Source organism: Conexibacter sp. W3-3-2, from assembly GCF_009707605.1.
Taxonomy (GTDB): Bacteria; Actinomycetota; Thermoleophilia; order Solirubrobacterales; family Solirubrobacteraceae; genus Paraconexibacter; species Paraconexibacter algicola.
Window position 1 is genome coordinate 53,660 of sequence record NZ_WLYW01000004.1, and the last position, 53,911, is coordinate 107,570.

Below are 53,911 nucleotides of genomic sequence, written 5' to 3' on the forward strand. Positions count from 1 at the left end.
CCCGCAGGCCCGGCGATCGTCGTTCGGTTTCGGGGCTACGCGGCGGCGCGCTGGTCGTGCTGGGCCTGGATGCGGGTCGCCCGCAGCGGCCCGCCCTCGCGGGCGACGAAGCCGCGAGGGCCGGCTGGATCCATGCGGTCGACGGCCTGCGCGTCAGGGCTGGTGGGCGCCGGCTGCCCCTCGGGCGTCTCGGGCGTGTGCAGGGCCTCCTCGATCCGGCCGGCGAGCCGGTCGGTGAGGGAGGCGATCAGCGCCCACGCCTCGGGGCCGGTCTGCTCGGCGTAGGCGGCGAGGTAGGGGATCGAGTTGGCCGAGCTGTCGAACCCCAGGCCGCTGGCGACGATGTAGGCGACGGACTCGGCGACGAGCTCCTCGCGGGCGTAGGTGAGCGGCGGGTCGCCCTCCTGCTTGTCCTCGCGCACGAGCGCGTGCGCGAGCTCGTGGACGAGTGCGACCACCTGCTGGTTGACTGAGAGTCCGTCGCGGACCTGGATGGCCTTGGCGTCCGGGGTGTACCGGCCGTCGCCGGGGATGCGGTCGGTCACCTCGACGGTGACGCCGATCGCGGCCGCGATCGCGGTCAGCGGAATCCAGGCCTCAGCGAGGTCCTCGCCCTCGAGGTCGGCGATCGGCGGATCGAGCGGCGCCGGCACCGCGGGGGCGGGGAGCGGGTCGACCTGCTCGCGCGCGAAGACCGGACCGAGCTTGAAGCGCACACGCGGCTTCTCCTTCGGGTCGGCGCCAGCCTCGCGCCACGCCTCGATCTGCTTCTTGCTCGGCGGGACCGGCTGCCAGATATACAAGGCGGTCTCGCCCTTGCGCACCGAGTACCCCAGCGTCCGCCACCGCCGGAACCCGGCCACCCGCGTGGCGTCACTGCGTTGCAGGGCGATGAGCAACTGGTTGTTCAGGGAATAGCGCCTGAATGCGGCGCGTGTGCGCAGAAAGGCCTTCCATCCGTCGCTGCTGGCCAGCCGGTCGACGGCGTCCTGAGCGAGCTTGCGGTCGCGCTCGCGCCGGGCGGCGCGCTCCTCGTCGGTCAGCGGCTTGCGGTTGTTCTTGGCCATGGGGCTTCGTCCCCTTTCTGGGGCTTGTGGCTCGCCCGGGTGGCGGGCCGATCCCCGACCGACAGCACGGCGCAGCCGTGCCATCCTCGGAAGGGGTCGACCCGCCGCACGGGCCAGCCCGCTACCTCCTCTCCTCCCCCACGCCTGTCTCCTCGAGGTCCTCGTTGACGTCGGCGACTCGGCCGGTCCAGACGCCCGTCTCAGGCTGCGCGTCTGTGACGTTCACGCCCTCACCGGTCGCCAGCCCGGCGAGGTCGGCATCGGGGCGGTAGGCACGTCTCGCCGACTGAGCCGGATTGGCTGTCAAGCGCGTGTACGCGCCACGAATCCGTCCAGCATTTGTCGTCACTTCACGAACTGAAGTGTGAGAAATCGCCTTCCTAGAGCCGTTTTCTGGCCGGGCGGCCGGAGAGCGTTTGGGAGAATATGTGTGCCCCGGGGCTCAATTCACCACTGACGCAACCCCGCCGTGAGCGGGTTGCGAGAAGGAGCCAGACGCATGACCCAGCAGGATCAGCAGGACCCCTCCCCCGCCCGGCCCGTGGGCCCGTCGCGGCCGCGGCGTGGGAAGCAGGCGCAGGTCGAGCAGGCGTTCGCGGAGATCTCCGCCGCGGAGCTTCGGGTCGCTCGCCGGCGGGCGAAGATCAAGCGCGAGCGAGAAGGCCTGGCGGCCGACCTGCGCGCGTTGGACCTCGCGATCGCGCGGAGCGTCTCGAAGGACCCGGCGGCGGTGGACTGGTACCGCCACCCCGGCGTCCTGCACGACGCGCAGGCGATCGGCGCGGCCAACCTCCGCGGGCCCGCGGCGTTGGACGCGGTGATGCGTCGCGTCGGCGAGCAGCTGCGCGAGAAGGCCGCCGCGGCGAAGGGGCGGTGACGGTCAGCGGCCCGGGGAGCAAAGGGGGGAATCGCCCGGGCCGCATGGCCGTCTCGGGCGCACGCGCCCACTCAAGCCGCGCATGCCCTCACGCTTGGTGTTCCCTGCGGACGGCGGGGTGAACCTCGGGTGGGGCGAGCCCGGACGCTGCAAGGGGGCGCGGGGCGCCCGGGCCAGCCCTTCCCTCCCTCGGGCCGCGGCAGCGTGCCTCAGTTCTCGCGCCGCGACCTACGGGTGATGTTCCCGCCGGGGCCCCTGGCGAACCAGGAGCGAAGACGGCGGGCCCGGGAGGTGGATCCCCGGGCCCGCCGCGGTGACGGAGGAGGCGCAGCTTCGCGACGGGCGAGGTCGACAAACTGCTGACGGAGACGCACGAACGCCGGAGATGCCGCCGGGCGCTCGGGATCGTCCGCTGAAGTCACCGCTCTACCTATAGAGCGCCAACGGCCCGGTCTGTGACGACACCGGTCGCACGTGGCGTGTCAACGCTCACGCTAGGGGCGGTGTCCTGCCGGGCTCGTAGCCTTGCCGGGCATGGGCTCGGTGGTGGATCTGACAGCGGTGCGCAAGGCGCGCGCTCAACGCGACGCCGATCTCCTGCGCCGCCTGCTGCAGACCACGCACGAGATCCAGCTCGCGGTCGCCTCCCGCCGGCGCGATCGCGCACGCCTCCGTCTCGAGCACGCGCGCACGATGCGTCGGCTGGGGCGCGAGCAGGCCCGCAGCGCCTAGCGCGCCGCGGACGCCCGGCGCAGCTGGACAGCGAGGTCCTCAAGCGGACCCGGCAAGTCGCTGCTCGGGCTCACGGCCAAGAGGAGCCGCGAGCCCGTGACTCTGTGACGGGCGCGGATCAGACGAGCGTCCCGGGCGGTCCGGTGCACTCGCGGTAGCGGGCGTTGGCGACGACCGCCCAGCAGGCCGCTTCGTGCCAGCAGCGGGTCTCCTGCGCCGGGTCGAAGGTGGCGAGGTCCTCGTCGTCGAAGACGTCCAGGATCACGCCGTCGGGCGAGTAGATGACGAACTGCAGGGGCCGCCGGCGGACGGCCCCCTCAGTCGTCTGAACGCGCGAGCGCCTAGCCATCGCTACCGGACTCCGGATCGCCCTCGGGCTCCTCCTGCGGCGTCGCGTCATTGGCCGCGGCCGCGGCGGCGGCGTCCTTGTGGGCCTTGGCGATCGCGCGCAGCTGACGGTCGGCGTCGTAGCGCTCGACGGTGTAGGTGTCGAAGCTTTCGGCGACCGCGGCCTGCGCGGCGGCCAGCTGCTCGGGCGTGACGTCGGCGGGGTCCTCGATCGCCGTCACCGCGCGGACGACCTCGCGGGCCTCCTCGCGACGGGCCCGCCGGGCGGCCTGCTCCTCACGCTCACGCACCGCGTCGGCGACGCGCTCCTGCAGCCGCTCATCGCCCGGGAGTGCGGCGAGGGCGTAGCGCTCGAGGATCTCCGGGACCTCGTCGGCCCACGGCAGCCCGGCCGGCCGCACGCTCTTGAACGACCGGCTGCTCTGCGCGACCGCGCGCTCGTCGGCGAACCACGCCATCACGACCAGGGCGATGCACCGCCCGGCGTGCTCGCCGGGGGTCTTCGCGCCGGCGAGGTACTCGCGGGCCTTCACGGCGGCGGCGCCGCTGTTGGGCAGGTAGGTCCGCTTGAGCTTGCCGCCCTTCGTGGCCTCCTCGGTCACCCAGCCGGGGAAGCCGTAGCGGGCGCCGCGCAGGGCGAGGTCGCCGAGGTCGGCGCCGAGGTCGATCGTGGACAGGACGCGCATGGCGTCGACGTCCAGCTTCACGCGGGACAGCTTGTCCACGATCGCCCGGCCGAGCCGATCGTTGAACGCGCAAGCCTCCTCGCGCTCGGCCTGCTGCAGCGCACGCTCGGCAGCGGCCTGCGCCTTGCGCTCGGCCTCCGCCGCCGCGGGGTCGACCTCGTCCTGCGCGAAGTCGGGCGTGTCGCCGTCGGCCGCCGCGCGCGGCGGCCTGCTCCGCGAGCTCGGTGCTGCGCTTGTGCTGCTCCTTGCGCTGCTTGAGCGCCGCGGCGATCACGTCGCCGACCAGCTGCGCCATGACGTCGGCGCCGAGGATCAGCCCGCGGTGCTCGCTGCCGAGCGTCGCGTTGAGCGCCTGCGCCGCGGCGAAGCTGCCGAGGCTGAGGTTGACCCCTGTGGGCCGGGAGCCGGTCAGCTTCTCCAGCTGGTCCAGCTGCTTGACGGTCTTGGCGTCGAGGTCGAGCCCCTCGAGGAGCACGAGGCCGGGCGTGGCGTAGATGCCGGCAGGCAGCTCGTCGGCCTCGGCGAGGACCTCGGCGGGCCGGGCGAGCGCCTCGTCCCACGGCCACGGCTCCGGGCCATCCTTGGACTCCATGACCTCGCGGACGAGCGCGGCCGCGGCGGCGGTCGAGGCCTTCGCGAGGGTGCGCAGCCCGGCGACGGCGCCGAGCGGAATGCTCCCGTCAGCGAACTGCTCGTGCAGGTCCACGGGGAGGTCCAGCAGCTGCAGGTGCTGGCGGACGTAGGCCTGGGAGCGGCCGAACCGCAGCGCGATCGCCTTGACCGACCGGCCGCCTTGGCGCAGGCGGCGGTAGGCCTTCGCGCGCTCGAGCGGGTTGAGGTCCACGCGCAGCTCGTTCTCGATCAGCGCGTCCTCCAACCGGTCCTCCTCGTCCTGCGCCTGCGTGACGATCACCGCCGGGATCTCCGTCAGGCCCGCCTCCTGCGCGGCGGTGAGGCGGCGGTCGCCGGCGAGCAGCTCGTAGCCGCCGTGCGGGTGCACGGTGACGCGGATCGGCTGCAGCACGCCGCGCTCCTGAATGGTGAGCACGAGGCGGGTGAAGTCGTCGTCGCGCACGACGTCCGTCCGGGGGTTGAAGCCGTCGGCGCGGTGCACGTCGGCGATCGCCACGAGGGCCTGCTCGACGGGGACGGTCTGGCTGTTCTGCTGGGGGCTCATGCCCACTCCCTCTCGGGTCGGTGGACCGCCCGGGTGGCGGTCCGATCCCCAACCACCCGCACGCCCCCTGGGGCGTGCAACAGTGGGCCGGGGTCGGACCGCCGACCGGACGGGGCTCCCCTCTCGCCTCTCCTCCCGCCCTGTCGGCTCGTCGTTCCCCCTGCTACCTTTGCGCCAGATTCCGGCGTCTCACCGGGTAGGCGTGGCGTCAGGGCTGACGGTCACGCGGGGACCTTGGCCCGCGACGAGCGGTCCGTCTACGCAGCGCGCACGGAGGCACTCACGTGGAAGTGCGATGGCACGGCCGCCTGGTCGGCGAGCTGCACGACGGAACCATGAGCCTCACGGGCGAGCTGCAAGCTCGCCCCCACGACGACCCGCTCGTGCTGTGGGCCAGCGTCGTTGCTCGGCATGCCGCGGGCGCGCGCCCGGCTGGTTCGGCCGATCTGCACGACGTCTTTCGCGCGGCGCGCGAAGAGCTGCTCCCGGCCCGGCCGTTGGTCGACGCGCTGCGCCGTGAGCCGGACGTGGCCGTTCTCGCGCGCGTGCTGACGTTGCCGGTCGAGGTCCTCGAGGACCGGCTCGGCGACATGGACGTCGCGCTGCTGCGCGCGCAGCGCCTGCCCGGGCTGGACTCGTAGGGCGCGCTTGTCAGGTGAGCGTGTCGATCGCGGCGAGGTTCTCGTCGTGCACGAGGACCCGTAGCTCGGCGCCGGCGGTGCGGGCTTGGTCGACGAGGACGCCGTAGTGGTCCAGCAGGCAGCGTTGGCGGGCGGCGCAGACGGGGATCTCGTCGTGGCGATGGACCGCGGTGATGGTGCGGGCGCTGGTCTCGTCGGGGAGATAGAGGTGGGTGGCGTGCGTGGACTGGCGGGGGTGGCCGAGGTAGGTGGAGTGCAGCTCGATCGGGGCGTCGGCCAGGACGGTTTCGAGAGCGACGGTGTGCGGGCTGGTGTGCGCGATCGTGGTGGTCGCGGTGTGCTCGTGGCCGTCCAGGACGACGGCGATCTCAAGGCGGGTCATCGGGTGGTCCAGTCGTCGGGGGCGGCCTGCGCAGTGAGGTTGTCCGGGTTCTCGCGGGCGCGCTGGTCAAGCCAGCCGGCGTAGCGGCGCAGGCTGTCCAGCCACGCCAGCTCGACGGTCGGCTCGGCGCTCGCGCCGGCGTCGATCCGCCCGCGCCACTCGGCGAGCGCGAGCAGCCCGTCGCGCGCGAACCGGTCCTCGGTCCAGTCGGCGGGGAGCCGGTGCAGTTCGCGGGCGTAGTCGGTGCGGAGTTGCTGGGCTCGCGTCCAGGCCTCGGCGCGCCAGGGGCGGCCGCGGTCCATCTCAAGCCAGCCGGGCAGCTCCCCCTCCTCCCCTTCACCGGCCGCGGTGGGCCGCGGCCGGGCCGCGGGCGACGCGTCGCCGTCGGTCCCCGATGGGAGGGCGCCGTGGAGGAGGAGGTCGCAGAGCAGCTCGTTGGCGACCGTGCCGTACGGGCTGTTGCGCTGGGCGGCGAGCAGCTCGAGCTGGTGGAAGACGTGGAGCGGGAGGGCCACGGTGATGCGTTTGCGCTCGGGGGCGCTCATAGGTCGACTCCGGGGATCGGGACGGTCGGATCAAAGGTCTCGTCGGGCAGCACGAACGGCGACTGGCCGGCCAGCGGCTCGAGCCGCGGCGCGACCGGCGCCGAGTAGGCCGACGCGAACGTCACGGTCGGCGCCGGCGCCGCCGGGACCGTCATGGAGGGGATCTGGGCGTTGCTGGTGGTCATCGCGTCGGCGAGCCGCTCGATCCGCTCGGGGTCCTCGCCCGCAGTGCCGAGGTCCTCGCGGCTGACGTGCCAGTCGCTGCCGTGCCGCGCACGGCTCGCTTCGACGTAGGCGGCTTCGCGGCTGGTCTGCCAGCCGCCGGTGACGATCACGGCGCGGTCGACGGTGGCGCCCTGCTGGCGGTACACGTGCCCGGCGTACGCGAGTCGCAACGCGCCGACGTCGTCGCCGGCGACCTCGACGTGTCGCTCCGAGCCGTCCACGGTGACGAGCGCGCGGCCGCCCGGGTCGATCGCGGCGACGGTGCCGCGGGTGCCGTTCTCGATCCGGTCCTCGTCCGGGACGCGCTGCGACTCAGTCCACGCGACCCGGTCACCGGCCCGCAGGCCGTAGGTCGGTGTCGCCTCGTCGACGGCCGGGATCCGCAGGACCTCGTCGCCGAGCTCGCCGCGCTGGGCCCGAAGGTGTTGGACGCGGGCGTTCATGGCGTGGATCTCGGTGTTCGGCCCGTCGGTCATCAACGCCACTCCCGGAAGCCCGTGCTCGACCTGGAGCACGTCGTAGCGCTGCACGGCGGCCTCGATCGCCTCCTCGCGGGTGTCGGTCATGTGCAGCTGCTCGCGCGCGAGGTAGTGCGCCATCGCCGGCGCGGGATCTCCGTCACGGAGCTGCCGCCACGCGCGCCTCTCCGCGGAGTCCTGGGTGCGGCGTACCTCGGTCAGCTCACGGGTCGGGGCATCCCGGGTGAGCTGGTCGAACATGCCGCCCGGGCCGATCGACGGGAGCTGCTTGCCGTCGCCGACGAGCACGAGCTTGCCGCCACCCTGCTTGACGACGTCGACGAGCGCGGCCAGTCGTTCGGTATCGACCATGCCTGCTTCGTCGACGAACACCGTCGTGTGCTCGTCGACGACCTGCATGCCGAAGTCGGCCATCGTCGTCACGGCGTCGATCGTCTTCGTCTGCCCCTGCAACGAGGGCGAGTCCTCCCCCAGCCGCTGCGCCGTGGCGCCCGCCACCGCAAGGCCCATCACCTTGCGCCCGGCGGCTTCCTCGGTGCGGACCGCGGCGTCGATCACCACGCCCTTGCCCGTCCCTGCCTGCCCGACGAGCGCCGCGACGCGCTCCGGCCCGGTCAACGCGCGGACGGCGTCCTGCTGCTCCTCGCTGAGCTGGATCCCGCGCTGCTCGGCCACGCGCCGCAACGCGGTCTCCCGCGCCCGCTCGGGGATCCGCACCCCGGCCTCGCCGGCCAGCTCGCGAGTCGTCGCGACGAGCCGCTCCTCCCGGTCACGGACCAACGCGGTGGTCATGCGTCCGTCCTCGAGCTCCACCAGCTGCCCGGCCTCGCGCAGCTCGTCCAGCGCGCGCAGCGCGCGATCGGGGTCCATCACGCCGGCGGCCTGCTCCAGGGCGACGGCGCGCACGACGTCGGCGCCGACGATCGCCCGATCGGCCGTCGCGTGCTCGAGCACCCGCTTGGCCCATTCGCTGTCGGTGCCGACGAGGCGGCCGCCGCGGCGCGGCTGCATCGCGACGGCCTGCCGCGCGCTCATCCCGGCGTCCTTAGCGGTCTGCTCCCAGTGCGCTTCAAGCTCGGGCCGGGTCTGCGCCTTCTTGGCCTCACGCGAGGACACCTTCAAGGTGCGCAGCTCGTCCTCACGGGGCTCGCGGCCGTTGGCGGCGCGGAACGCGTCCATCGCCTGCCGCACCTCCCGGGACCGGGCGCTGAACGCGTCGATCGCCTCCGCCGGCACGCCGGAGATCTCGAAGTACCGCTCGCCCTTCCCCGTGCCGGTGTCGAGCTTGTACCCCGCGTCGACGAGCTCCTTCGCAAGCGCCGCCCGGTAGAACGCACCACCCTCGCGCGCGGCACGGAAAACGGGCCGCGACCGGACGGCCGCGACCTGGCCATCCTTCCTGACGACGCTGGTGATCCACACGTGCGAGTGCAACTGCGGATCGGGCAACCGGCCCTCGACGCCGCGGGCGGTGGTGTGCATGAACTCCGCCGCGAGGAGATCCCCGGCGGTGTCCGGGACCGAGCCGGCGCCGCCGCCCTCCCACCTGGTCGTCAGCTCGACGGAGCGGCGGACGTGCTCGACCGCGGCGGAAACCGCGCGGCCGTGACAGGCCTCGAGAAGCTCGCGCTGCGACGCCCCGCCGAGAGCGTGAAGGACGCTCACCGACTTCGGCGCGCTGAACGTCGCATCCAACCCCGACGACCTCGTGCCGTCAGGCCCGGCGCGGCGCAGCCAGTCGTCGTCCTCTCCCCCGGGCCGGCGCCCGGTCACCAACGCTTGCAACGCCCCGCGTTGGACGTCGGCGCCGGGATCGATCCCCAGCGCCTCCAACGTCTGGCTGCTGGCCAGCCACCGGCCCGGAGCTTCCGCAGGGGCGCCGTCGCGGCCGAGGTAGTAGTCCCCCGCTTCGCGGGCGACGGCCTTGCCGTCCAGGTAGTCGACGTAGCCTTCGGCGTCGTCGGCACCGATGCTGTGCACGGTCATCACAGTGACCGAAAGCGTAGCGAGTGAGCGCAGCGATTCGCTGCGATTCCACGTAGTGCATCTAGTCTGCTGGAAACTTTCGCTCTGCGAAAGACCTCTTCGGTTCGGAGAACCTGGAGGTGGTCGCCCTCTGGGCGACCTGCTGTTTCAGGGCCGGGCGCAGCCCTGGTCCTGGCTGTTCTGCGGTGGCCGTTCTTGGCTTTTCCGTGCCTGCCTGGGCTGGCGCGGACTCGTTCTAGGGGTGAGACTCTCGGGTCTCGTGGGCGACCTGTTCGATCTGGATGGCCTGAAGCCGGCTGGAGTCGGTGAGGACGGTCTGCGTCGCTGGTGGGTGACGATCGACGGGGTGTCGTGGCGCGGGAAGGTGCTGGCCCCGCCCGGGCTCGGGGCCGCGGGCGTGCTGCGCGAGCTGAACGCGTTGGTCTCCCGCGAGGGGTCTCGCGCCGCGGCCGAGCGGCTGCGCGAGCCGACCCGGATCGGCGCCGACTCGGTGTCCGCCGAGAGGCCCTCGCCGACACCTCGCCCAGGCGCACCGGGCGCGTTCGTCGTGTGGTCGGAGCGTGGGTGCTGGTGGTCTGCGTCGTGGACGCAGCTGCGCCCGTGGGTTCTTCAGGGCCTGTCCCTGCGAAGTCGCGAGCTGCTCGCCGGCAAGCTCCCGGATCTGCAGCGCGTGGGCGCGGTGATCGCCCCGGACCGCGCCCGTGGCTGGCCGGGTGTCGCGCATGCCCACCGGGTCGACCCCGGCGTCTCCCCCACGCTGCTGGCGATCGCGCGACATCCGGCGCGACCGTCGCTCGCGGTGATGGGGCCCGCGGCCGCGGTGCGCGCGAAGCTCGACCCGATGGCCGCCCTCCCTCACGTCACGCTCGAGCACGTCGACGCGCTGCGAGAAGCGGCGGGCTCCCCAGCCGACTAGCCCGTGGCGGGTCGTCTCCCGCGGGGATCGGTGGCAGGCTTGCGGGATGCACGAGTTCGTCGCGTTCGCGGAGACCGGGTGCCTGCGCGACCTGAGCACCGCGACGGATCACGACAGCACCAGCGACGAGCTGCCAGTCGCCCCGGCAGCGGCGGTCGCCGAGTGGCTGCGCCGGGAGCCCTGCGCGGTCTGCGGCCAGCGCGGCTGTGTCGTCGTCGAGCGCGTTAGCGTGTCCCGCCTGAACGAGGCGACCGACGATGCCGAGGAGATCGACGAGTACACGCCGCCCGTGTGCCCGTACTGCGGCGGCACGGGGACCGACGAGAAGAGCGGTGTCCTGCGGATCCCCGCGTCCGGGCCGCCTGGCGCCCAGCTCGTCAACCCGCAGGCGGGCCTCCCCGCCGACGTCGAGGCCCTCCGCGCGGAGCTCGGTCGCGAGCCGTGCACGGTGTGCGACGGCGCCGGAGGGCCGATGAGCCTGTGGGGTTAGACCGTCAGGGCGACCGCGGCCGCCGCGCGGTCGTCGACGTCGGCCGCGAGGGTGCCGGCATGGTCGGCGACGTGGGCCTGGAGGGCGGCGAGGTGGTCGTAGAGCAGGTGCTCCCGCGCGTGCGTCAGCGGGAGCGTCCCGGCTTCGCGCTCGTCGGTGTGGGTGCGGATGTCCCCCGGGGCCATGAGCACGTGAACGATGTGCGTCGGGGTGCCCTGCCGGCCGACGTAGGTGCTGCTGACCTCCAGGCCAAGGGCCGGGAGGCTCGTGGTGAGCGTGGCGACCCACGGCGGTCCCTGATCGGCGACGACGGTCGAGGCGCGCACGGCGCGCCCGTCGATCGTGAAGCGGAGAGGAAGGGGGCGCTGACGCACGGGCGGTTGACCGTAGCGCGCCGCCCGGCGCACCCCAAGAGCCCCGACGCGCAGGGCGCCGGGGCCGGCTGCTACTCGCCGAGGTACTCCGGCGTCTTGCAGAGGATGTGGAAGAACTCCCCCGGGGTGCCGTTGAGGCTGGTGAGCGGCTGCTCGCCGCGGAAGCGGTCCTCGCCGTACCAGGCGCGCACCTGGTAGCCGGTGAGCTGTCCGGCCTTGTAGGCGGCCTGGCGCTGCTCGCTGGTCATGGCGCAGAGCTGGGTGTACTCCTCCTGCTGGGTCGCGCGGCGGATCGCCTGCTGCAGGAGGACCTGGTCCATGGCGGTCATCGCCGGCGCGGTCGGGATGCGCTGTTGCTGGGTGTTGCGGGGCATCGGGTTCGTCCCTTCGCTTGAGGTTCTCTGGGCTGGTGCTGCTGGGGCCCGTCCGCGCGGGGGCGGACGGGCTGCCGTTCCTGCTGGGCTCAGAAGGGGATGTCGTCGTCCCCGGGCGTGTGGTCGCGGTCCCCGTCCGGGGCCGGTGCCGGCGCGTCGTCGTTGCCGCGGGGCTTGGCGCCGTACTCGAGGTCGACGCCGTGGACCTCGACGGAGGTGCGGGTGTTGTCCTCGCGGTCCTTCCAGGTGCGGAGCTTCAGGCGGCCGGTGAAGGCGACGGCCTGGCCCTTGACGAGGTGCTCGACGGCGGCCTCGGCGGCGCGCTCCCAGAGGACGAGGTCGACGTAGATGGTCTGGTCGCGCTCGCCGCGCTGGTCGCTGGCGACGCTGAGCGTGGTGACGCTCTTGCCGCTCTGGGTGGAGCGCAGCTCCGGGTCGCGGGTGAGGCGGCCGTTGCCGGTGATGGTGATCATGAGTGGACTTCCCTTCTCCCGGTGGTCCCCGGGGCTGTGGTGGTTGCTGGTGCCGAGTTCGACCGGCCTCGGGCGGGTTGTGCGCGAACGCACGCGCCAGCTTCAGCGCGGTCGGCGCAGCCGACAGGCCGCCGTCGTGGACCTGTGCGGGGCCGGCCCGTCAGGGCCGCTTGGCCGTCGCGCAGCGACGGTGCCCCGCTGGGGCTCTGGACGGTGGCCGGGAGCGGTGAAGCTGGAGCGGCGGATTGCGCGCGGCCCGTTAGAGGCCGGTCATGCTCTGCGCCTGCTGAACACCACATCTCGGGGGCTGCGGAAAGGAGGAGCCCACCCTGATCGCCACGGGCGAACGTCCGCGGCCTGACGGCCGTGTTCGCTCCCCCTCTGTGGCGTCGTGTCGGTGCTGGCGTCCATGCCGGTGAACCCCGGTGAGCCGGGTAGACCGGTCCCCTCCCCCGCCTTTTGGCGCATCGGCGCTTGTCGCTGGCGTTGGGTGCGCGGGGCGTCCCGGACGGTCGGCCCACCGGTCAGCCGACGCTCTCGTGGTGGGTGCCGGGCGTCGCTCGTCACGCAGGCCCCGGGGCGCGTCGTGCCCGTCCGCAGGAGCGTGGCTCGACGCTGCGGCGAACCCTCTTCCTTTTCGTCCTTGAGACCGTTCGAGGACGGTCGTCGTGGCTACCGTTCCGCGCGGAACGGTGCGGTCATCTGGTGGCGTAGCGGCGCTGTTGTCGCCGACCGTTCCCCGGGGAACGGTGCGCCTGTCGGGGTCGCGTGGGCGCTTGCGTTCCGCGCGGAACGGTGCGCTGTCGCGGTGCCTGGCTGGCGATATGTGGAGCGCGCGTTCCCCGGGGAACGGTCGCGCCTTGTGGCGACAGCCGGGCAGTCGGCGCGGGTCGCGTTCCCCGGGGAACGGTCGACGTTTTGGCGGTCGCGTTCCCCGGGGAACGGTGGCGTTGGCGGAGGCCGTGGAGGAGCCCTGCGGAGCTTCGCGTTCCCCGGGGAACGCGGGGTGCGGGGAGGCGTGTACGGAGGGACCGTTCCCCGGGGAACGGTGGCTAGTCGGCGGGGAGCTTGGCGCCGGCGGCGGTGGCGAGCTGATGGGCGGCGTCGAGGTCGGGGAGGGTGATCGTGACGCCCTTCTTGGTGACCTTGACGGCGACGTTGTGGCCGGCGACGGCGAGGGCGTCGACGAGGGTGTCGGCGGCGGCTTGGCTGTCGGCGGCGTCGGCGCGTTCCTTGCGGGTCTGGCGTTTGCGGTTGGGTCGGGCGCTGAGTTCGTTGGCGGCGTTCTCGAGGGTGCGCTTGGACCAGCCGAGTTCGACGGCTTGGCGGGCGAGCCGTTTGCGCTGGTCGTGGTCGTCGATGGTGAGGAGGGCGCGGCCGTGGGCGAAGTCGAGGCGGCCGTCGTCGAGGTATTCGAGGACGGTGTCGGGGAGGTCGAGGAGGCGGATGCGGTTGCTGACGGTGGAGCGGCTGACGCCGGTCCGTCGGGCGGCTTCGTCCTTGGTGATGTCGAGGTCCTCGACGAGGGTGGCGTAGGCGCGGGCTTCTTCGATGGGGGAGAGGTCCTGGCGGGCGACGTTCTCCATGAGCGCGTCGGCGAGTTCGGCGCCGTCGTCGGCGCCGTCGACGAGGATGATCTCCAGCTCGGTGAGGCCGGCGAGCTTCGCGGCGCGCAGGCGGCGTTCGCCGGCGACGAGGATGTGGATGCCGTCGGCGTTGGCGTGCCGGGCGACGGGGGGCTGCAGGACGCCGCGGGCGGCGATCGACTCGGCGAGCAGCTGGAGTTTCTCGGGGTCGAAGTGCGTGCGCGGGTTGCGCGGGTTGGGGGCGACCTTGTCGATGGCGACGGTCTGCAGGCGCTGGCTGCGGCTGAGGGCCGCGAAGGTCTTGGCCGGGGTGCGGCCTTCCTGGCCGGCGCGGGCTTGCTTGATCGTGGGGAAGGCGGGCTTCTTGGAGGCCATTAGCTCTGCTCGTTGAGGTCGCGGTTGTGCTGGAGGAGCCGTTCGAGGATCTCGGGCTTGGAGAGGCCTTCGCGGATGAACATGTGGATGACCTCGGCCTCGCTTGTCCGGTAGCCGTCGCGTCGGAGCGCTTCGATGGTCTCGGTGAGCTCCTGCTTGAGGGCGGTGGGTACGGCGACGGAGAAGCGGGCGCGCTTGGGCGGGGGGAGAGGTCATGCGTTCTGCTCTCCGTGGAGGTGGACGAGCCGGTCGAGCAGCTCGCCGGCGATCGCGCGGTAGTCGCGGCCGACGTTGCTGTCGGGCTGCACGAGGACGGTGGGGCGTCCCTGGAGGGCGTGGGTCTGGACGCTGGACTGCGGGCGGGTGTGGTGCTCGAAGACGTAGATGTCGGCGCCGAAGTTCTCGGCGTCGGCGATGTGCTCGCGCAGGGTCTGCATGGCGGAGGACTTCCGCGGGGTCCGGGTGAAGATCACGCCGAGCGGCTGCATGCGCCAGGCGTCGTCGTCGCGGTAAGCGGCGATCTCGCCGAGGCGCTCGCCGAGGGAGAGGGCCTCGTAGGCGCCGGGCTCCATGACGAAGAGGACGGTGTCGGCGGCGCGGGCGGCGGTGTGGCTGATGGGGGTGAGCGCGCCGACGGTGTCGATGAGGGCGAGGTCGAAGTCGTCGTGGAAGACGTCGAGCAGCTCGTCTAGGGCGGCGTAGTCGCGTTGGGCGAGGGCGGGGGAGAGGTCGTCGAGTCGGCGGGTGCTGGGGAGCAGGTGCAGGGTGCCGCCGTGGGTGCTGCCGGGGAGTGGGATCTCGTGGAGGCAGGCGTGGGGCTCGGCCTCGCCGGTGAGGGCGTCGACGACGGTGAGGGCGTCGGGCCCGATGCCGTAGGTCGCCTCGAGGTGGGCCTGGGAGTCGAAGCCGACGAGCAGGACGCGTAGCCCGCGGTAGGCGAGTTCGGGGCCGAGGTTGGCGACGGAGCTCGTCTTGCCGGTCCCGCCTTTCCCGGTCCACAGAAGGGTTCGGTGCATGCCGGAAGCCTACATGGCGCACCAGTCGTCATCACAATGGTGCAGACTGGTTCACATGAGCTTTACGGGGGGTGGACGACAGGGGCTGCGCGACGAAGTGGTCCACTCTGGTGAGTCGCGCACAGGTTCTGTGGGCGGAGCTGCGCAGAATCGTGGTGGGCTGGTTGACGACCGGGCTGGTTGGCGTCACGGTGTAGGTCGCATGTTGGTCGCTCGCAGGGGGAGCACTGGCTACCGCGCAGGGAGTGCGCGGAGAGTGCCTACACGCCAGGATGGCCCGTGGAGGGACCTGTCGTCGTTCCGTTCCGGGGTTCAGGGTCATGGCGCCTATCTCCGACCAGCATTGGCACGAGATCGTTGAGGTGAATCCCGGCCTTCAGTGGGTCGAGGATCTCGTGCGTGATGCGGGCGGCGAGCGCCTGGTGCGGCTGTTCCGCGATGACGCTGTTGGCCGGTTGCGGTCGGGCGATCAGAAGTACGCGGCGGCGGGCGCGCTGGACGCGGTGCTGCGCGAGTTGCCGCTGGATGGGGAGGGGGAGGGGGAGTGAGCGTGGTGCGCCAGTCCGCTCAGGAGCGGTACGTATCGCTGCTGACCTCGCTGGTGGATCGCCACGAGTCGGTCGAGCGGATCGTCGCGGGCCGGTGGCCGACCTGGGCGCATTTGGCGGAGGACGCGACGGCGCGGGCGTACGAGGAGCTGCTGACGCTGCCGGCCAACCGGGAGGCGATCGAGCGGCTTGCCGCGTCGGAGCGCCGGGAGCCGACGGCCGAGGACGTGCTGAAGCACTGGAAGCTCAAGGCCTTCTCGCGGCTGCAGAACGAGGTCCGCGCGGTGCAGGGCGAGGACCGCTCGATGGGCCCGCGCTCCTATGTGGAGTATGATCCGGCGGTCCATGACCGGGAGGCCCCGGAGGACCGGGCGGGCGCGGATGAGGGCCTGGAGCGCGAGAGCGTCCTGCGGGAGCTGCTGCTGCGGCTCCCGGCCGAGCTGAAGCCTCTGGCGCGGCTGCGGCTGGTGGAGATGCAGGGCCTGGATGGCGATGCCCTGAGCAAGGGGCAAGCGCTTGAGCGGCTGGGCTGGTCGCCGAAGCAGTGGAAGACGCGGAGCGCGAAGCTGACGCGGCTGCTGCAGACGGAGATCGAGCGCAAGGTCGACGGGGCGTGGTGTGCGGAGCACCGGGACCGGATGGCCGAGCTCGTGGTGAAGAGCGTGCTGGCGACGGACGACGCGCTGACGAGCGCGCACCTGGACTACTGCGAGGCGTGCAACGAGCACGTGGCGTTCCTGGCGCGCGAGCTTGAGCGCAGCGCGGCCGCGGTCCTGCCGCCGGTCCCGGCGCTGGCCAGCGCCGGATTGTTGGGCTCGATTGCGGCGAAGGTCGGCGGCTGGTTCTCCAGCGGCGAGGGCGCGGCGACGACGGTTGGCGGTGGCGCGGCGGGTGGCGGTCTGCTGGCGTCGAGCGGCACGGCGGTGAAGGTGTGCGTGGGCTTGGTCGGGTGCGCGGCGGTGGCCGCGCCGATTGCGGTCACGGTCAAGGCGGACCCGGAGCCGCCGGCGGAGGCGAAGTCCGCGCCGGCTACTCCGCGCACGTCGGCCCGGCCGATCGCGACGGTGGCGCCCGTGGTGGCGACGCCGTCGGCGGCTCAGGTTCGGGCGCAGGAGCGCGCCCGGCGGAGCGCTGTGAGCAAGGCCAAGCGGGCGGCGCGGCGCGAGAAGCGCTCGAGCGCGGACGCGGCCTTCAAGGTTTCTTCGGCTGCTCGGTCGGCGCGTAGCGCTGCGCCGACGCAGTCTGACAAGGCACTCGGGTTGTCCTCGGGTGCCCCGGCAGCACCGGCTCGGTCTGCGCCTGCTTCGGCGGGTTCGGGCGGTGGCGGTGGTGGCGGGGCAAGCGATGCGCCGACCAGTGCGGACAAAGCGTTCGGCCTGTCCACCGGTGGTGGATAGGCGTTCGCCTTCACGGGAGGGCCACGCCGGTGCGCCGGTGTGGAGAAGGCGCGGGGGCTTTGCAGTCGCGCAGATCCAGAACGACTAGGAGTTGACGGTGAGCAAGTCAGAGAGCAGGTCCCGGGGCTGGATGGCCCGTGGGGCGGGGGTGATCGCGGCGACGGGTTTGGTGGCCTTCGCCGCTCCGGTGGCGACGCCGGTGGTCGGCACGGCGCTGGTGGCATCCGCGGACGCGGCGACGTACGAGCTGGAGCAGTGCACGACGCAGAACCCGGGAGTGTCCGGGTGGGAGAGCGCATACGCCGGGGCGTGGGTGTACGTCGGCAACGACTGCCCGAGTGGCGGTGGGCTGGCGACCGCGTTCGACACCAACCAGGGCCACACCGCGGGGAACACGGCGCAGTGGACGTTCACGGCGCCGTCGAACACGAACCTGCACTCGATGTCGGTCGCCTCGCGTCAGATGCGTGCAGGCCGCCCGCACCCGGGCGGGTTCGGTGACTCGAGCGCGTTCGTGATCAAGAACGGCACGACGGTGCTCGAGGACTGCGTGCAGCTGTACGGCTGCGGCACCCGCAACGGGGCGGCGTACTACAGCTTCGATGGGGCGTCGTCGACGACTTTCGGGGTGCAGTGCACAGGCGGGAACGGCTGCCCGGCCGACGTCGTGAACGCGTCGTTGCGCGGCATCACGATGCGGCTGAACGACAACCTGGCCCCGAACCTCTCGGGCGTGTCGGGGTCGCTGACCTCGACCAACACGCTCGCGCGGACGCGGCAGCTGGCGTTCAGCGCGACCGATCAGGGCGGCGGCGTGTTCCGTCGGCGGCTGATCATCGACGACGTGCCGCAGGCGGTCGGGACGGTCGACACCAACGGCGGGCAGTGCGCGACCCCGTTCCGCGAGCGCGTGCCGTGCAAGCTGAGCGCGTCGGAGACGTTCTCGTTCGACACGGCCACGCTGTCGGACGGCACGCATGACATCTCGCTTCGGGTCACGGACGCGACGGACGTCAACCAGGCTCAGTCGTCGGAGTGGACGATCAAGGTCGATAACCAGCCACCGGCGTTCGACTCGGTGTCGGTCTCCGGCTCGGCGGCGCAGGTGGGCACGGAGCTGACCTGCACCCCGAGCGCGATCAACGGGCAGACCCCGACGGTGACGTACCAGTGGTACCGCGCGAACGCTGACGGCTCCGGCCAGCAGGCGATCACTGGGGCGACGACGAACAAGTACACCCCGACTTCTCAGGACTCGAACAAGAAGCTTCGGTGCGAGGTCGTGGCGACCGATGGTGGCGGCTCGACGACCCGGATCTCTCCGACGACCTCGGGGCCGTTCGACAACGGCGCCACGGTCCAGCCGGCACCGGTGCAGCCGCAGCCGACACCGACCCCCACGCCGGAGCCGCCCGCGGCGTGCCCGCAGAACCCGACGGGGGTCGGGACCGGCCCGACGGAGGACTTCGACGGCGACCGTATCCCGAACTGCCGGGACGAGGACGACGACGAGGACGGTACGCCGGACAACACCGACCCGGAGCCGTTCAACAACAAGGTCCCCAAGCCGCCCGAGGAGAAGCCTGTCTCGAACCCGGGGACGGGTGGTTCCGGAGCGCCGGTCGGCGGTGCGGGCTCGTCGACGGCCGAGAAGGTCAACGGTGAGAACGGCAGTCCGTCGGCGGTGCTAGCGGCGAGCTGGCTGAAGGGCAAGACCCGCGGCCAAACGACGCGGTACGGGACGTCGGCGACGATCCGCGGTCAGCTGACTCGTCCGGACGGCGTGAAGGTCGACGACGCGAAGATCGAGCTGGTCTACCTCGAGGCCGGTGTGGTCCGGGACATGGGCGGGGCCAGGACGCGCAAGGACGGCTCGTTCGTCCTGAAGCTGCCGTCCAACAGCCCGTCGCGCAAGCTGCAGTTGCGCTACCGCTACGACCTGAGCAAGCAGGACGTCACCAGCAAGGTCGACCTGACGCTCACGGTCCGCGCGACGGCACGGCTGAGCGTCGTGAAGCGGCCGGGCGCGCTGCGCCTGTCCGGCAAGATCGGCGCGCCGGGCAAGCTCGGGTCGCGGAAGGTCACGATCCAGTACCGCACCGCGGGCCGGTCGTGGCGTCCGTTCCTGACGCTGCGCACGACGTCGGCCGGGAAGTTCTCCGGCCGCTACCGGCTTGCCGCGCCGCTGCGCGGCAAGGTGCAGTTCCGCGCTGTCGTCGGCAGCGCCGGAAGCCACATCGGAGGCGCGAGCCCCACCAAGAAGGTGCGCTTCTGATGCAGAGCACGGACCGCTTCCCCCGCGGCTCCATTCGCTCGAACACCGCGGCCGGTCGCCCTTCGGGGCGGCCGGCCGTCGGCCGTTGCGCGGCCGCGGCGCTCACCGCCGCCCTCCTGGGCTTGGCGGGCGCGACGAGCGCGCAAGCCGCAGAGTCACCGACACCGACCGCCCAGCAGGAGGCCTACGGCGCCGGCTGGCTCCCATACCTCGACCCCGCAGACGTGCCCGCGGTCGCCGATCGGTACGTGGCCTGTCTCGTCGACAGCGGCGTCGCCGTCGGCGTAGATCTCCCGGCTGACCGAGCGGAAGGGCCAATTGTCGAGCGGCTGTCCTTGTCCCCGGAGGTGAGCCGGTTCGGCGATGAGTCGGACACTGGGCGGCATGGCACGGCGATGGCTCTGATGATGGGCGCGCTGCCGAACGGGAGCGGGACGATCGGGGTCTCGCCGATCGCGCGGATCGTGTCAGTGAGTGCTCATCGACCGGGGAACAACGGGTTCAAGCCGGGCGACTACCAGGAAGGGATTGCGCGGTGCGCCCGCCAGTCCGACATCGCTGGTCGGTGGCCGGTCGCGGTCGTCAACTTGTCGCTTGGATCGTCGGAGCCTCCTAGCGAGGACGATCGCGCTTTCGTGGCGAACCGCGTAGGGCAAGCGCGCGAAAGCCGCATCTCGGTAGTTGCCTCCGCTGGGAACCGCCCTGGAGAATCGGTGGGGTGGCCAGGGAGCGCCCCGGGAGTCGTGCCGGTCGCGGCCGGCGGGCCAACCGGCGCGCTGTGCAGCTACGCGTCGTACAGCCCGGGCACACTCGTCGGGCCGGGCTGCGGGATCGACACCGCCGAGGGCGAGACACCCGTCCGGAGTGAGAACGGCGGTTCGTCCTCTGCCGCGGCATTCACTTCGGCGATCGTCGCCGCGTTGCGCACGTGGCGTCCGCAGGCCTCGCCGGACGAGATCGAGGGCTGGCTGCGAACCGGTGCCCGGACGGTCGACGGTCGGCCGACGATCGACGTCGCGGGCGCGTTTCGGGCTGCGGGCCTGGGCGGCATCGTCGATCGGGCCGCGAGCCGGCGAGCGCAGGCGCAACCTCAAGGTGGGGGAGGGGGACAGCCCGTTCCCCCGACCATTCCGGGACCGGTCGATCCGGGTTCGGAGGTACTGCCGTCCGGCTCGTCGACGCCGAAGAAGTCGAAGCTGCCGGACGTGCGTCTGTCGCGCTCGAGCTGGTCGCGCGGTCGCGTTGTTCTGACGATTCGCAACCGGCCGGTCGGCGCGACGGTGGAGGTGAGCGCGCAGCGGTTTCGGAACTTCAGCTCGCGGACGCTGCGGCGGGTGAGCGTGAAGAGCTCGCGTGTCAGCTTCCGCGTCGGGCAGCGACCCGACAGGATCGTGCTGCGCTTCGTGAAGCGTGGCGCTTCTAGCGGGTCGAGGGAGTATCTGTATCTGGACCGCCGAAATCGCTTCCGATGACCCGCCGTCCCCGACACCACCAACGTACGCTGGCCGCCACCTTGGCGGCCGCGGTCGTGTGCGCAGTCGCCGCGGCTCCCACCCACGCCGGCAGCTACGTCGTGCAGAGCTGCGGCACCACGGGATCGACCGACGGCTGGTCGGTCGTCAACACCGTTTCGTCCTCAATGCAGACCACCAGCAACTGCGGCGGCACTAGCGCAGGTGATGGCCTCCGCGCCGCCGACATCCTTCCTTCGCCGGACGTGATCGGCACCTCAACTACCGCCTGGCGCTTCACACCGCCGAGCGGCACGAGCATCACGAGGGTGGTTATGCGCGACTTCGTCAAGAAGTACGACAACAACTGGGTTGTCGGCATGCGCGTCCCGAGCGGGCCAAACGCCGGCGTGTACGACAACTGCGTGACCGATGGCGGCGGGTTCTGCCAGCTGGCCGGACAGTTCGACGTCGCGATCAACGCGATCGACACGCCGTACGTCGAGTGGGGTGCGTTCTGCCAGCCGGTCTCGCCGGCGACGGGCTGCGGCACAGGGTTCTCGCTGAACGAGGTGCAGACCGACCTCTACCGGGCGGAGCTGACGGTGAAGGATCCGACGGCGCCGAGTTCGGCGTCGGTGTCGGGCGTTCCTTCGGGTTGGGTGCGATCGCTGTCGGCGACCGTGGCCGGGCAGGACGCTGGGGGAGGGGTCGCGTCTGTTCAGCTGCGTGCTGGCGCGGAGCTGCTCGGTTCTTCGTCGGCGTTGTGCTCGTACGTGTTGGCGCGGCCGTGTCCGACGTCGGTGTCCACCGCAGTAAGCGCGAATGTGTCGGCGCTGGGGGATGGCGAGCACCAGGTGCGCGGCCGGGTGGTCGATGCGGGCGGCGAGTTCACGGACTCGGCGACGTCGACGCTGCGGCTTGACCGGTCGGCGCCGGCCGCGCCGTCGGGCATCAGCGGGGACACGGGCTGGTCCTCCGCGGCGGGCGCGACGCTGAGCGTGCCGATCCCGTCGCAGAGCTTCGCTCCGATCGCGCAGCTGCGCACCGAGCTCTGCGCGCCCGGGTGCGGTGGCTCGTCGACGTCGGGCGTGACGGGCTCGCCGCAGATGTTGAGCGTGCCGTCGTTGCCGGAGGGCACCTCGACCGTGCGGGTGGGTCTGACCGACGAGGCGGGGAACGAGGGCGCGACGACCGACGTGATTGTGCGGCGTGACCGGACGGCGCCGACGGCGGCGTTGAGCGCGTTTTCGGAGGTCGCTTACGAGGGCGATCAGCTGCGTCCGCAGGCCTCGGGCGAGGATGCTTTGAGCGGGATCGACACGTTGACCCGCGAGGTCCAGGTCGACGGCGGCCCGTGGGTCGCGTCGCCGGCGGACGGGGTGGTGGCCGAGTTCGGCCGGACGTACCGGTTCCGAGCGATCGCTCGGGATCTCGCGGGCAACTCTGCGACGGCGGAGACGGTGACCGCGACGGTGCGTGCTCGGCCGCAGTCGCCGGAGCCCTCGCCGACTCCCGCGGCGACGCCGGCGCCGACGGCAACCCCTGCTCCGACGCCCGCTCCAACTCCGACGCCCTCAGCGACCCCGGCCCCGACGCCACGGCCGGCGGTGAAGCCGACGGTGCGGTTCTCGTCGGTGTCCGCGCGACGGGCGCGGGACGGTCGGGTGACGATCCGGGTTCGCGGTACGCACAGTGAGCGCTCTGGCCGGGCGAGGGTGCGGCTGCAGCTGGGTAAGCGGGTGGTGACGCGCACGATCCGAGCCGCTCGCGGCAAGCTCTCGCTCGACCTCGGCGTGCGTGCGACGGGTACGCGCGTGACGGTCCGGGTGGTCGCGATCGGCGGGACCAAGTCTGTGACCAAGACGGCGAGGGTGAAGCGATGACGACGCTGCTCGTGCTCGCCGCTGTTGGCGTGGTGCTCTACCTCGTCGGCGAGAAGCTGCTGCGCGTCGGCGGCGTGGTGATCATGGCGATCGCGCTGGTCAACGGCGTGATGCTCGGGAACGGGTCGGGCCTGATGACGTTCGCGACGTTCTGCTGGGGCATGGTGGCGTGGCTGGTCGGCCATGCGCTGTTCAGGATCCGTTACGGCGTGTGGGCGTCGACGATCGCCGCGACCGTGCTGACCCCGCTGGTCCGCTCGATCATCGACCGAGCGTCCGCAGCGCGGATGTCGATTCCGCCGGCGGCGCTGGCGGATGACGCGGCGGTGGCGATCGCGGAGCCGACGATGCCCGCGGCCGAGGACGTCGGCGTGCGGGCGTTCGCGCTGACGGAAGGCGACGAGCTGGATGTGGCGGCGGAGGATGCGCTGCTGTTCGGTGAGGCGGACTGGTGGGAGGACGACTGCGGTTCGATCGATGAGGTCGACGAGGTCGCGCACCTGTTCCCGTACTCCGATCGCCCGCTGGGTCGCGTGGTGCCGCGGTCGCGGCGCCGCGGCTCGCACTAGCCGCCCGGCCTGCGTCAGTCCTTGAGGCGGGGGAGCTGGCCGGTCTGCGCGTAGTGCTGGGGGGCGCGCTCGATGTAGGCGTCGATGAGCGCCTGGAGTTCGGTGAGGCTTCGGCCGCGGTAGTTGCTGGCGATGAGGGTGGTGTCGGGGCCGGTGAGGCCCTGGTCCCAGATGCGGCGCTTGTTGCCGTGGGTGGTCTGGCCGACGATCTGGCGGTCGTGGCCGTCGAGCTCGTAGCTGGCGAGGACGGTGCGCTTGCCGTCGCCGCGGGGAGCGTCGTCGCGGCCGGGGTAGTCGCGGCTGGGCGCCTCGTCGTCGGTCGGGGCTGTCGCCAGTGCGGTGGGCCTGGTGAGGTCGCGGCCGGTGGGGAGGTCGCGCCGGCGCGGTCCGGCCTTCAGCTCGCGGATGAGCTTGGAGGCCTGGGCGCTGGTGAGGCTCGAGGGCTGCGGGATGCTGCGCCCGGCCTGCCGGGCGAGGGTGGCGAGGTAGCTGCGCTGGCGCGGTGTGGAGGGCTTGTCGGGCATGTCGGGCTCCTTCGGTTTGTGGGGCCCGGTCCTGGGTGCCGGGCGGTGAGCCTCGGACGACGGGCGCGCGGAGCCGACGTGCGGAGCGGGCTCGAACGCACGCGCCACCTTCAAGCCCTTCCCGGACTCTGGGCTGTGCCCAGTAAGAAGGGCGGCCGGCCCGTGGGCCGGTGAAGGTGGCGTGGCGGATTGAGCGCGCGAGTGCGGCGGTGAGCACGTCCGTCAACGTGAGCGATTCGCCTGGTGACCGGGCACCGGGTCCTCCGACCGGCTGGTGCTCGAGATGCGCGTCGGCCTCACGTCGTTCAGGTGGCTCCTGGTGCGGCGTTGCGCCACAGGGGTCAGATCGATTGAGCGCGTGTCGGGTGTAGGTCATGCGATGCATTTCCGACGCTGAATGGGCGACGATCACCGAGAGCCTCGACCTGCTGTTGGTCTTCGAGCAGAGCGCGCGGACGCTCGCGGGGGAGGAGGCGAGCCTGCGGTTTCGCTGGTATGTCGTCGACAACCTCGAGCGCGGGATCGCGCAGCCGTTGGAGTTGGCGGTCGGCCGGCTCTTGACCGAACTCGGTCCGTGACAGGCGGCCACGGGCCCGCGGGTCGTCGTCACGTCCCGCCGAGCTGGTCGCGGAAGCGGTCACGGTCCTGGTCGCGGCGTGCGGCGCGTGCGCGTTCGAGGTCCTCGAGGATCTTGGCGCGGCGGTCTGCGGGGATCGCTCGGGCGGTGTCGAGCTCGATCTTGGTGCGGGTGACGAAGTGGAGGAGGTCGGGCGTGATGCCGTCGCGGCGGCGCTGTTCCCATTCGGAGACGTCGAAGGGGTCGATCCGGGCGCGGTAGTCCATCTGCAGGCGGCCGTCGGTCCCGACGTCGAGCCTGCGGCCGGTGAGGAGGTGGGCGTCGCGGATCCAGAGACGCCGTTGGTCGTTCCAGGCTGGGGGTGCCCAGTCCTCGTCGATCTGCAGGGTGCCGTCGACGAACAGCGGGGCGCCGTTGTCATCCAGCTTGATCCATGTCGGCCACGGCTGATCGAGGCGGAACGCGATCCGGCCTGCTGGCGCCGTGGCGCGCTGGGTCTGGCGGCGCGTGGCCCGGGCTCGGGCCTTGGCGTCGTGCTGCGGGTCGTGGGCGGCGGCCTTGGCCCGCATGCGCTTGGTGAGCCGGTCGAGGGCCCAGATCGCGCCCTTGAGCGTGCGCCCGGCCGGGGTTCCGGCCGCGGCGCTGGCGGCGGTGAGCGCCAGGAGCGCGGCGAGCGGGTGCTCGGGGAGGTGCTCGGGCCGGTGCCCGGCGTGGTCGGCGTAGCGGCGGCGTGCGCGCTGCAGGCGATCTAGGTCCTCGGGATTCGCGGCCGCCGCCGGCGCTGGGCCTGGGGCCTGGGCGAGGGCGAGCGGGCCGGCTATCGCCGCGGCCCACGCCTCCTTGAGCCGCGCTAGCGGGACCTGGCGATTGGCGGGCCACTCGGCGAGCTGCAGCGCGCGGCGTCGGATGGCGTCGGCGAGCATGCCGTGGCTCTCCGCGAGGGCCTCTTCTCGGGCTCGTACGCGCTCCAGGAGTGCCGCGAGGTCGACCCGGGCGCCGGAGGCCTGCAGATCGCCCGGAACGGCCCCGTGCGGGCCGTCTGAGGCCCCTGCGGGCACCCGGAGCGGCCCGAACCTCCTTGCTTCGATGAGGCTGTTCCCACTGGGCTCGAGTGCGGCCACGAGAGGTGCGCCTTCATCGGAGGCCGCAGGACGGCTGCATGACGAATCTCCGGGTGCATGCGCGCGCATCACGCCTGTGGTTGTTCCGCAAGCGTCACTGATCTTCGGTGCGTTTGAGCTGCGATCCCTAAGCGTGTCCCGAGGCGCAGCCGAGGGACGGCTGTTCTGAGACGTAGTCGAAGCCCCGAAGGGGGGTGCTGGAACTGTTGAGAGGCGCTCACGAGATGCGAGCGCCTTCTTGGTGCAGCGGGCCCGGCCCCGATCGGCGGCCTGCTCGGCGCTCAGCGGCTTCCCGCGGCGGGCTGCGCCCTTGACCCCGGTGGAGGAGCCGGTGTTCAGCGCACGGCCGTAACGGCGCTTCCACGCGCGCAAGCGCTGCCTGGCCTGGTCGAGCTCGTCGAGGGAGACGTCCGGGGCCGGTCGTAGACGGATCTCGGTCCGGGCGGGCTCCTCCTCAAGGTTCAGGCCCGCGCGCCAGCGCAGGACGCCGCACTCCTCCAAGACGTCGAGCCACTCCCGCATCCGGGACTGGTGGCGATCGCGGTCCGTGAACCGCTCACCGTCCATCTTCCAGCCCGGGCGGTTCTTGGCCTGGCCGGCGACGAGCTGCCCCATGCTCGTGGCGAACGTCCCGGACTTCTCTACCGCGGCGAGCCTCCGCAGCTGCTCGAGCACCACCAAGACGCTCTTGAACGTGCGGACGTCGTAGAGCTGCCGGCGCGAGATCTCGCCGACGTCGACGAGCTCCTGCCGCTGCCGGGTCAGGAGCACCAACAGCACCAGCGGCGGCACCGGCGCCGGCAGATCGGTGCGCTCCAACGGCACGCACGTCGAGCCCCGAGCCCGCTTGAGACCTCGCTCACGGGCAGGATCGCTGATCGGTCGCGGGGGCGCAGCTGCGGGCATCGCCCGCGACCCTGCGAGGCAGCGTGCCCGCTGCCCAGACTGGCGTTTTGCTCAGTGAGAGGTGGCGCCGGGCTCCCGCGAGGGTGGCGTTTAGCTCACGTTCTGCGGACCGGAGAACGCCGCGTCGAGGGTGGTCCTTTGCTCACGGTCGGCCTTGATGAGGGGCAGGGTGGCGGTTTGCTCACGAAAGGGTGGCGGTTTGCTCACGCCAGCCCGCCGGCGAGGGGTGGCTTCTTGCTCACGGGCTCTCGTTAGAACCGAGATTTCCTCGCGAAACCTCGATCGACAGGTTCGATCTACGAGGGTGGTCCTTTGCTCACGGTCGGCCTTGATGAGGGGCAGGGTGGCGGTTTGCTCACGAAAGGGTGGCGGTTTGCTCACGCCAGCCCGCCCGAGCGACGCGAACGGTCAACCGGGGCTCGGCGTAGAACGTCCGATTCGCAGTCGGTCGACCTCGCCTTGAGCGACCGCGAGCCGAGGGTGGTCCTTTGCTCACGATCAGCCCGTCGGAGCTTGAGGGTGGCGGTTTGCTCACAAGGTCGCACGAGCGTGGGCCCGCTGGAGGGTGGCGCTTTGCTCTCCTAAAGCTGGCGCGTTCGGAGAGTGGCGGCTTGCTCACGGAGAGGTGGCGGTTTGCTCACGGATCCCGTAGGAGCGTCCGGGGACGTCCTTAAGTTGCTCGCGTGTCGCACACCGCGCAGCGAACGTTGATGGCCAGCCCGGAGGGGGTCATCGAGGGGTGGATGGACGAGGATGCTGCTTCCTCGAGCGCGCAGCTGATGGGTGACGGTCCGTCGGGGAGCCTGGTCATCGATTCTCGCGAGGTCTTGCGCTCAACCGCCCGGGTCGTCGGTGCCGAGTTCGGCGAGCTCCACGTCAAGACGTGGATGGCTCTCGTGACCATCTTCGTGAACGACGGGCTCCCGGAAGACGGCACGGGGAGCAGCACGATCGGGGAGCTGGCCCGCACGATTTGGGGCGCCGACAAGGGGATGGGCGGCGGGAACACGAAGCGAGTCGTGGGGGCGCTTCTCGATCTCTACCGTGCAGAGGTCGCTCTTCCCGGCTTCAACATCGCTACGGGTGAGGCGGCAGATGGTCTCTCCCTGAGCCGCCTGCTCAGCGATCTCTACGTCGACGAAGCCATCCGCCAGGCGTTCGACCTCCCCGGGTCGCTGTCACCGAAGGACGCAGGGCGCCGTTTCGGCGCTACTCGTGGCGAGACGGTCACCTGGGTTTTCAACCGGCGCTACGCCGACCGGTTGGCGCAGAGCGAGCTACGACGCTTCGACTGGAGCAAGGCTCAGCAGCTGCGCGGAACGGCGATGGCGATGTGGCTCCTGTTCGGGTCTCCCCGCGTGCCGTACCGCGACTACTTCGGCGGCGGCGACCCAGATCTCGAGCACGTGTGGGTTCCGCTCACGCTTGAGCAGTGCCACGCGCTCGGCGTCCATGCTGCGACCGACGCCGCTAGGCGTCGGACTCTGAACCAGGCTGGGGCCCGAGTCTGCGCAGCCGATCCGATGTTCGTCGCTATGGAGGCGCACGGAAGCCGCGGTAGTCAAAGCGCGCTTCACGTAGTCCGGCGCCGGTCGCATGAGCGTTCGCTCTTGCGCCCCTATGAGCAGACGATGCAACTGACACTGACCTCCGGCGGTCAGTAGATCGTCAACTCCCCGGCGTACCGCGGCACATGGTGCGCCGCGTTAGCGGCTAGGGGTATCGGCCACGCCCTCACCTGATGGCCACATCGGTCGGCCTGGGCGGGGCGGGCACCAGGATGGCTGATCCGGTCAGAGCTTGGCCAGAAGCGCGGGCGAGAGCAGCGCGGACGCGCCAGGTCTTCTGGGCTGGGACCTGTGGGGGTTTGGTGTCGGGGTTAGGTGTCATGGACGCCTACGACGACGAGCTGGACGTTGCGGCTGAGGACGCGCTGCTGTTCGGAGATGAGGATGCGGCTGGGGATTCGCGGGCTGCGCCGGAGCTTGAGCTGAAGCCGCCGGGTCCTCGGCGGCATTCGCCGGAGCTGGGTCCGCGGGTGTTGGCGGCGTGGCGTCGAGGCGACGGGGGAGCCGGTCGACCGCGAAGCGGACGTCGAGGCGGAGGGCACGGCGCCGATGACGGCGGAGCCGTTGTTCGCGTCAGCGGTGGAGGAGGCGCCGGTGCCCCGGCGTGCGCCGCTTGTCGTCGAGGCGGAGTCGGGGCCGCGCAGCCTGGGGGCCGGCCCCATGCCGTCCGACGAAGGTGGAGCCGGTCGGCGGGTCGCCGCGCCTCGGGTGGCGGTGGCGGCCGGGCTCGGGGTGGCCGCTGTGGCGGTGGCGGCGTTGGTCATCCCGTCGCTGGGTGGCGAGCGCTCGTCGGCGTCGGCGTCGGCGGTCCCCGTGCCGACGGCGACCCCGGCGCCGGTGACGCGGACGGTGACGGTGACGGCGGCGCCGCGTCCTCGGAAACGGCCGACGTCGCCGCGGCCTGCGGCAAAGAAGCGGGTCCGGGCGAAGCGGCCGGTGGCGGTGCGTCGCGCGGTGGTGCCTGCACCGGCGCGGCCTGCGGTCGGCGCGCCGGCGGTGCCGGTGTATCGGGCGCCGGCGTACCGGGCCCCGTCGTCGGGCTCGGGCGCGGATGCGGCGTTTGGGGTGAGGACGCCGTGAGCGTGGGCGAGCTGAACGAGGCTGTCGCTCGGTTCCGCGCCCGGACGGCGGAGCCGGCTGCGGTGCGGGTGGCGCGGCCGGCCGTGGGGGTGGACCGCCCGCGGCCGCCGTTTGCGGTTCGTCGCGTCGCCGAGGTGGCGGCCGCGGTCGCGCTGGTCGTGCTCGTGGCGCTGAGGGTCGTGGGGGGCGTGTGATGAAGCGTCGGGTGTCGGTGCGCCGGTTGCGGTGGCGGGAGTCGTACAACCGGGTGCTGCTGAGCGTGGTCCTGGTCGCGCTCGGAGGATTTGGGGTGTGGCGGGCGGTGGATCCGCCGCGGGCGGTCGTCGTCGAGCGTCCGGTCGGCCGTCTGGCTGATCCGACGTCGGCGGCTCTGGCGGAGCGGTTCACGGACGCGTTCCTGGGCTACGACGCCGCGGCGCCCCAGCCGCGGGAGGACACGCTGCGGGCGATCACGGGGGATGGCCCGGTCGGGGCCGCGTCGATGAGCGTCCCGGCGGACGGTCGCCGGCGGGTGCGGGGCACGCGGATCGTGCAGGACCTCGAGACGTCGCTTGGTCGGCGGTACGTCGTGGAGGCTGACACGGACACCGACGGCCCGATGTACCTCGCGGTCACCGTGCGCCGGACCGAGGACGGTCCGCGGATCGTCGGGTATCCGGCGATCGTCGGGGCCCCCTCGTCCGGTGAGGCGGTCGATCTGGCCGACCGGGGCGATGAGGCGCCGGATGAGGTGCGCGCGATCAGCGAGCGCGCGTTGAGGAACTTCCTGGCGGGCGATGGCGGGAACTTGCGCGCGGATCTCGCGCCGAGTGCCCGGGTCAGCTTGCCGTCGGTCGCGTTGCGACTGGACCGCGTGCTGTCGGTGCGGTGGAGCGAGCGTGGCCGGGCGGTGATGGCGACGGTGGTCGCCTCCGACCGGCACGGGGCGTCGTTGACGCTCGGCTACGAGCTCGGGGTGGAGCAGCGAGGTCGCTGGTTCGTCGCGGGCATTCACAACGACCCCGCGGCCGGCTAGGCGCGCGGGACAGGAGGTACAGACGATGTTCAGTTCAGGGATGCCGCGGGAGGTGGCGCGGCTGCTGGCGATGGTGGTCGTGCTCGTCTTCGCGGCGAGTGCGGCCGCCCCGGTGGTCGCGTCGGCTCAGCAGAGCTCCGGCGGGATGGTGACCGGGTCGGGCTGGGGCGGGGAGACCGGTCGGGCCGCCGGCGACAAGCCGGTCGGCGTGGGTGCGTCGGGCGGGTTCGGTGACATCGCCAAGAACACCAACGGGACCGTGAAGACGGTCGCGACGGTGCTGGTGGGGATCGGGCTGATCGTGGCGATCGGGGTGGCGTGGGCGCAGACCAGCGTGAAGACGCTGGGGTTCGCGGTGCTCATGGCGATCCTCGCCTCGATGGCGATCAGCGGCAAGCTCTACAACGCCGCGGAGGACACCGGCAAGGACCTCGGCGGGACCGGCACCACCGGCTCCGTGCACGTCCCGAAGCCGGCCGACCTGTCGGCCGCGCTGGCTGCGGGGCGGGTGGCGTAGGTGTCGGTCGACGCGGAGCCCGGGGTTCGGGTGCAGGTCGTCAACTTCGACAGGTTGTGGGGCGCGGATCCGCGCTGGTACCGGCTCGGCGACGACGTGTCGCTGGGCCGCCGCGGCGTGTCGCAGACGATGGTCCTGTACCTGGTCGCCGGGCTCGCGTCGGCCTGGTTCCTGCGTCAGGTGCCGCCGGCCAGCTGGCTCGTGGGCGAGATCTCGTGGTGGCTGTGGATGCCCGCCGTCGTCGGATCGTTCACCGCGGCTGCCGCGGTGAAGCCCAACGGATTGCGGATGCACGAGTTCCTCCCGGCGATCTTGGGCGCGGCGGTCTCGCCGCGCTGTCACTTGGGCTGGGAGCCGGCGGCGGAGCTTGAGGGCACGTGGACCGCTGAGGATCTGCCGCTGCTGGGCGACGGAAGCCCCGGCGGCGAGGAGATCCGCTATCGCGGCCCGGGCCGCGTGCGGATCGCTGGGGAGGTGACGCGCACCGGCGACGAGCTCGTGGTGCGCGCGGGTGGTCAGGGCGGCCAGACGGTCGTCGTGGATGCGGGCCAGACCGTGCGGATCACGGTCGATCGAGGGGAGTGAGGCAGGGTGCAGCCGCTGACGTGGGTGTCGGGCAATGTCGTCTACGCGAGAGGCATGGACGACCCGTGGGCGGTCTTCCGGCTGCCGACGCGCAACTACGCGCTGCGGAAGGTCACCGACCGGCTGGGCCTGGTCGAGCAGATCGCCTCGCTGACCCGCGACGTCGAGGCGGACCTGCAGCTGCTGCGGGTCGCGCGCTGGTGGGACGGCGAGCGCTACGAGGATCTCGACGAGGCCGCCGAGCGCGGCGCGACGGACCCCGAGCTGCGCGCCGCCCGGGCCGCGTACCGGGCCGAGCAGGCCGCGTCGCTGTCCGGGGCGTTCGCGCCGTCCGAGGCGTTCGTGGCGATCTCCCTGACGCCGGCGCGACGGGCGCGCGGCGAGGTCGCCGCGGAGCTCCTCGAGGATCCGCGCTCCGGTCTTGACCGGTGGCGCTCGAAGCTTTCCAAGGTCTCGCTGGCTTCGGGCCGAGATCTCGCCGAGGTCGAGCGCGATCACGAGCTGGCCGACGAGCTGTTCGACCGCGTGCGCGGCGCCGTGAGCGGCGCACGGCCGGCGGATCTCGCCGAGGTCGAGTGGCTGGTCCGTCGCGCGTCGACGCGCGGGCTCGGGGAGCCGGTCGTCGACGGCCTGCACCACCCGCGCGCCGTGCTCGCCCAGCGGGGCGGACGCTCGCGCCTGACACCGTGCTCGGCGGACCTGCTCGCGTGGGCCGGGCACATCACCCGCTACCGCGATGCGGTCCACGTGGTCGGCGAGCTGGGCAACTCCTGGCAGACCACGTTGGTCGCCGAGACACTCCCGGTCGACGACCTCGCCCCCTCCGTGGCGCTCGAGGTCATGTGGCGGCCGTGCGACCGCCTGCCGTTCCCCGTCGACGTCACCCTCTCCACGCAGTACATCTCGCCGGCCCGGGCCCAGGCGCAGGTGCGAGCGGAGATGGCGAAGGCCGACGAGGCCGCGGACGAGGAGCACCTCGCCGCCCGCGGCGTCAGCGACGCGACCCACGACCGCACGCAGGTCGCGCGTGACGCGGAGAGCTACCTCGGCACCGGCGAGCCGCTCTTCGCCGGCGTGCTGCAGATCACGGTCGCCGCGGAGTCGCGGGAGGAGCTGCGCCGGCGGGTGCGGGAAGCGAAGACGGCGTGGTCGGCGCACGGGATGCGGCTGCGGGTCCCGATCGCGCAGCAGCTGCAGGGCTGGTTCGCGAGCCTGCCCGGCCAGCGCCCGTGGGTGCGCGGGTTCACCCGGCGGATGAGCGCCGAGCAGATCGGCGCATTCGCACCGACCGCCACCCGCCGCCCGGCGCCGGGGACGGCTGGGTCTGGGGCCACACCCGCAACGCCTCGGCGACCGTCGTGCGATGGAACCCCGCCGACGGCTCGAAGCTCAACCGGGCCGCGGGGATCTTGATGGTCGGCGACTCCGGCGCCGGCAAGACCACCGCCGGCGGCAAGCTCGCGATGGAAGCCGCCCTGGACGAGGCGATCGTCTTCGACTCCACGGGCAAACAGGACGACCACCACTGGCAATCCGACCCCGCTCTCGGCGACCGCGTCGACGTCGTCACGCTCGGCGCCGACCGCCATCTGCGCGGCCTGCTGGACCCGTGGCGCAACGCGCCGCCGGAGCTCCGCTCGGACGCCGCCACCGACTTCCTCACCGCACTGCTCCCACGGCTCGCGCCGGCCGTCTGGGAGACCGAGCTGCAGCAGGCCGTCGCCGCCGTGCGCGAGCACGAGGCACGCCCGACCAACTCGCACGTCCTTCGCGCCCTGCGCGCCCGCGGGGGAGACGAGGCGATCGCTCTGGTCGAGCACCTCGAGACCTACGCGACCAACGGCCTCGCGCAGCTCGGGTTCGCACCCTTGGACGGGTCGGTCCGGGCGATCGGGGATCGGCAGATCACCTGCATGGTCACCGAGAACCTCCCCGTCCCGGCGCGCGGGGTGTCGCGCTCGGAGTACGAGCCGCTGGAGCGGCAGGGCGCAGCGTTGACGAAGCTCATCGCGCTGTTGGGGATGGGCGTGATGAGCAGGTTCCCCGACCGCCAGAAGTTCATGTGCTTCGACGAAGCCCGGCTGCTCCTCGACGATCCGGCCGGGCGGCGGATGATCGACAGCGCGCAGCGCCTGGGCCGCTCCAAGCAGGTCGTCCCCGTGATCGCCACGCAGTACGCCGCCGACGTCGGCCTCGAGCGCGGCTCGGTCGGCGCGCTGTTCGGAGCGGTGTGGGCGTTCCGCGCGGTCGACGAGGCTGACGCTCGTCAGCAGTGCGAGCTCCTGGGGATCGACCCGGAGCCCGACACACTGCAGACTCAGGTCGGCCTCGACGACGGCCAGGCCACCGTGCGCGATCACCGCGGGCAGATCGAGACGATCCAAGTCACGCTCCCGGCCAGCTTTCGGCGGCGTGTGGAGACCAACCCGCTCAAGCGCGCCGCGCAGCGTCAGGCGGTAGCCACCGATGCGCGCTGACCGGTGGATCGTGCTGGTGGCCGTGGCGATCGCCACGGCCCTGACCTTGGCCGGACCGGTGGGCGCGCAGGAGCGACGTCCGGCGACCGATCCCCCTTCGCCCGTGAGCACGCCGACGCCGGCGACCACCGGGATCGGTGGAACGTCGGCGAGCGGGACGGTCGGGACGGGCGCCCCGGCGGGGATCGGGGTCGGTGGCTCGAGCAGCCTGCAATCGGGGGTCGTGCGCGGCGCACGCGGGGACGATCTGCTGTCCGGGAACGGGTTGAAGTCGCCGTGGTGCAAGGTCCCGATGGGCCGCGAGGCGGCGGCCAACTGCGCGGTCGGCGGGCAGGCGTCGACGATGGCCGTCGGCAACCGCTGGTCGTGGGACATCCACGTCGACACCAAGTCCTGGACCGGCGCGCCGCGGCCCGGCGACACCTTCATCGCGATGCTGCTGGAGCTGCTGCGGTTCGGCTGGGGCCTCATGGTCCTCATCACCCGCGGCTGCTTCTGGCTGGTCGAGTTCGCCCTGGGGTTCCAGCCGCTGGATGGCTCCGGCAAGACCGGGCTGGCCCGTGAGCTCTCCCGGGGCGCGGACACGATCACCCGGCCGCTGGCGTTGCTGCTGGCCCCGATCGGGGCGGTGTGGCTGATGTGGACTGCGCTGCAGCGCCAGCGGCAGGGCGAGGCGCTACAGCAGCTGGCGCTCATGGCCGTCTTGGGCGCGGTCGGTCTCGCGGTCATGCACAACCCGGTCGCGACGATCAACGGCGTCGCGACCTCTGGCCAGCAGCTCGGCCTCGCCGTCATCGGTGCCGCATCCGGCAACGGCTCCAACGGGGAACGGGCCGCGCAGAGGGGCCTGGGGTCGATGGGGCGCAGCGTGATCGACCAGCCGCTGGCGCTCCTGCAGTTCGGCGACGTCGACTTCGGCACCAACCCTGACCGCCTCTCACCCGAGCTGCGCGCGGCCGCGGTGAAGCGGGCGGCCGGCGAGAACAACCCGGAGCGGGTCAAGGCCGTCGCCGCGGCGCGCACGAACCTGGAGCTGTTCACGGCGTGGCCGATGAACGCCGGCGCGCGGAACTCGATCAACGACGAGGACAGCCTGCTGCGCGTGATGTGCGGCGCCGAGGACACCGAGAAGTGCGAAGGCCCGATGGCCGAGTACGCCCGCTTTCGCACCGAGTCCGGGGCGTGGGACCGGATGACCGGCCTGGTGCTGGTCTTGATCCCGATGGTCCCCCCTGTGGGTGATCCTCGCGGTCACCGCGGTGCTGATGATGGCGGCGCAGATCATGGTCGTCGTCCGCACTGTGCAGTTGCTGTTCGTCGTGGCGCTCAGCACCGCCGGGAAGGCCGGGACCGAGCGCGTGGTCTCCTACGCCGGCGAGCTGCTCGGCGACCTGCTGGCCGCGTTCAAGCACGCGGCCTTCCTCGCGCTGGTGCTGGTGATCTGGCGACTGTTCTCCGCGGAGGTCGGCACCGGCGCGATCGGCCAGTGGCTGGTACTGGCGATCGTCCTGGTCGTCCTGGTCATCAAGCGCGAGTCCCTGTGGGGGTTCGCCAGCAACGGCCGCCAGCGCGACGCCGGCGCCGCGATCGCCACCCGCCTCGCCGCGGGCATGGCGGTCCGATCCGCTGCGCGCGCGGTGATGAACCGTCGCGACCCGCGCATGCAGCACGCCCGGCTGATGCAGAAGCAGGCCAAGGCCCGGACCCGCAATGCGGACGGCTCCGGGACAGTGCCGGGGCAGCGGGCGCTCGGCGCCGCGCTGGCCGGTCCGATGGGCCCGCACCTGCGCGCCCCGGGCGCACACGAGCATCGCACCGCCGAGGATGCGCGCACGCCGCCGGTCGGCGCTGCTGGCGCCCCCGCGCCGGTGGCCGCGGCGCTCGGCGTTCCGGGCACGTCGCCGAAGGCGGCCGGAAACGCGGGCGTCGAGGTTCCGGCGGGCTCGGATGCGCTGGGGCAGGCCCGGGCGGACCGGGCGCGGCGGGTCCGGTCGACGCTCGACGAGCGCGACGCGCTGCTCGAGCGCAAGACGCTCGACGGCGAGCAGGAGCAGCAGGCTCGCACGCAGCTCGCTCGCCGCCGCGGCGAGCTGGCGCGCGTCAGGGATCTCCGCGGGGCCGAGCGCGACCCGCGCAAGCGGCAGGCACTGCGCAAGCGCGAGGTCAGCTTGCAGCGCCGCGCCGCGGCCTCGCAGGCACGCCTGGCGCGATCCGATCGGGCCCGGGACTTGGCGAAGGAGCCGCTGGCGGTCCGTCGCGAGAAGGCGAACACGTGGCTCCGCGCGCAGGCCAAGCTCAAGCCCGGGGCCGCCCCGCACGGGGCGGCACGTCGGCGTGAGTACCGCAACTACCCGCAGCTCGCCGGGCTCGCGGGGAGCAGTGCCCGGCAGTACCGCGACGGGTCCTCCGCGCAGCAGCTCGCCACCCGGGCGAAGGTCGACCGGGAGCTTCGCCGCCACCAGGCCGACGGCAAGGTGATGGCCAAGGACCGCGCCCGGGCCGCCAAGTCCGCCGCTCCCGTTGGGGGCGGGGAGAAGCAGGTGCCGTATCGCAAGGACGCGGGGCGTCACGAGCAGCGCAGGCAGGGATGATCCCGTTCCGACTCATCGCCGCTGCGGTGGCGATCGCCGCGCTGATCCTGCTCGGCTCGTTCATGGCCCTGTTCGGCGTGGCGGTCCCGTCGGCGACCGCGTGCACACCGGCGGGCATGTCACCCGTCCTGGCCGCCGCCGCGGCCGCAAGGCGTCGACCCCGGAGCGGTCGAAGGGCAGCGGGCGACGTTCCGCACGCTGCAGTCCGGCGGGGCGGTTGGCGATATCCCGCCGACCTACGCGGCGCTCTACCAGCAGGCCGCGGCGAAGTACAGGCTGGGGGAGTGGGCGACCTTGGCGGCGGTGGGGTCGATCGAGACCGACCACGGCCGCAGCCCGCTCCCCGGGGTTCGGTCCGGCACCAACAGCGCGGGCGCCGCCGGGCCCATGCAGTTCATCGCCTCCACGTGGGCGGCGTACGGCGTGGACGGCAACGGCGACGGCCGCCGCAACATCTACGACCCGCAGGACGCGATCCCGGGAGCGGCGAACTACCTGAGCGCCTCCGGCGCGCCGGGGAGCTGGCAGAGGGCGCTGTTCGCCTACAACCACGCGCAGTGGTACGTCGACGAGGTCCTCGCCCGCGCCCGCGAGTACCGGGAGCTCGGCGCCGGAGCGGTCGCCGGCGCCGACCCGAGCATGCAGCTGACCAGCTGCGCCGCATCGGAAGACGTGGCGGCCGGGGGCAGCTCGGAGGTCGGGGCGCGGATCGTCGAGATCGCGCGCGGCGAGCTCGGCGAGCTTGAGCGGCCGATCGGCTCCAACTGCACGAAGTACAACGCCCCCGGCTGCTACGCGTGGTGCTCGGCGTTCACGACCTGGGTCTGGCAGAGGGCCGGCGTCCGCGTCCCGATCATCCCGTGCTCCGGGAACGTGCTCGGCTGGGCGGCCGCCAACGGCGGCCGCCGTCTCGGACCGGACGCGACGCCGGCACCTGGTGACGCGATCGTCTACGGCACCGGGCCGACGTGCCCGGCCAGCGTGCACATCGGCCTCGTCGAGCAGGTGTTCCCCGACGGGCGGATCGCTACGATCGAGGGCAACGGCAGCGACAGCGCCGTCTCCCGCAAGGCCCCGTTCTTCCCCGCTCAGGCGCAGGCCTCCGGCCGGCCCGGGCCCGTGTACGGCTACGCCCGCCCACCCGGCTCGAGCACCACGACGGAGGACCGCACATGACCCGACGAACGCTCACCGTGGCCGCGGCGATCGCCGCGGCCTTCGCAGGTTGCGCAGACGACGACGCTGAGCGCCAGCCGGTGATCGAGGCGGCACCGGTGATTCGGCAGGCGCCGAGCCCGGCCGGCCAGGACCAGTACACGCCTGAGCAGGCGCGCAAGGAGCGCCGCGCGCAGGAGGCGATGCCGGCGCTGCAGGACCTCCCGTTCACGGGCGGTGGTGTGCGGGTCGAGCTCGTCGACGTCGCGCCGGACGGTCGGCTGGTCGTGAAGGTCACGGCCGCCTCGGAGCGGCAGGCGCGGCGTGGGTACCGCCGTTGGCTTGCGCGTTCCGGGGATTCCGGGGCGCGCTTCGTGCCGCTCTATCGCTGGACCGCAGCTCAACGATCAACGAAGGGACGACGATGAGACGACAGGACGACGAGACCGCGCTTGTGACCGGGGTGCTGGTGATCGCCGCCGCGTTGGCGGTCGCGGTCGCCGCGGCGTACGTGATGTGCGCCGGGCCCGCGTGGGTCGCGACCGGCCAGCTGCCCGCGGTGTGGCCGACGCTTGAGGGCGCGGTCCGTCTCCCTGGCGAGCTCGCGGATCCGGCCCGGGCGTTCGCCCCCGAGGTCGCCGGGCTGATGCCCGGCCCGGCGGGGTGGTGGGCGGTGTTCGCGCTGATGACCGTCGGCACCGCCGCAGTCGTTCTGCGGGTGTGGTTGAGCGTGGACGGGTTGCGCGGCCGCGCTCGGATCGGCCTGCGCTCGTACGACCCGCGCGGTTGGGTACGGACGCGATCGTGGGCGCGGCCGCGGGATCTCGCGCACCTCCGTACCGGCGACGGGGATTCGTGGACGATGGTCCGGCTGGATCGTCGGCTGATCGGCACGCAGGCCGAGACGCATGTGCTGACGGTCGCCCCTACCGGCGCCGGCAAGACGTCCGGTCCGGTGGTGACGTGGTTGCTGGAGCACGACGGTCCCGCGATCGTGACGAGCAGCAAGACCGACGTGCTGAAGCTCACGCTCGGCGCCCGCCTCGCCCGCGGACCCGTCTGGGTCTACGCGCCCTTGGTGCCGCCGGACGCACTCTCGGTGAGGGGCGCGGGGTGGACGCCGCTTGCTGGGTGTGAGGAGTGGGAGTACGCGAAGCTCATGGGCCGCTGGCTGGCCGCAGCGGAGGGCGAGTCGGAGAGCCAGTCCGACGGCGCGCGGTTCTACCGCCACGCTGCGGCGACGCTGATCGGCCCGCTGCTGCACGCCGCGGCGCTCGAGGCACGGCCGATGGCCGACGTCCTGATGTGGATCCAGACGCGATCCACCGAACCGGTCGACTTGCTCCGTGGCCGCGGGGCGGTGGCGGCGGCGCGGACGGTGCAGGAGACGTGGAACCTCGACGACCGCGCGCGGTCGCTGACCACGCTCACCGCGCTGCAGCTGCTCGACGGGTTCACCTATCCGACGGTGCAGCGCCTGGACCGTCCGGACATCGATCCCGCGAAGCTGATCGCTGGCCGCGGGACGCTGTACATGATCGCCCCGGAGTCGCTGCAGGAGATCACCCGCCCGCTGTTCGCGGGGCTGCTCGCCGCGGTGTTCCGCGAGTGCGAGCTGCACGCCAACCGCAACGGTCCGCTGGACCCGACGCTGCGCGTGGTGCTCGACGAGACGCGGCGGCTGGCGGCGATCGAGGACCTCCCCGGGCTGCTGTCGGTGTGCCGCTCGTGGGGCGTGCGGGTGGCGACGGTGTGGCAGGGGCTTGGGCAGATCGAGCAGCGCTACGGCAAGGCCTCAGACGAGGTCCTGGGGAACTCGTTGGCCAAGCTCGTCATGGGCCCGTTGCAGGACGAGCAGACCCGCGACTACCTGGTCGACCTCCTCGACGAGGAGCGTCATGTGGAGACCAGCTACGACGTGTCGGGCCCGCTCGGGCGGACGGCTCGGCAGCAGTACGACCGCGAGCGCGACAAGGCCCGGGCGCAGACGCTCCAGCAGCTCGGCCGCGGCGAGGCGATCTACCTGCACGGCCGCGACCTGCCGGCCAAGGGCAAGGTGCAGCCCTACTGGGAACGCCCAGACCTCACAGCAGTCATGCAGGCCGGGGACACCTACCTGGCCGAACGCCGGGCGCGAGCCGCAGATCAGACCGCCACCCGGAGGATTGCGGCCACCGGTGCGGTCACCGAAGGGGAGAGGACCTGATGGGCGTCGTCCCTCGTTGGTGGCTACCAGTGGATGAGAAGCACCGTGAGAAAGCCGGCCGCGAACATCCCGGCAAAGACGGTCAAGGCCGATCGCGCACGCTGCGCTGCCCCGCGCTTTGCCCGTCGTAGCGCGACAAGCGCTACGACTAGGCCGCCGATAGCGAGCCAGGCTTGGACCCAGGCGACCACCTGGAGAAGGTCGTCGCGCTCGGACTGGATGCCGGCGATGAGCGCGGCGCTCGGGACCCAGAGCAGCGCCAGAAGCACTGCGGCGACACTCGCAACCGAGACGCTCGCGCTTGATTTGTCCGTGGTCACTGCTGGCGGTCGCAGGACGATTTCGACTAGGGGTTCAGCCGTCGACGCAACGCGGCGGCGATTGCTATCCCGATTCCGAGAAGAATGACGGTGAAGATGGCGTTCAGCGGAGCTGCGCTGTCGGCGTCGGGGGCGATGTCGGGCACGGCTCGCATCACCAGATAGCCGACGAAGCCACCCAAGGTGACGGCAGCCGTCGCGTCCGCAGTAGTCGTCCGGCACGTCACGTACGCGACTCCGATCACCGATAGCGAGAGGACGAGCGAGAACTGCAGCCAGGTTTCGGCCATGCCGCCAGCGACGACGAAGACGCTGGAGAATGCGGCGGTGGCCGCCGCTAGACGGTAAGCAGTTCGGTTCACTGGCCTGCACAGCCTCCTTCCTCGCGCGGGTGCAGCGAGATCCTCGCGATGTATCCGCTGTTGTCGAAGCCCTGGTACGGCCCATCGGCACCCGGGTGGTAGATGTAGCGCCGATAGGAGCACTGCCGCTTGAGCGCGGCGACCGATTGGCTGCGGACGGCGTCCCAGTCTCGGTCGGGCTGGTGGTTGAAAGGCTTGATTCCGCCGCCTTCGTCGTCGGCGGTGGCCGGGTTGTCCTTCGGGAAGAAGACGAGCTTCTCGTGATGCATGCCGGCGATCATGAACTGGTCTCGCCGACCGTGAGAGGCACGTTCTGCCAGTGTGGCTTGTCTTGGCCCAGGGCTAACGAACGTGTCACCAGGCGCCATTTTGACGATCTCCGCGGCTGCGTCGCGATGGTTGCTGAGGAATCGGCTGGCGGCTGGCCGCTTACCGCAGCGACCAACGCCGGCACGGAAAGCGCTCAGCTGCAGGAGTTTTCGAGCGAAATGGCACTTCCTGACACGTTCGTTAGTACTGGGCCGAGGGGGGAGAGAACCAGGTCGTCCAGCCCTAGAAGGGGTATGGACACCTTGATCTCTTGGAGGGGCCGCGTGCGCGCGGTCGTCATCGGTGACGCGGTCAGGCTAACCGCCGAGCACCGCGATCTCGGCGCGGAGGACCCGGACACGCTCTGGGTCCTCGCGCTGGTCGCGCAGGCCCAGGCGTGGCCGCCCGACGCATTGTGGGACCAGGAGCTGGCCGCGCGAGCCGCGCGCACCACGCTCGCGCCGCCGGCCGACGTCGTCGCTGCGTGGTCGCGCGCGGAGGACCTGCGATCGCTGGCGGCTGCGCTCGGGGTGCCCTGGGAGGTCGCCCTGGCGCGGCTGCTGGACCGTGACGTGAGCGTCGCCTTCAGCGCGGCCGGGACGCCCGGGCTCGCGCGCGGCCCTCGACGGAGAGACGCTCGACGGCGCGCGCGCTGTCGCCGGTGATCTCCTGGATCTCACGGTAGCTGTGCCCGGTGGCCAGCAGGCCCAGGACCGTGCGCTGACGCTCGGTCAGCGACGCGGCCATCGCCGCGAGCTCCTCGCGCGCCACGGCCTTCTCGTGCGCGCTGGGCTCGCCGTTGTCGATGATCACGTCACCGATCGGAGCGTCGCGATCGCTGCGGGCGTGCGCGTCCAGGACGCGCCGGCGAGCGGTGATCGACAGCCAGCCGTACAGACGCGGGTGGCAGGTGAGGTCGACGTGCTCGCGCGTCAGCGCCAGCAGCCACGTGTCGGCAAGGGCCTCCTCGATCAGCGCCTCCGAGGCCCACGGCATCTGGCCGCGGACCTGGCGGTGCAGGCGGTCGGCGATCGCCTTGTAGGCGGCGGTGAACTGCTCGTTGCGGGTGACGGGCTTCATGGCTTCTCCTGACTCCCGCGCCTCGAGTGGCGCCGGGGTGGTCGTTGATGAAGCCGCCGGTAGCGGGACCGCACGCGAACGCACCCGCCACGATCAGCGCAGCGGGCCGGACCCGTAAGGGCCGGCGATCGTGGCGGGGCGGATTGCGCGCGGCCCCGCTAGGCATCAGGCAAAGCAACGACCACCCCTGCGCCGTCGCGAGACCTACGAGCCAGGATCAGGAAACAGCGTGGGTGCTCGTGTTCGCTGCACGCCAGCGGCGCGCGGATGTCGCTCACCGTGTGCGGCGTCGACGGCTGCGCGATGTTCGTCGGGAGAACGCGCCCGTGCAGAGGGTGGTGCGGGCCAGCAGGCGGGATTGGTCCAGGGGGTCCGGGTCCAGCGCGATCATCACGGTCCCGCCCACGGCCAGGTGCATGAGTGGCCGTTGGGTGCCGGGGGTCCAGGTCGGGCTTCCGGGCTTGATCGGGCACAGCGCGAAGAGCCGATTCAGCTCGTCGGCGATCTGGTCTTCGGGCAGTTCTCGGACGCGTTCGCGGTAGCGCTGGATGGCGTGGGCGCTGACCCTCACGGTGACCGCTTGTCCGCTGTTGAGGTGGCCGTCGACGAGGATGTCCCGCGCGATGTCACTGGTCATCGTCGTTGGCCAGTCGAAGGAGGCGGTAGGCCTCGAGGTCGTTGATGAGCTTGGAGGCCTCTTGGCGGTTTGGCGGTTCGCCGCCGCGCAGGAGTGCGGCGATGACGTAGAGCTGCTTGTAGGTCGGCGCCTTCTCCGCAGAGACCGTCTGCGGATCGACGAATGCAACGGGGTGCATGTCGGCTCCTCTTCGATGCAGTGGGCTGGACGTTCTCCTTTCGTTGTAGGACCTGGCTGAAAGGTCCGCGGGAGGCGGCGCGGCGAGCTATCCCGCGCGCGTATGAGGGCTCATGCCCGCGCGCATGAGGGCGCGCGCGCACGTCGCGCGCGCGCGTACGCGCGCGCGAGGCCAAACGCAACAACCTCACGATGCTGGCGCGCAGGCGCTTGGAAGTGCGAGATCAATGGCCGCCGATGGCGTGACCTGACCGCGCGGCGTGACAGGCGTCGACGAAGCGTCGATGTGCGATCCGCTGCGAACGGGTCGCGCGATGGTCGTGGGGGAGGTCGGGCCGTGCCACCGCGAGATCCGTCAAGAGGAGTGCGGCGGCGTGGTAGATCGCCGGCTTCGCGCGCGGTCCGCGAGCGAACGCTTCATGGCGTTCTCCGTCACTCGACACGAACCAGGCGCGGGCGAGAAACTCGAGGTCGTGCTGCGGCCCAGTGACGTCGACGATCAGCGCGCCAGCCGTCTTGCCCACGTATCGCAGACGGCACAGCCGTCCGAGCGAGACGCGCGTCGGGGGAAAGGTCCGGGTTTCGAGCACGCCAGGAGGGTCGGACGACCTACCGAACATCTGACACCGCATCCGACGGCGCGCGGCCGCAAGCGAGTCCAACTGCAGCCTTCCCGGCACAACCGCCGCGTCCTATTGCCGATAGGTGCTCGGACACGTCCCGAGAATCCAGTCGGTGTCCGCCGCGATCGGCAGGCGCCACCTAGTGGCCGACTCGCGGAGCATGTCCGGGAAAGGGCATTCTCGGACGTGGCAGCACGAGCGGGGGCCGCGAGGCCCGGCGGGCAGGCGCGGCGGACCGCTCCTGCCCGCAGTTAGCTACACCGCTCGCTGAGCGGCCTCGATTAGCTGGTCGCAGCATCCGGTGATGCTGAACTCGAGCCGATCTCCGCGCTGGTTCTTCAGGGTGGCTCGCGCTCGCTGGCCATGCTGCCGGCACCGGACCGACTCGATGCGTTCCGTGGCGGCCTTGACAGCCACGTCGCAAACTTCCTGCTGCATGCCGTCGAAGAACTGGCGCTGCGAGACGCGGCGACCGTTCAGCGTGTACTCCAGTTCGAATCCCATCGGGTTCTCTCTTTCCCGGCGAGCGATAGAGTCCGTCGCCGTAGTTCAGTGACGGGGCGGAAGTTGCAGCTCCCGCCCCGCCGGTTGCTGGCTACTTCTCGCGCCGGACGCCCTTGAAGGGCGTCCCGTCGGCCTTCTGGTCCAGGATGCGACCCGTCTCGGTGTCGCGCTTGGCCCAGTTGCCGCTGGGTGTCTTGAACTGCGAGCGCTGCTTCACGGCGCCCTTCCTGCCGGGTCCCTTCGGGGGGTTGGTGGCCATTGGCTACCTCCTGCTCGTGGGTTTCGAGACGTTCAAAACGCCCCATACCGGCCAAAGTCTACAAGGTCACCAAAGTCCTACAAGTCTTTAACGTTGACAAAGGCGCTAAGGTCACCATGCATCGGGTACGACAAAGAGAGGAAGCGACATCACCACGTGTCGCTTCGTCGGACTCGTCAACAAGATGAAGGAGCCATCGTGAGCAAGACCCAGGAGTTCACCGCGGTGAACGCCGACGCGGGAGCACTCCCGCAGAAGGACGTCTTGAACGTCCGGGAGACCGCCCGCGAGCTCGGCGTCCACGAGAACACGGTTCGCAACCTCGAACAGCGTGGCCAGCTGACCGCGATCCGGTTGCCCGGATCGGGGTTCCGCCGGTTCAAGAAGGAAGACGTCGATCGCGTTCGCGACGAGATGTTCAAGCAGTTCGCGCCCGAGACAGAGATCGGCGAGGAACGCGACGACATGCCGGAGCGGATCCTCAGCACTCCCGAGGACTACCACCAGTCGTAGTTCCGGCGGGTCGGGGCTTCACACTGGCCAGGTGAGCAGCCAGCCCCGGCCCGACGACCACCTCTACTACGAGGACCGCACCACCCACCTGCGCCAGGGGGACCTCTTCACGGGAGTCCCCATGGGCCTGCAGCTGCCGGCCGACGTCTTCAACCACGGGAACCGCAAATTCGTCTCGGGGCCGTTCGAAGTCGGATTCGCGATGTTGATCACGCCCTCGTGCTCAATGGCGGCACAAGGAGAGCCCGGCCGCTACGCGCATCCCTTCCGCACCGTCGTTCCGGTATGGCCACTGGAGGACCTCGTCGCGCAAGGTGCGATCAAGGAGGCCTCCTTGGACCAGCTGCGCAAGTACGACCACCTAGCCAACTATCTGTACCTACCCGCGCTTGCGTCGGCCGAGATGCCGGAGAGCCTGGCGTTGCTCTACGCCCCTACGACCCTCGATCACGGCTACCTCGAGCAGCAACGCATCGCACAGCTCTCGGTGACCGCTGCCGTGCATCTCAAGCGCCAGCTCGCCCGTCACTACGGGGGCAGCCTGTTCAGGCACGAAGCCTTCGACGATTAGGCAGCCGCCTGGTCCTCGTCGACGTCCGAGAGGACCCGGTGAGGGATTCCGTCGATCCACCAGACCGGCTCGCCCTCGTACTCGCCGGCCCATCCTTCGGCGCCGCAAACAAGGCGACATCGCATCGGGGGGACCCTGTCGTCGGCCAGAACGGGCATCCCGTAGATCTCATCCCAGGAGAGAAGCGCGAAGTTCGCTGGGTTAAGAAGGACGAGGTACGGCGCGTCCAGTCCCTGTTGCGCGTGCTCGTCGAGGACCTTGACTACCGAGCAGAGCAGGGCGCCCTCGATGTACAACGCATCGTCTTCGGAGTCCCCCCTCGAGCACCCGAACATTGTGGCACCTGCCGCGACGGAAGCCCATGGAAAGTCGACCACGTTGCGACCTGAAGCGTCGCGATACGGAGCATCGCGAATAGCCCACATCAAGCCCGGTGATAAACACGAGGACGGCGAAACCAGAGTGACGATTCGAAGTGGTCGACCTCTTGGCAAGGCCCCTCATAAAGGCACTTATCAGGGGCAAGCCGTCCGGGGCACCGTTCACGATCGGGGGCATGACCGATCTTCGTCTCGTCCCCGATCCGCTGCCGGCGGTCCCCGGTCTCTGGCCGAACGACACGCTCGAGGTCGATGTCTCCGCGCTCGTCGACGCCGAGCTGCGGCTGCTCGCGCGCGCGACCGGCGACCACCTGCCCGCCGAGCTGCAGGCGCAGGTCCTCGAGCTGAGGGCCCAGCGCGCCCGGGCCGGCGTATGACTCTGCGCGGCGGCCGCGTTGTTTACGGCGTTGACGCGGGCGCGCGCGAATACACCATCGCGGCCTGGCGTGTCGAGCCGCGACCCGTCCCGGGATCATGAGCGACCTCGCGCGCCGCGACGTCGTCGAGGTCCTCGACGGACCGGGGGAGGGGGGGAGACCTGCTGCAGGCTGCGCTCGGGGTCGCGGCCGAGCAGGCCGCGCCGAACACCCGCCGCGCCTACGCCGCCGCCTACCGCCAGCTCGCCGACTTCGCCGCCGCCCGGGCCGGCGGGCAGCCGGTGACCGCGGCCGCCGTCGACCGCGACCTGGTGGTTGCGTTCCGCGACGACCTCGCTCGCCGTGGCCTGTCCTCGTCGACGCTGTCCTCGAGGATGGCCGCGATCCGCCGGCTTGCCGACGCCCTGGAGCTCGACCCGCGGATCCAGCGGGTCAAGACGATCAAGGCGGGGGAGGAGGCGCCGGTTCGGGCGCTCTCGCTCGCCGAGTACGACGGCCTGCTGCGGATCCCCGACCGCCGCACCACCGCCGGGTTGCGCGATGTCGCGATCCTCGCGCTCATGGGCGACGCCGGCCTGCGCCGCGCCGAAGTCACCCGCTTGAACGTCGAGGACATCACCGAGCACGCCCGCCACCGCGCCGGCGCCCGCGACGCGATCGCCCCGACCCGCTCGCAGACCCGCTACGCCGTCGTCGTCCGGCAGGCCAAGGGCGGCAAGACCCGCACCGTCCCCCTCAGCAAGCAGGCGCTCGAGGCCGTCGCCGCGTGGTTCAAGCGCCGACCAGCATCGAGCGAGGAGGACCTCGTCGGAGCGCCGCTGTTCGTGACGCTCACCCGCAACCGGCCCGCGCAGCGGATGCAGCCCGACGCGATCGCCGAGCTCACCGCCAAGCACGCCACCACTGCCCGGCTGCCCGATGACCTTCGTCACCCGCACGTCCTGCGGCACACGTTCTGCACCCAGCTCGCAGAACGCGACGTGCCGGTCGAGCTTATCCGCGACCTCGCCGGCCATGCCGACGTGCGCACGACGCTGAAGTACGTCACGCTCACCGACGCCCGACGTGCCGACGCAATCCGCGACGGTTTCGAGCGAGGACGGGTCGCGCTGGAGCGGTTGTAAGAGCATCGGGCCGGATGTCTGTCAGCACGGAGGGGGCGGTGACGCGCCGATTGCACCGTTACGGTGCCGTCTGCTCCTGCGCTCGTGAGCCGGGGGGCAGGCTCGGCCTAGTCCAACTGGGACGCGGACAGAGCGAGTGTCGTTTCGGACCACAAAGGTCGCGCACTGTCGTTCTGCGTAGACGAAACCGCCTGGGTAGGGAATCCATTCCTGATCGGCACAACGGACGGCGCGTGGCGTTTGCCGGAGGATTGAGGACGATCGTGGCACTCGGGAAGGCCATCCCACTATGTCTACCCGGCGTCCTTCCTCGCCCTCAGCTGTTAGACGCAAAGTCGTTCGGCCTCGGACCCATAGTCCGATCTTTCCGAATCGCCGGCCGTCCGCGGCAGTGCTTTCCTGTAGCGCGGCGCCTACCGAGGAACCAAGGGGAAGGGCGAGTACAGCGTCGCGAAGCATGACAAGCCCGTCTGGAGTTGCTCGCCCACAGTCGTCGTTGCTGGTCGCACTGGGCGAAGCCGCTGGCTGCGGGGTCGAACTTGAGGGCTTGCTGTCGGTCCCCGTGGCGCCACAGCCAACGAAGACGGCGGCAGGCAACAGCCCCGCTGCCGCCGTCATCGCAGCACGCTTTAGGACCTGCACGGTCCTGAAGCGACGTACCCACACGAGCAGTAGAAGGGCCCTTGGTAGCAGGTGGAGCCCCGGGCGCACTCGCCGCACCCGTAAAGCCCGCCACTCTGGCAGCAGAACCAGAACTTCTTGTTGTATCCGCTCGGGCACGTAAACCCTCCGCTGCTTCCGCAGCCGGAGCAGCGCCGGTCGCTGGCGAGACCGCAGCATCGGTAGGGGTACGCGGACGCCTCGTCCGCTCCCGCTGCGGCTATTCCCGCAAACAGCGCGGCGCTCGCCGCAGTGAAACGACCGAGTACGCCGCGTCGGGTCGACTCGCTTTCTTGGTCAAACATCTGCACCGACATGGTCCTCCTTAGGTGGCTGTCAGGGTCAGGGCGGCAACGAGAAGCAGCCCAGAGATGGTGGCGTTCATGCCAGTGCGGCGGGCGTTGATCGCCATGGTGAGGTCATTAGTCGTGCGCGCGAAAGCTCCGGTGGGAGCACAGAGTGCGGCGATGGCAAGGGGGATGACGAAGCCCGCGGCGTATCCGGCTCCGACCCATGGCCCGGCGAGTCCCAGGAGTCCCACACTCAGCAACGCCCACGTGGCGAACGATGTTCGGTAAGTGGTCACCATCGCGCCTGTATCGACCCCCCAGGCAAATGAACCGGGGATGTCGCCGAGGCGTGCCGGCAGCATGCGCGGCGTCTGGCGAAGCAGAAGACTCCGGCGAACGCCCGTCAGCTCGAGAATGGCGAAGGCCAGAAGCACGATCGCCCCGAGCCAGATAGCGACTTGTTCTGGGACAGCGAGCAGCTCTCCGAGCGTCGCGAAAGCGCCAGACACCAATGTCGCAGATAGCAGGAAGCCTCCTCCTAGAGGCATGACCATCCTGAGGCTTTGACGTCTGCTCGTGCTCCTCACGGGAGCGTCGGGATCAAGTCGCATGACGCCGACAAAGGACAGGCCTCACGGGCTAGCGAGCTGCGCAAAGCCCGCCGCCATCGCCAACGCGAAGATCGCGACCTCATCCCACATGGTGACTCTCCTGCCGTGGAGCGGTTGCCTGCGGCAGCGCCGTTTTTACCTGGCGGACAGTGGAGATTCCGACAGCGCCGACGGCGCGGCCGTCTTCGACGCCCACCACCGAAGGGGCGACGTCCATGCCTAGAAAGCCTGCCAGGGCTTCATCGCTGTCGGCGAACACCTGAGAAGTCTCCGCGAGGCGGCGAAACGCTGGCGTTGCGTCAACGTCCTCGCTAGGGATCACGAAGATCGCTCGCCGGTCCGGCGCTGATGCATAGGCCTCGGCGACCAACCGGCAGGTACCGCAGGTTGCGTGAAGGAAGACAAGGCCGTGATGCCCTTCGAGCATGTCGGGCGGCAGGTCCACCGGCGCTTCGCGCAGGTCGCGCTCCTGGAACTCGAGCGCCATCGGCGAATCGTCCAGATCGAGGGTTCGTCGGATTTCGGCGAGTTGCCGGAATACCTCAACGAGCGCCGCTGATGTGATCAGCAGACCGCCAGATGCGACGAGGACGAGGACGGTCACCATTGTTTAAGCCGCTTCTGCAGCAAAGCTCTTCGTGCTAAGGCGCGCTTCGTCCATCGAGCGACGAGCCCCTCGCACCTTCCACCACGACGAGCCACCCAGGATGGCTACCGCTGCCGCAGACAGGGCTAGACCGAACGCTGCGCCCTCCGCTCCTTCGACAGGGGCATCACTCGGCAGATACCCGATCATAAGAGCAGGGACAATCATGACCAGCGCCACCATGAACAAGCTAATTTGCTGCTTTCCCAAAGACTTCGGCCGACGCTGAACCGCTCCGAAGCACGCACAGGGGACATCGATTCCTCTGCGCATCGCGACTGCTCCGGCGCCCGCGAACGCGGCAAAGACTGCTATGACGGCACCCGCGACGAGCTCGCTGGTGGGTGCCGTGAACGAACCGACACCAATCGCGAGTTCCACGATCGGTACTGCCACAGCGCCGGCTGCTGCGAGACGTTTCCGCATGCCGAGCGCGACAAGCATGTCGGACGTCTGTTCACGCGCGACAGCCTTCGCTGCTCCAGCGGCAAGGAGCAGCGACCCAAACAGCCAGATCCCGATGAGTGTCGCGCCGCTCACTTTCGGACGTCGTTCACCGCGTTCGCGTACCGAGCGCCGTCCTGTGGATCTGTCCAGTACGTGATGACCGCGCGGCCAGACTGGTCAGCTGGGTCACCGACACTCTCGTTCACCGCGAATGTCCCAGCGCTGGTTCCGAGCTCTTCGTCATCGGAGCGCTTGATGGTCGTAGTCACTGCCGAGGCCATAGACTGAAAGACCGTCGCGTAGACGATCGCGTCGTCGACGCTGTCGGACGCAAAGACAACCTCTTCGCCCGTGACGAAGTCAGTTAGGTCGGCAACGTCGCCTGCCAGCCCGTGCAACACCTCGCAGCCAGGGGCGAGGTGCACGACGACGGCCTGGCCCCCGACGAGTTCTACGCTCGCACTTTCCGCGCTTTCCAGGCTTCGGAAGGTGCCGGAATGGAAACCGTCTACTCCCGACGCGGACGCGGATCCGGGCGTTGCGATGGCATGCCCGACTGCGGTGATCGCGCCTAGCTTGAACAGGTCACGACGGTTCGTCTTCACTGCGTTCCTCCAGATAACTTGGTGACGCACGCTCTACCGCCCCAGCATGTCGCACATGACCGTTCGGCGTCAACCTTCTAGCGCCATGCGCCAGCGCCGGGAAGGTGCTCGGGTGCTACCTGCTGCATCAAGTCGCTGGCACTCTCGCGGAGCCTACGGCTGAACACAGCGACGTGCGCACGTTGCTTTACGGACTCCGCACCGTCGCCCCTAAAGTCTTCTTCTGCTTCACGCCAAGACAGCTCTACCACGATCACACGAGGCGGATCTAGTGAGTTACGACCAGCAGGAACATGTTCCGTTGACCTCTCTTTCGCACGGAGCGGGGTGCGGGTGCAAGCTCCCGGCGGCCGCGCTGCGACCCATCTTGGACTCGCTTGACGCACGCGAAGACTCACGTCTCATCGTCGGGAACCGGACGTCTGACGATGCCGGAGTCGTCCGGATCAGCAACGATCTTGCGTTGATCCAGACGGTCGATTTCTTCACTCCAATCGTCGACGATCCGTTTGACTTCGGGCGGATCGCCGCGGCCAACGCGCTATCAGACGTCTACGCGATGGGGGGGAACGCCGTTGTCGGCGTTGTCCTTGGTCGCGTTCCCGCTGGAGCGCCTCGGCGCTGGCGTTCTTCGAGAAGTCCTGCGCGGGGGGCTTTCGGTCATCGAAGCAGCGGGTGCGTTGGTGGTCGGGGGGCATTCGATCGATGACCCCGAGCCGAAGTTCGGATTTGCAGTGACGGGGACGATCCACCCAGACCGGATCCTCACAAACGCGGGGGCTCGCGTTGGAGATGCGCTTGTCCTGACCAAGCCGCTCGGAGTCGGGGCGATTACGACCGCGTTGAAGCGTGGAGTAGGCGGCAAGGAGTCGCTCGACGCGGCAATTGAAACGATGGGGGCCCTTAACGATCGAGCTGCATCGGCGGCTCTTGCGACGGGCGCTCATGCTGCGACCGACGTGACGGGGTTCGGACTCGTGGTCCACCTCCACGAGCTTGCGCTCGCTAGCGGCGTCGCCGCAGAAGTGGACGCTGACAGGGTTCCGGCGCTTGCGGGGGTTGACGAACTCTTGCGCGGGGACGGGGCAGTCTCAGGAGGCAGCGCAAAGAACCGAGCGTACTCTGCGGAGTTCACTACGTTCGACGCCGTCGTACCGGAATGGCAGCGGCGACTCGTCTCCGACGCAACGACGTCAGGAGGACTCTTGATAGCCGTGGATGCAGATCGGGCTGCTGAGATCCCGGGAGTTGTCATCGGTAGGCTGGTCGAGGGACGGCCCGGATCGATCAAGGTATGTTCGTGAGCGGTCAGACCGGGAGCGGCCAGGGCCTGGTGGCCTACCCGGCCTTCAAAGCCGGCGAGCCGCGGCAGCCCCGCGGTTGGGAGGTTCGACTCCTTCGCCGCTCCGCTTGCCGTGCCGCGCACGATGTTCGCTGAGGCTGAGATGAGACGACGTCTGCGCGAATTGCCGTCAGTCGACCGGCTCGCCGTGGCTGTCGCTCGAGTAGAGCTTGAAGAGCGCCGCGCCGCGATTCTGGCTGGAGACGACGACGTAGACGGGCGAGACCTGGTTGCCTGCGCGCACGATCGCCTTCGGCCATCGCTCCAACGTGTCCTGAATGCGACTGGGGTGGTCCTTCACACGAACCTCGGTCGCGCCCCTCTCGCCGAAGCCGCGCAACTCGCGGTCAGCTCGACAGCCCGCGGATACACCAATCTCGAGGTGGACCTGCTCTCGGGTCAGCGCGGTTCACGACACGATCATGTCGCCGACCTGCTTTGCGAGCTCACTGGGTCAGAGGCAGCGATGACAGTCAACAACTGCGCAGCCGCGACGGCTCCTTGCCACTTCCGCGCTCGCTGGTAAGGGAGCGGAAATCATCGTGTCACGAGGCCACTTGGTCGAGATCGGCGGCGCCTTTCGCATCCCGGAGGTCGTGGCGTTGAGCCATTCGGAAATGGTGGAGGTCGGCACCACCAACCGCACGCGCCTCGGGGATTACCGCCGCGCCATCACTGAACGCACGCGAGCCGTATTGCGCGTCCATCCTTCGAACTTCCGGACCGTAGGTTTCGCAGAAGAAGTCGAGATCGAAGCTCTTTGTGGCTTGGGCGTGCCTGTCATCGACGATGTCGGTTCCGGAGTGCTTGCCGACGACCTCGCCGTGCTTGCAGACGAGCCGTCGGTCCGGAGATCGGTCAGAGCGGGTGCCGCTGTCGTGGCCTTCTCCGGGGACAAGTTGCTGGGCGGTCCACAGTCCGGGTTGATGGTCGGACGCCGTGATGCAATCGAGCAATGTCGTTCTCACCCGCTGGCTCGAGCAGTCCGTATCGACAAGTTGTCGTTGGCGGCGCTCGAGGCGACGCTAGCGTTGTACCGCGATCCGGAGTATGCGCGACGTGCGTTGCCGGTATTGGCCATGCTCTGCGCAACCGACGAAGAACTTGCCGAGCGCGCAACCCGTTTGGCTGGCTTGACTGGAGGCCGGGTGAGTAGCGCAACGGCGCGCGTCGGAGGCGGGGCGCTTCCGCTTGTCGAACTCGCTGGGCCGGTCGTTACGTTGGATGCTGGCGCCCGCGGCGCTAAGGCCCTGGCGGCGGCGCTGCGTCAGGGGCAGCCCCGGTTGTAGCCCGAATATCCGACGGGGAGGTCCTTTTGGACCCTCGCACCCTTGCTGACGACGAGCTTGAGGCAGCCGCTGCGACCGTCCTTCTTGCCCTCCACTGCAAGACGGAATGACAGGACCACTGACTCTCGGTACTGCCGGACATGTTGACCACGGGAAGACCTCCCTCGTCGCAGCGCTGACCGGGTGCGATACCGACCGCTTGCCGGAAGAGCGCGCGCGTGGGCTCTCGATCGCTCTTGGATACGCGCCGCTGATCTTGCCCAACGGCCGTCAGATCTCGGTCATCGACGTCCCTGGACATGAGCGCTTTGTCCGCACGATGGTCGCGGGAGCTACCGGAATCGACGCCTATCTGATGGTGATTGCTGCCGACGATGGCGTCATGCCCCAAACCCGCGAACACTGGACGGTGTTGCGAGCTCTCAACATTCGCCGTGGCGTCGTCGCGATCACCAAGGCGGACATCGCAGACCCGGCAGCGGCATCCGCGCAGGCACGCGACCTGCTCGGACCCGACGTCAGTCTGATCCCGTGCTCGGCGCGCACCGGTCTGGGACTCGCCAACCTCACCGAACGGCTCACAACGATTCTCACGCACACTGAATCCCGCGCGCGCCATGTAGGGCCGGTCGTGCTGCATATCGATCGGGTGTTTGCGGTCAAAGGCGCCGGCACGGTTGTGACCGGGACCCTGTGGTCAGGAGTTCTGCGGCGCGGCGACCGGCTCGCGGTGTTTCCGATCGACCAACGAATACGGGTCCGCGACCTCCGTGTCCACGAAACCCCGGTCGACCAGGTCCCCGCTGGACAGCGGGTAGCCGTCAACGTGACAGGAGTGCACCGGGAGCACATCAAGCCAGGCGACGCGCTCGTCAGCACAGAGGCCAAGATCCGCCCCTCTTGGATCCTCGATCTGCAATCGAGTTTCAAGGATGATCCGTCAGGGCGCTACGTCCATTTGCATCACGGGACGCGTAGCTCTCTGGGACGCTTGGCCAGTCTCGGTGACGGTCGCTGGCAGTTCAGAGGACGCGACCCGCTGCTGGCCCGGGCCGGCGATCGCGTCGTAATCCGGGCCAGTTCGCCCCCGAACACGCTCGGGGGCGCGCTCGTTCTCGATCCGCATGCAAAGCGGCACCGTCCCAACTCGCGAGCAGCAACACACCGAACGGCTCGACCGGACCCCGGATACTCACCGCCCGATCTTGAGCCGAAGGCTTTTGGTGGCGGCCCGGCGTCCCTTCACCCCTAGCGAACTGGCCCTCGAGCGGCTGTTGCGCGACGCTGGCCACGAGCCCCCAGACCGGTCCACGCTAGCCGCGTTCTCTGAAGAACTTCGCACCCTTGTCGCAGCCGGTGTCGCCATCCGACTCGGCGGCACCATGTACGGCCACTCCAAGGCACTCGCCACTGTCAGGCACCAGGCGCTAGCGATTCTCGCGGATGAAGGGGAAATCACGGTAGCCAGGCTGCGCGACGAATTGGGGACCTCGCGAAAGTACGCTCTAGCGCATCTGGAGTACCTCGACGCGATTCGAGTCACAAGATGTCTACCCGACTACAGGAGGGTGGTCGTACGTCGTTCGTC

At 70.7% G+C, this 53,911-nt stretch carries 61 protein-coding genes, 1 tRNA gene and 2 pseudogenes (2 of these 64 cut by a window edge); 34 read left to right on the top strand and 30 right to left on the bottom strand.

Annotation, left to right across the window (positions count from 1 at the left end; translation table 11 throughout):
* Positions 1–35: 35 nt before the first annotated feature.
* Positions 36–1,067 (bottom strand): ArdC-like ssDNA-binding domain-containing protein, encoded by a 1,032-nt coding sequence (locus GKE82_RS30455; protein WP_154735809.1) that lies wholly within the window; start codon positions 1,065–1,067, stop codon positions 36–38.
* 499 nt (positions 1,068–1,566) lie between these two features.
* Here GKE82_RS30455 and GKE82_RS26055 point away from each other — a divergent pair, with 499 nt between their 5' ends.
* Both GKE82_RS26055 and GKE82_RS26060 read left to right on the top strand, forming a co-directional pair.
* Positions 1,567–1,944, top strand: coding sequence for a hypothetical protein (locus tag GKE82_RS26055; protein WP_154735810.1), 378 nt, complete (start codon positions 1,567–1,569; stop codon positions 1,942–1,944).
* Positions 1,945–2,487: 543 nt separating this feature from the next.
* Positions 2,488–2,676, top strand: a complete 189-nt coding sequence (locus GKE82_RS26060; protein ID WP_154735811.1) for a hypothetical protein — start codon at positions 2,488–2,490, stop codon at positions 2,674–2,676.
* A 118-nt stretch (positions 2,677–2,794) separates the two neighbouring features.
* On the opposite strand, the gene GKE82_RS26065 is transcribed toward GKE82_RS26060, so the two are convergent.
* The 3 genes and pseudogenes from GKE82_RS26065 to GKE82_RS31830 form a co-directional block, all read right to left on the bottom strand.
* Entirely contained in the window at positions 2,795–3,025 is a 231-nt protein-coding gene (locus GKE82_RS26065) for a hypothetical protein (protein ID WP_154735812.1), read from the bottom strand.
* The gene (locus GKE82_RS29490; RefSeq protein ID WP_230317288.1) at positions 3,018–3,731 is read right to left on the bottom strand and encodes a hypothetical protein; all 714 of its coding nucleotides are present in this window, start codon (positions 3,729–3,731) and stop codon (positions 3,018–3,020) included. Before GKE82_RS29490 ends, GKE82_RS26065 begins: the two co-directional genes overlap by 8 nt.
* 718 nt (positions 3,732–4,449) lie before the next feature.
* A pseudogene (locus GKE82_RS31830) lies at positions 4,450–4,887 on the bottom strand (ParB/RepB/Spo0J family partition protein); the annotation flags it as partial.
* 335 nt (positions 4,888–5,222) lie between these two features.
* Here GKE82_RS31830 and GKE82_RS26075 point away from each other — a divergent pair.
* Positions 5,223–5,528: a hypothetical protein gene (locus GKE82_RS26075; RefSeq protein ID WP_154735814.1), complete on the top strand. Its 306-nt coding sequence runs from the start codon at positions 5,223–5,225 to the stop codon at positions 5,526–5,528.
* Positions 5,529–5,538: 10 nt separating this feature from the next.
* Here GKE82_RS26075 and GKE82_RS26080 read toward each other — a convergent pair whose 3' ends face one another.
* From GKE82_RS26080 to mobF, 3 genes are read right to left on the bottom strand one after another with little or no spacing between them, the layout of a single operon-like run.
* Positions 5,539–5,910, bottom strand: coding sequence for a hypothetical protein (locus GKE82_RS26080; RefSeq protein WP_154735815.1), 372 nt, complete (start codon positions 5,908–5,910; stop codon positions 5,539–5,541).
* Entirely contained in the window at positions 5,907–6,455 is a 549-nt protein-coding gene (locus GKE82_RS26085; RefSeq protein WP_154735816.1) for a hypothetical protein, read from the bottom strand. Before GKE82_RS26085 ends, GKE82_RS26080 begins: the two co-directional genes overlap by 4 nt.
* A complete protein-coding gene (mobF, locus tag GKE82_RS26090) occupies positions 6,452–9,145 on the bottom strand; it encodes a MobF family relaxase (RefSeq protein WP_154735817.1) in 2,694 nt (897 codons plus the stop codon). Before mobF ends, GKE82_RS26085 begins: the two co-directional genes overlap by 4 nt.
* 259 nt (positions 9,146–9,404) lie before the next feature.
* Here mobF and GKE82_RS26095 point away from each other — a divergent pair, with 259 nt between their 5' ends.
* Both GKE82_RS26095 and GKE82_RS26100 read left to right on the top strand, forming a co-directional pair.
* Positions 9,405–10,061 carry a hypothetical protein gene (locus tag GKE82_RS26095; RefSeq protein WP_154735818.1) on the top strand — a complete coding sequence of 219 codons (657 nt, stop codon included), beginning with the start codon at positions 9,405–9,407 and terminating at the stop codon, positions 10,059–10,061.
* A gap of 46 nt (positions 10,062–10,107) precedes the next feature.
* Positions 10,108–10,551, top strand: coding sequence for a hypothetical protein (locus GKE82_RS26100; protein WP_154735819.1), 444 nt, complete (start codon positions 10,108–10,110; stop codon positions 10,549–10,551).
* On the opposite strand, the gene GKE82_RS26105 is transcribed toward GKE82_RS26100, so the two are convergent.
* The 5 genes from GKE82_RS26105 to GKE82_RS26125 form a co-directional block, all read right to left on the bottom strand.
* Positions 10,548–10,925, bottom strand: a complete 378-nt coding sequence (locus GKE82_RS26105; protein WP_154735820.1) for a hypothetical protein — start codon at positions 10,923–10,925, stop codon at positions 10,548–10,550. The two genes, GKE82_RS26100 and GKE82_RS26105, sit on opposite strands and share 4 nt — an antisense overlap.
* Positions 10,926–10,996: 71 nt before the next feature.
* Complete coding sequence (locus tag GKE82_RS26110) at positions 10,997–11,299, bottom strand: hypothetical protein (RefSeq protein ID WP_154735821.1); 303 nt, start codon at positions 11,297–11,299, stop codon at positions 10,997–10,999.
* Between the two features lie 89 nt (positions 11,300–11,388).
* The gene (locus GKE82_RS26115) at positions 11,389–11,772 is read right to left on the bottom strand and encodes a single-stranded DNA-binding protein (protein WP_154735822.1); all 384 of its coding nucleotides are present in this window, start codon (positions 11,770–11,772) and stop codon (positions 11,389–11,391) included.
* Between the two features lie 1,052 nt (positions 11,773–12,824).
* A complete protein-coding gene (locus GKE82_RS26120) occupies positions 12,825–13,733 on the bottom strand; it encodes a ParB/RepB/Spo0J family partition protein (protein WP_196189483.1) in 909 nt (302 codons plus the stop codon).
* Positions 13,734–13,945: 212 nt separating this feature from the next.
* On the bottom strand, positions 13,946–14,749 hold the full coding sequence (locus GKE82_RS26125) for a ParA family protein (RefSeq protein WP_154735824.1): 804 nt from the start codon (positions 14,747–14,749) through the stop codon (positions 13,946–13,948).
* Between the two features lie 320 nt (positions 14,750–15,069).
* On the opposite strand from GKE82_RS26125, the gene GKE82_RS26130 reads away from it, so the two are divergent.
* From GKE82_RS26130 to GKE82_RS26155, 6 genes are all read left to right on the top strand, one after another.
* Positions 15,070–15,297, top strand: coding sequence for a hypothetical protein (locus GKE82_RS26130; protein ID WP_154735825.1), 228 nt, complete (start codon positions 15,070–15,072; stop codon positions 15,295–15,297).
* Positions 15,298–15,299: 2 nt separating this feature from the next.
* Positions 15,300–16,694, top strand: coding sequence for a hypothetical protein (locus tag GKE82_RS26135; protein WP_154735826.1), 1,395 nt, complete (start codon positions 15,300–15,302; stop codon positions 16,692–16,694).
* Positions 16,695–16,791: 97 nt separating this feature from the next.
* Positions 16,792–18,969: a hypothetical protein gene (locus GKE82_RS26140; RefSeq protein WP_154735827.1), complete on the top strand. Its 2,178-nt coding sequence runs from the start codon at positions 16,792–16,794 to the stop codon at positions 18,967–18,969.
* Positions 18,969–20,441, top strand: a complete 1,473-nt coding sequence (locus GKE82_RS26145) for a S8 family serine peptidase (RefSeq protein ID WP_154735828.1) — start codon at positions 18,969–18,971, stop codon at positions 20,439–20,441. Before GKE82_RS26140 ends, GKE82_RS26145 begins: the two co-directional genes overlap by 1 nt.
* 41 nt (positions 20,442–20,482) lie before the next feature.
* Positions 20,483–22,306: a hypothetical protein gene (locus tag GKE82_RS26150; protein WP_154735829.1), complete on the top strand. Its 1,824-nt coding sequence runs from the start codon at positions 20,483–20,485 to the stop codon at positions 22,304–22,306.
* Complete coding sequence (locus GKE82_RS26155) at positions 22,303–22,875, top strand: hypothetical protein (RefSeq protein ID WP_154735830.1); 573 nt, start codon at positions 22,303–22,305, stop codon at positions 22,873–22,875. The genes GKE82_RS26150 and GKE82_RS26155 overlap by 4 nt, the downstream gene beginning before the upstream one ends.
* Positions 22,876–22,889: 14 nt before the next feature.
* On the opposite strand, the gene GKE82_RS26160 is transcribed toward GKE82_RS26155, so the two are convergent.
* Entirely contained in the window at positions 22,890–23,399 is a 510-nt protein-coding gene (locus GKE82_RS26160) for a DUF3072 domain-containing protein (protein ID WP_154735831.1), read from the bottom strand.
* 374 nt (positions 23,400–23,773) lie between these two features.
* Between GKE82_RS26160 and GKE82_RS26165 the strand changes: the two genes are divergently transcribed.
* Positions 23,774–23,977 carry a hypothetical protein gene (locus GKE82_RS26165; RefSeq protein ID WP_154735832.1) on the top strand — a complete coding sequence of 68 codons (204 nt, stop codon included), beginning with the start codon at positions 23,774–23,776 and terminating at the stop codon, positions 23,975–23,977.
* 28 nt (positions 23,978–24,005) lie between these two features.
* On the opposite strand, the gene GKE82_RS26170 is transcribed toward GKE82_RS26165, so the two are convergent.
* The gene (locus tag GKE82_RS26170) at positions 24,006–25,916 is read right to left on the bottom strand and encodes a hypothetical protein (RefSeq protein WP_154735833.1); all 1,911 of its coding nucleotides are present in this window, start codon (positions 25,914–25,916) and stop codon (positions 24,006–24,008) included.
* 770 nt (positions 25,917–26,686) lie between these two features.
* Between GKE82_RS26170 and GKE82_RS26175 the strand changes: the two genes are divergently transcribed.
* From GKE82_RS26175 to GKE82_RS26225, 11 genes are all read left to right on the top strand, one after another.
* Entirely contained in the window at positions 26,687–27,667 is a 981-nt protein-coding gene (locus GKE82_RS26175; protein ID WP_154735834.1) for a hypothetical protein, read from the top strand.
* A 986-nt stretch (positions 27,668–28,653) separates the two neighbouring features.
* Entirely contained in the window at positions 28,654–28,845 is a 192-nt protein-coding gene (locus tag GKE82_RS26180; RefSeq protein WP_154735750.1) for a hypothetical protein, read from the top strand.
* Positions 28,845–29,666, top strand: coding sequence for a conjugal transfer protein (locus tag GKE82_RS26185; protein ID WP_154735835.1), 822 nt, complete (start codon positions 28,845–28,847; stop codon positions 29,664–29,666). Before GKE82_RS26180 ends, GKE82_RS26185 begins: the two co-directional genes overlap by 1 nt.
* A gap of 40 nt (positions 29,667–29,706) precedes the next feature.
* Positions 29,707–30,183: a hypothetical protein gene (locus GKE82_RS26190; protein ID WP_154735753.1), complete on the top strand. Its 477-nt coding sequence runs from the start codon at positions 29,707–29,709 to the stop codon at positions 30,181–30,183.
* Between the two features lie 96 nt (positions 30,184–30,279).
* Positions 30,280–30,768: a hypothetical protein gene (locus GKE82_RS26195; protein ID WP_196189484.1), complete on the top strand. Its 489-nt coding sequence runs from the start codon at positions 30,280–30,282 to the stop codon at positions 30,766–30,768.
* Positions 30,769–30,822: 54 nt separating this feature from the next.
* Positions 30,823–32,181 (top strand): hypothetical protein, encoded by a 1,359-nt coding sequence (locus GKE82_RS26200; RefSeq protein ID WP_154735837.1) that lies wholly within the window; start codon positions 30,823–30,825, stop codon positions 32,179–32,181.
* A complete protein-coding gene (locus GKE82_RS26205) occupies positions 32,127–33,245 on the top strand; it encodes an ATP-binding protein (RefSeq protein ID WP_154735838.1) in 1,119 nt (372 codons plus the stop codon). Before GKE82_RS26200 ends, GKE82_RS26205 begins: the two co-directional genes overlap by 55 nt.
* Before the next feature lie 1,238 nt (positions 33,246–34,483).
* Complete coding sequence (locus GKE82_RS26210) at positions 34,484–35,836, top strand: hypothetical protein (RefSeq protein WP_154735839.1); 1,353 nt, start codon at positions 34,484–34,486, stop codon at positions 35,834–35,836.
* 303 nt (positions 35,837–36,139) lie between these two features.
* Positions 36,140–37,012: a lytic murein transglycosylase gene (locus GKE82_RS29500; protein WP_154735840.1), complete on the top strand. Its 873-nt coding sequence runs from the start codon at positions 36,140–36,142 to the stop codon at positions 37,010–37,012.
* Positions 37,013–37,029: 17 nt separating this feature from the next.
* On the top strand, positions 37,030–37,419 hold the full coding sequence (locus GKE82_RS26220) for a hypothetical protein (protein WP_154735759.1): 390 nt from the start codon (positions 37,030–37,032) through the stop codon (positions 37,417–37,419).
* Positions 37,416–39,197: a type IV secretory system conjugative DNA transfer family protein gene (locus GKE82_RS26225; protein ID WP_154735760.1), complete on the top strand. Its 1,782-nt coding sequence runs from the start codon at positions 37,416–37,418 to the stop codon at positions 39,195–39,197. Before GKE82_RS26220 ends, GKE82_RS26225 begins: the two co-directional genes overlap by 4 nt.
* Before the next feature lie 23 nt (positions 39,198–39,220).
* Here the strand turns inward: GKE82_RS26225 and GKE82_RS26230 are convergent, their stop codons facing one another.
* The 3 genes from GKE82_RS26230 to GKE82_RS26240 all read right to left on the bottom strand — a co-directional run bounded on the left by GKE82_RS26230 (position 39,221) and on the right by GKE82_RS26240 (position 40,148).
* Positions 39,221–39,466, bottom strand: coding sequence for a hypothetical protein (locus tag GKE82_RS26230; RefSeq protein WP_154735761.1), 246 nt, complete (start codon positions 39,464–39,466; stop codon positions 39,221–39,223).
* Positions 39,467–39,543: 77 nt separating this feature from the next.
* The gene (locus GKE82_RS26235) at positions 39,544–39,807 is read right to left on the bottom strand and encodes a hypothetical protein (protein ID WP_154735762.1); all 264 of its coding nucleotides are present in this window, start codon (positions 39,805–39,807) and stop codon (positions 39,544–39,546) included.
* 68 nt (positions 39,808–39,875) lie between these two features.
* The gene (locus GKE82_RS26240; protein WP_154735763.1) at positions 39,876–40,148 is read right to left on the bottom strand and encodes a hypothetical protein; all 273 of its coding nucleotides are present in this window, start codon (positions 40,146–40,148) and stop codon (positions 39,876–39,878) included.
* Positions 40,149–40,442: 294 nt separating this feature from the next.
* On the opposite strand from GKE82_RS26240, the gene GKE82_RS26245 reads away from it, so the two are divergent.
* Entirely contained in the window at positions 40,443–40,853 is a 411-nt protein-coding gene (locus GKE82_RS26245) for a hypothetical protein (protein ID WP_196189476.1), read from the top strand.
* Here GKE82_RS26245 and GKE82_RS26250 read toward each other — a convergent pair.
* From GKE82_RS26250 to GKE82_RS27540, 6 genes are all read right to left on the bottom strand, one after another.
* Positions 40,774–41,268 carry an RNA polymerase sigma factor gene (locus GKE82_RS26250; protein ID WP_154735765.1) on the bottom strand — a complete coding sequence of 165 codons (495 nt, stop codon included), beginning with the start codon at positions 41,266–41,268 and terminating at the stop codon, positions 40,774–40,776. The genes GKE82_RS26245 and GKE82_RS26250 overlap by 80 nt on opposite strands.
* 274 nt (positions 41,269–41,542) lie before the next feature.
* Complete coding sequence (locus tag GKE82_RS26255; RefSeq protein WP_154735766.1) at positions 41,543–41,905, bottom strand: hypothetical protein; 363 nt, start codon at positions 41,903–41,905, stop codon at positions 41,543–41,545.
* Positions 41,895–42,083: a hypothetical protein gene (locus GKE82_RS26260; protein WP_154735767.1), complete on the bottom strand. Its 189-nt coding sequence runs from the start codon at positions 42,081–42,083 to the stop codon at positions 41,895–41,897. Before GKE82_RS26260 ends, GKE82_RS26255 begins: the two co-directional genes overlap by 11 nt.
* A gap of 223 nt (positions 42,084–42,306) precedes the next feature.
* Positions 42,307–42,672 carry a hypothetical protein gene (locus tag GKE82_RS26265; RefSeq protein ID WP_154735768.1) on the bottom strand — a complete coding sequence of 122 codons (366 nt, stop codon included), beginning with the start codon at positions 42,670–42,672 and terminating at the stop codon, positions 42,307–42,309.
* 288 nt (positions 42,673–42,960) lie between these two features.
* A complete protein-coding gene (locus GKE82_RS26270) occupies positions 42,961–43,209 on the bottom strand; it encodes a hypothetical protein (protein WP_154735769.1) in 249 nt (82 codons plus the stop codon).
* A 91-nt stretch (positions 43,210–43,300) separates the two neighbouring features.
* On the bottom strand, positions 43,301–43,468 hold the full coding sequence (locus tag GKE82_RS27540) for a hypothetical protein (protein ID WP_196189485.1): 168 nt from the start codon (positions 43,466–43,468) through the stop codon (positions 43,301–43,303).
* A 198-nt stretch (positions 43,469–43,666) separates the two neighbouring features.
* Between GKE82_RS27540 and GKE82_RS27545 the strand changes: the two genes are divergently transcribed.
* Positions 43,667–43,981, top strand: a complete 315-nt coding sequence (locus GKE82_RS27545) for a helix-turn-helix domain-containing protein (RefSeq protein ID WP_196189477.1) — start codon at positions 43,667–43,669, stop codon at positions 43,979–43,981.
* 31 nt (positions 43,982–44,012) lie between these two features.
* Positions 44,013–44,552: a hypothetical protein gene (locus tag GKE82_RS26280; protein ID WP_154735772.1), complete on the top strand. Its 540-nt coding sequence runs from the start codon at positions 44,013–44,015 to the stop codon at positions 44,550–44,552.
* On the opposite strand, the gene GKE82_RS26285 is transcribed toward GKE82_RS26280, so the two are convergent.
* Positions 44,549–44,929 carry a hypothetical protein gene (locus GKE82_RS26285; protein WP_154735842.1) on the bottom strand — a complete coding sequence of 127 codons (381 nt, stop codon included), beginning with the start codon at positions 44,927–44,929 and terminating at the stop codon, positions 44,549–44,551. The two genes, GKE82_RS26280 and GKE82_RS26285, sit on opposite strands and share 4 nt — an antisense overlap.
* A gap of 179 nt (positions 44,930–45,108) precedes the next feature.
* Between GKE82_RS26285 and GKE82_RS26290 the strand changes: the two genes are divergently transcribed.
* Together GKE82_RS26290 and GKE82_RS26295 are read left to right on the top strand one after the other, a co-directional pair.
* Positions 45,109–45,309, top strand: coding sequence for a hypothetical protein (locus GKE82_RS26290; RefSeq protein WP_154735774.1), 201 nt, complete (start codon positions 45,109–45,111; stop codon positions 45,307–45,309).
* 164 nt (positions 45,310–45,473) lie between these two features.
* Complete coding sequence (locus tag GKE82_RS26295; RefSeq protein WP_255451190.1) at positions 45,474–46,433, top strand: tyrosine-type recombinase/integrase; 960 nt, start codon at positions 45,474–45,476, stop codon at positions 46,431–46,433.
* A 985-nt stretch (positions 46,434–47,418) separates the two neighbouring features.
* On the opposite strand, the gene GKE82_RS26300 is transcribed toward GKE82_RS26295, so the two are convergent.
* The 4 genes from GKE82_RS26300 to GKE82_RS26315 all read right to left on the bottom strand — a co-directional run bounded on the left by GKE82_RS26300 (position 47,419) and on the right by GKE82_RS26315 (position 49,692).
* Positions 47,419–47,892: a hypothetical protein gene (locus GKE82_RS26300; RefSeq protein ID WP_196189486.1), complete on the bottom strand. Its 474-nt coding sequence runs from the start codon at positions 47,890–47,892 to the stop codon at positions 47,419–47,421.
* 181 nt (positions 47,893–48,073) lie between these two features.
* The gene (locus GKE82_RS26305) at positions 48,074–48,598 is read right to left on the bottom strand and encodes a hypothetical protein (RefSeq protein WP_230317284.1); all 525 of its coding nucleotides are present in this window, start codon (positions 48,596–48,598) and stop codon (positions 48,074–48,076) included.
* Between the two features lie 6 nt (positions 48,599–48,604).
* Positions 48,605–49,180, bottom strand: a complete 576-nt coding sequence (locus GKE82_RS26310) for a MauE/DoxX family redox-associated membrane protein (protein ID WP_154735777.1) — start codon at positions 49,178–49,180, stop codon at positions 48,605–48,607.
* On the bottom strand, positions 49,177–49,692 hold the full coding sequence (locus GKE82_RS26315; protein WP_154735778.1) for a hypothetical protein: 516 nt from the start codon (positions 49,690–49,692) through the stop codon (positions 49,177–49,179). The genes GKE82_RS26310 and GKE82_RS26315 overlap by 4 nt, the downstream gene beginning before the upstream one ends.
* Positions 49,693–49,963: 271 nt before the next feature.
* Between GKE82_RS26315 and selD the strand changes: the two are divergent.
* Positions 49,964–50,996, top strand: a pseudogene (gene selD, locus GKE82_RS26320) (selenide, water dikinase SelD).
* Between the two features lie 12 nt (positions 50,997–51,008).
* A tRNA-Sec gene (locus tag GKE82_RS26325) sits at positions 51,009–51,102 on the top strand.
* Between the two features lie 62 nt (positions 51,103–51,164).
* On the opposite strand, the gene GKE82_RS27555 is transcribed toward GKE82_RS26325, so the two are convergent.
* Positions 51,165–51,302 carry a hypothetical protein gene (locus GKE82_RS27555; protein WP_196189487.1) on the bottom strand — a complete coding sequence of 46 codons (138 nt, stop codon included), beginning with the start codon at positions 51,300–51,302 and terminating at the stop codon, positions 51,165–51,167.
* A gap of 6 nt (positions 51,303–51,308) precedes the next feature.
* Here GKE82_RS27555 and GKE82_RS31835 point away from each other — a divergent pair, with 6 nt between their 5' ends.
* The 4 genes from GKE82_RS31835 to GKE82_RS31840 form a co-directional block, all read left to right on the top strand.
* Positions 51,309–51,560, top strand: a complete 252-nt coding sequence (locus GKE82_RS31835) for a hypothetical protein (RefSeq protein ID WP_375337069.1) — start codon at positions 51,309–51,311, stop codon at positions 51,558–51,560.
* A 31-nt stretch (positions 51,561–51,591) separates the two neighbouring features.
* Entirely contained in the window at positions 51,592–52,323 is a 732-nt protein-coding gene (selA, locus tag GKE82_RS26335) for an L-seryl-tRNA(Sec) selenium transferase (protein WP_154735845.1), read from the top strand.
* Between the two features lie 106 nt (positions 52,324–52,429).
* Positions 52,430–53,575, top strand: a complete 1,146-nt coding sequence (gene selB, locus GKE82_RS26340; protein WP_154735846.1) for a selenocysteine-specific translation elongation factor — start codon at positions 52,430–52,432, stop codon at positions 53,573–53,575.
* 130 nt (positions 53,576–53,705) lie between these two features.
* On the top strand, positions 53,706–53,911 hold the 5' portion of the coding sequence (locus tag GKE82_RS31840; protein WP_375337070.1) for a SelB C-terminal domain-containing protein. It continues 25 nt past the right edge of the window; the window shows 206 of its 231 coding nt (coding positions 1–206); its start codon is at positions 53,706–53,708; its stop codon lies beyond the right edge, outside the window.
* Positions 53,874–53,911: the end of a DUF2188 domain-containing protein gene (locus GKE82_RS31845; protein WP_154735780.1), read on the bottom strand. 217 nt of this gene lie beyond the right edge of the window; only the last 38 of its 255 coding nucleotides appear in the window; its start codon lies beyond the right edge, outside the window; it ends in the stop codon at positions 53,874–53,876. The two genes, GKE82_RS31840 and GKE82_RS31845, sit on opposite strands and share 63 nt — an antisense overlap.

What these genes read in the sequence shown, in the direction of transcription:
- GKE82_RS26165 (WP_154735832.1), top strand. Translation starts at nt 23,774, where the DNA reads ATGCGATGCATTTCCGACGCTGAATGGGCGACGATCACCGAGAGCCTC.
- GKE82_RS26080 (WP_154735815.1), bottom strand. Translation starts at nt 5,910, where the DNA reads ATGACCCGCCTTGAGATCGCCGTCGTCCTGGACGGCCACGAGCACACC.
- GKE82_RS26120 (WP_196189483.1), bottom strand. Translation starts at nt 13,733, where the DNA reads ATGGCCTCCAAGAAGCCCGCCTTCCCCACGATCAAGCAAGCCCGCGCC.
- GKE82_RS26085 (WP_154735816.1), bottom strand. Translation starts at nt 6,455, where the DNA reads ATGAGCGCCCCCGAGCGCAAACGCATCACCGTGGCCCTCCCGCTCCAC.
- GKE82_RS26240 (WP_154735763.1), bottom strand. Translation starts at nt 40,148, where the DNA reads ATGCATCACGAGAAGCTCGTCTTCTTCCCGAAGGACAACCCGGCCACC.
- GKE82_RS26100 (WP_154735819.1), top strand. Translation starts at nt 10,108, where the DNA reads ATGCACGAGTTCGTCGCGTTCGCGGAGACCGGGTGCCTGCGCGACCTG.
- GKE82_RS26115 (WP_154735822.1), bottom strand. Translation starts at nt 11,772, where the DNA reads ATGATCACCATCACCGGCAACGGCCGCCTCACCCGCGACCCGGAGCTG.
- GKE82_RS26290 (WP_154735774.1), top strand. Translation starts at nt 45,109, where the DNA reads ATGACCGATCTTCGTCTCGTCCCCGATCCGCTGCCGGCGGTCCCCGGT.
- GKE82_RS26155 (WP_154735830.1), top strand. Translation starts at nt 22,303, where the DNA reads ATGACGACGCTGCTCGTGCTCGCCGCTGTTGGCGTGGTGCTCTACCTC.
- GKE82_RS30455 (WP_154735809.1), bottom strand. Translation starts at nt 1,067, where the DNA reads ATGGCCAAGAACAACCGCAAGCCGCTGACCGACGAGGAGCGCGCCGCC.
- GKE82_RS26250 (WP_154735765.1), bottom strand. Translation starts at nt 41,268, where the DNA reads ATGAAGCCCGTCACCCGCAACGAGCAGTTCACCGCCGCCTACAAGGCG.
- GKE82_RS26160 (WP_154735831.1), bottom strand. Translation starts at nt 23,399, where the DNA reads ATGCCCGACAAGCCCTCCACACCGCGCCAGCGCAGCTACCTCGCCACC.
- GKE82_RS26255 (WP_154735766.1), bottom strand. Translation starts at nt 41,905, where the DNA reads ATGACCAGTGACATCGCGCGGGACATCCTCGTCGACGGCCACCTCAAC.
- GKE82_RS26110 (WP_154735821.1), bottom strand. Translation starts at nt 11,299, where the DNA reads ATGCCCCGCAACACCCAGCAACAGCGCATCCCGACCGCGCCGGCGATG.
- GKE82_RS26055 (WP_154735810.1), top strand. Translation starts at nt 1,567, where the DNA reads ATGACCCAGCAGGATCAGCAGGACCCCTCCCCCGCCCGGCCCGTGGGC.
- GKE82_RS26260 (WP_154735767.1), bottom strand. Translation starts at nt 42,083, where the DNA reads ATGCACCCCGTTGCATTCGTCGATCCGCAGACGGTCTCTGCGGAGAAG.
- GKE82_RS26245 (WP_196189476.1), top strand. Translation starts at nt 40,443, where the DNA reads ATGGACACCTTGATCTCTTGGAGGGGCCGCGTGCGCGCGGTCGTCATC.
- GKE82_RS27540 (WP_196189485.1), bottom strand. Translation starts at nt 43,468, where the DNA reads ATGGCCACCAACCCCCCGAAGGGACCCGGCAGGAAGGGCGCCGTGAAG.
- GKE82_RS26075 (WP_154735814.1), top strand. Translation starts at nt 5,223, where the DNA reads ATGAGCCTCACGGGCGAGCTGCAAGCTCGCCCCCACGACGACCCGCTC.
- GKE82_RS26065 (WP_154735812.1), bottom strand. Translation starts at nt 3,025, where the DNA reads ATGGCTAGGCGCTCGCGCGTTCAGACGACTGAGGGGGCCGTCCGCCGG.
- GKE82_RS26125 (WP_154735824.1), bottom strand. Translation starts at nt 14,749, where the DNA reads ATGCACCGAACCCTTCTGTGGACCGGGAAAGGCGGGACCGGCAAGACG.
- GKE82_RS26235 (WP_154735762.1), bottom strand. Translation starts at nt 39,807, where the DNA reads ATGGCCGAAACCTGGCTGCAGTTCTCGCTCGTCCTCTCGCTATCGGTG.
- GKE82_RS26190 (WP_154735753.1), top strand. Translation starts at nt 29,707, where the DNA reads ATGCCGCGGGAGGTGGCGCGGCTGCTGGCGATGGTGGTCGTGCTCGTC.
- GKE82_RS26185 (WP_154735835.1), top strand. Translation starts at nt 28,845, where the DNA reads ATGAAGCGTCGGGTGTCGGTGCGCCGGTTGCGGTGGCGGGAGTCGTAC.
- GKE82_RS26200 (WP_154735837.1), top strand. Translation starts at nt 30,823, where the DNA reads ATGGACGACCCGTGGGCGGTCTTCCGGCTGCCGACGCGCAACTACGCG.
- GKE82_RS26145 (WP_154735828.1), top strand. Translation starts at nt 18,969, where the DNA reads ATGCAGAGCACGGACCGCTTCCCCCGCGGCTCCATTCGCTCGAACACC.
- GKE82_RS26225 (WP_154735760.1), top strand. Translation starts at nt 37,416, where the DNA reads ATGAGACGACAGGACGACGAGACCGCGCTTGTGACCGGGGTGCTGGTG.
- GKE82_RS26270 (WP_154735769.1), bottom strand. Translation starts at nt 43,209, where the DNA reads ATGGGATTCGAACTGGAGTACACGCTGAACGGTCGCCGCGTCTCGCAG.
- mobF (WP_154735817.1), bottom strand. Translation starts at nt 9,145, where the DNA reads ATGACCGTGCACAGCATCGGTGCCGACGACGCCGAAGGCTACGTCGAC.
- GKE82_RS26130 (WP_154735825.1), top strand. Translation starts at nt 15,070, where the DNA reads ATGGCGCCTATCTCCGACCAGCATTGGCACGAGATCGTTGAGGTGAAT.
- selB (WP_154735846.1), top strand. Translation starts at nt 52,430, where the DNA reads ATGACAGGACCACTGACTCTCGGTACTGCCGGACATGTTGACCACGGG.